General features: G+C 58.2%; 50 protein-coding genes and 1 tRNA gene. 21 read left to right on the top strand and 30 right to left on the bottom strand.

Annotated features, from left to right (window positions below):
* Positions 1-528: 528 nt before the first annotated feature.
* Entirely contained in the window at positions 529-3249 is a 2721-nt protein-coding gene (locus tag J2D73_RS17100) for a Hint domain-containing protein (protein ID WP_207883291.1), read from the bottom strand.
* A gap of 420 nt (positions 3250-3669) precedes the next feature.
* Positions 3670-4455, bottom strand: a complete 786-nt coding sequence (locus J2D73_RS17095) for an SDR family NAD(P)-dependent oxidoreductase (protein WP_207883289.1) — start codon at positions 4453-4455, stop codon at positions 3670-3672.
* A gap of 105 nt (positions 4456-4560) precedes the next feature.
* Between J2D73_RS17095 and J2D73_RS17090 the strand changes: the two genes are divergently transcribed.
* Both J2D73_RS17090 and J2D73_RS17085 read left to right on the top strand, forming a co-directional pair.
* Positions 4561-5514 carry a LysR family transcriptional regulator gene (locus tag J2D73_RS17090; RefSeq protein WP_207883287.1) on the top strand — a complete coding sequence of 318 codons (954 nt, stop codon included), beginning with the start codon at positions 4561-4563 and terminating at the stop codon, positions 5512-5514.
* Positions 5511-5837 (top strand): YnfA family protein, encoded by a 327-nt coding sequence (locus J2D73_RS17085; protein ID WP_207883285.1) that lies wholly within the window; start codon positions 5511-5513, stop codon positions 5835-5837. Before J2D73_RS17090 ends, J2D73_RS17085 begins: the two co-directional genes overlap by 4 nt.
* A gap of 29 nt (positions 5838-5866) precedes the next feature.
* Here J2D73_RS17085 and J2D73_RS17080 read toward each other — a convergent pair whose 3' ends face one another.
* Complete coding sequence (locus tag J2D73_RS17080) at positions 5867-6460, bottom strand: CatB-related O-acetyltransferase (RefSeq protein WP_207883283.1); 594 nt, start codon at positions 6458-6460, stop codon at positions 5867-5869.
* 118 nt (positions 6461-6578) lie between these two features.
* Complete coding sequence (locus J2D73_RS17075) at positions 6579-6968, bottom strand: winged helix-turn-helix transcriptional regulator (RefSeq protein WP_243430056.1); 390 nt, start codon at positions 6966-6968, stop codon at positions 6579-6581.
* Positions 6969-7051: 83 nt separating this feature from the next.
* Between J2D73_RS17075 and J2D73_RS17070 the strand changes: the two genes are divergently transcribed.
* Positions 7052-7660 (top strand): FMN-dependent NADH-azoreductase, encoded by a 609-nt coding sequence (locus tag J2D73_RS17070; RefSeq protein WP_207883281.1) that lies wholly within the window; start codon positions 7052-7054, stop codon positions 7658-7660.
* A 480-nt stretch (positions 7661-8140) separates the two neighbouring features.
* Here J2D73_RS17070 and J2D73_RS17065 read toward each other — a convergent pair.
* The 6 genes from J2D73_RS17065 to mnmE all read right to left on the bottom strand — a co-directional run bounded on the left by J2D73_RS17065 (position 8141) and on the right by mnmE (position 13891).
* A tRNA-Lys gene (locus tag J2D73_RS17065) sits at positions 8141-8216 on the bottom strand.
* A gap of 87 nt (positions 8217-8303) precedes the next feature.
* Entirely contained in the window at positions 8304-9200 is an 897-nt protein-coding gene (locus tag J2D73_RS17060; RefSeq protein WP_207883279.1) for a ParB/RepB/Spo0J family partition protein, read from the bottom strand.
* On the bottom strand, positions 9200-9991 hold the full coding sequence (locus J2D73_RS17055; RefSeq protein WP_207883300.1) for an AAA family ATPase: 792 nt from the start codon (positions 9989-9991) through the stop codon (positions 9200-9202). Before J2D73_RS17055 ends, J2D73_RS17060 begins: the two co-directional genes overlap by 1 nt.
* A 55-nt stretch (positions 9992-10046) precedes the next feature.
* On the bottom strand, positions 10047-10643 hold the full coding sequence (rsmG, locus tag J2D73_RS17050; RefSeq protein ID WP_207883277.1) for a 16S rRNA (guanine(527)-N(7))-methyltransferase RsmG: 597 nt from the start codon (positions 10641-10643) through the stop codon (positions 10047-10049).
* Positions 10643-12505, bottom strand: a complete 1863-nt coding sequence (mnmG, locus tag J2D73_RS17045; RefSeq protein ID WP_207883275.1) for a tRNA uridine-5-carboxymethylaminomethyl(34) synthesis enzyme MnmG — start codon at positions 12503-12505, stop codon at positions 10643-10645. Before mnmG ends, rsmG begins: the two co-directional genes overlap by 1 nt.
* Before the next feature lie 12 nt (positions 12506-12517).
* Complete coding sequence (mnmE, locus tag J2D73_RS17040) at positions 12518-13891, bottom strand: tRNA uridine-5-carboxymethylaminomethyl(34) synthesis GTPase MnmE (protein ID WP_207883298.1); 1374 nt, start codon at positions 13889-13891, stop codon at positions 12518-12520.
* Positions 13892-14022: 131 nt separating this feature from the next.
* On the opposite strand from mnmE, the gene J2D73_RS17035 reads away from it, so the two are divergent.
* Positions 14023-14493 (top strand): methylated-DNA--[protein]-cysteine S-methyltransferase, encoded by a 471-nt coding sequence (locus J2D73_RS17035; RefSeq protein ID WP_207883273.1) that lies wholly within the window; start codon positions 14023-14025, stop codon positions 14491-14493.
* Between the two features lie 119 nt (positions 14494-14612).
* Here the strand turns inward: J2D73_RS17035 and J2D73_RS17030 are convergent, their stop codons facing one another.
* From J2D73_RS17030 to J2D73_RS17020, 3 genes are all read right to left on the bottom strand, one after another.
* Complete coding sequence (locus J2D73_RS17030; RefSeq protein WP_207883271.1) at positions 14613-15962, bottom strand: MFS transporter; 1350 nt, start codon at positions 15960-15962, stop codon at positions 14613-14615.
* A gap of 117 nt (positions 15963-16079) precedes the next feature.
* Entirely contained in the window at positions 16080-17480 is a 1401-nt protein-coding gene (gene hglS / locus J2D73_RS17025; RefSeq protein WP_207883269.1) for a 2-oxoadipate dioxygenase/decarboxylase HglS, read from the bottom strand.
* Between the two features lie 197 nt (positions 17481-17677).
* Positions 17678-18589, bottom strand: coding sequence for a LysR family transcriptional regulator (locus tag J2D73_RS17020; RefSeq protein ID WP_207883267.1), 912 nt, complete (start codon positions 18587-18589; stop codon positions 17678-17680).
* Between the two features lie 143 nt (positions 18590-18732).
* On the opposite strand from J2D73_RS17020, the gene J2D73_RS17015 reads away from it, so the two are divergent.
* The gene (locus tag J2D73_RS17015; protein ID WP_207883265.1) at positions 18733-19506 is read left to right on the top strand and encodes an SDR family oxidoreductase; all 774 of its coding nucleotides are present in this window, start codon (positions 18733-18735) and stop codon (positions 19504-19506) included.
* Between the two features lie 179 nt (positions 19507-19685).
* Here the strand turns inward: J2D73_RS17015 and J2D73_RS17010 are convergent, their stop codons facing one another.
* The 7 genes from J2D73_RS17010 to J2D73_RS16980 form a co-directional block, all read right to left on the bottom strand.
* Positions 19686-20963, bottom strand: coding sequence for a glycosyltransferase family 32 protein (locus tag J2D73_RS17010; protein WP_243430055.1), 1278 nt, complete (start codon positions 20961-20963; stop codon positions 19686-19688).
* A gap of 158 nt (positions 20964-21121) precedes the next feature.
* The gene (locus J2D73_RS17005) at positions 21122-22564 is read right to left on the bottom strand and encodes an NAD-dependent succinate-semialdehyde dehydrogenase (protein WP_207883263.1); all 1443 of its coding nucleotides are present in this window, start codon (positions 22562-22564) and stop codon (positions 21122-21124) included.
* A gap of 8 nt (positions 22565-22572) precedes the next feature.
* The gene (locus tag J2D73_RS17000) at positions 22573-24039 is read right to left on the bottom strand and encodes an amidase family protein (RefSeq protein WP_207883261.1); all 1467 of its coding nucleotides are present in this window, start codon (positions 24037-24039) and stop codon (positions 22573-22575) included.
* Positions 24039-25406: an aspartate aminotransferase family protein gene (locus J2D73_RS16995; protein ID WP_341535121.1), complete on the bottom strand. Its 1368-nt coding sequence runs from the start codon at positions 25404-25406 to the stop codon at positions 24039-24041. The genes J2D73_RS17000 and J2D73_RS16995 overlap by 1 nt, the downstream gene beginning before the upstream one ends.
* 527 nt (positions 25407-25933) lie before the next feature.
* Positions 25934-27475 carry a carbohydrate porin gene (locus tag J2D73_RS16990; RefSeq protein WP_207883257.1) on the bottom strand — a complete coding sequence of 514 codons (1542 nt, stop codon included), beginning with the start codon at positions 27473-27475 and terminating at the stop codon, positions 25934-25936.
* A gap of 98 nt (positions 27476-27573) precedes the next feature.
* A complete protein-coding gene (locus J2D73_RS16985; protein ID WP_207883255.1) occupies positions 27574-28197 on the bottom strand; it encodes a hypothetical protein in 624 nt (207 codons plus the stop codon).
* 216 nt (positions 28198-28413) lie between these two features.
* A complete protein-coding gene (locus tag J2D73_RS16980; protein WP_207883253.1) occupies positions 28414-29319 on the bottom strand; it encodes a helix-turn-helix domain-containing protein in 906 nt (301 codons plus the stop codon).
* Positions 29320-29417: 98 nt separating this feature from the next.
* Between J2D73_RS16980 and J2D73_RS16975 the strand changes: the two genes are divergently transcribed.
* Together J2D73_RS16975 and J2D73_RS16970 are read left to right on the top strand one after the other, a co-directional pair.
* Positions 29418-30992, top strand: a complete 1575-nt coding sequence (locus J2D73_RS16975) for a 4-hydroxyphenylacetate 3-hydroxylase N-terminal domain-containing protein (protein ID WP_207883251.1) — start codon at positions 29418-29420, stop codon at positions 30990-30992.
* A complete protein-coding gene (locus J2D73_RS16970; RefSeq protein ID WP_207883249.1) occupies positions 30989-31528 on the top strand; it encodes a flavin reductase in 540 nt (179 codons plus the stop codon). Before J2D73_RS16975 ends, J2D73_RS16970 begins: the two co-directional genes overlap by 4 nt.
* A gap of 7 nt (positions 31529-31535) precedes the next feature.
* On the opposite strand, the gene hpaR is transcribed toward J2D73_RS16970, so the two are convergent.
* A complete protein-coding gene (gene hpaR, locus J2D73_RS16965) occupies positions 31536-31931 on the bottom strand; it encodes a homoprotocatechuate degradation operon regulator HpaR (protein WP_207883294.1) in 396 nt (131 codons plus the stop codon).
* Between the two features lie 241 nt (positions 31932-32172).
* Between hpaR and J2D73_RS16960 the strand changes: the two genes are divergently transcribed.
* The 7 genes from J2D73_RS16960 to hpaI all read left to right on the top strand — a co-directional run bounded on the left by J2D73_RS16960 (position 32173) and on the right by hpaI (position 39138).
* Complete coding sequence (locus tag J2D73_RS16960; RefSeq protein WP_207883247.1) at positions 32173-32553, top strand: 5-carboxymethyl-2-hydroxymuconate Delta-isomerase; 381 nt, start codon at positions 32173-32175, stop codon at positions 32551-32553.
* Between the two features lie 56 nt (positions 32554-32609).
* Entirely contained in the window at positions 32610-34124 is a 1515-nt protein-coding gene (gene hpaE, locus J2D73_RS16955; RefSeq protein ID WP_207883245.1) for a 5-carboxymethyl-2-hydroxymuconate semialdehyde dehydrogenase, read from the top strand.
* Between the two features lie 71 nt (positions 34125-34195).
* A complete protein-coding gene (hpaD, locus tag J2D73_RS16950; RefSeq protein ID WP_207883243.1) occupies positions 34196-35176 on the top strand; it encodes a 3,4-dihydroxyphenylacetate 2,3-dioxygenase in 981 nt (326 codons plus the stop codon).
* Between the two features lie 8 nt (positions 35177-35184).
* Positions 35185-36645 carry an NAD-dependent succinate-semialdehyde dehydrogenase gene (locus J2D73_RS16945; RefSeq protein ID WP_456304363.1) on the top strand — a complete coding sequence of 487 codons (1461 nt, stop codon included), beginning with the start codon at positions 35185-35187 and terminating at the stop codon, positions 36643-36645.
* Positions 36646-36662: 17 nt separating this feature from the next.
* Positions 36663-37526 (top strand): fumarylacetoacetate hydrolase family protein, encoded by an 864-nt coding sequence (locus J2D73_RS16940; protein WP_207883239.1) that lies wholly within the window; start codon positions 36663-36665, stop codon positions 37524-37526.
* A 9-nt stretch (positions 37527-37535) separates the two neighbouring features.
* Entirely contained in the window at positions 37536-38348 is an 813-nt protein-coding gene (hpaH, locus tag J2D73_RS16935; protein ID WP_207883237.1) for a 2-oxo-hept-4-ene-1,7-dioate hydratase, read from the top strand.
* A 4-nt stretch (positions 38349-38352) separates the two neighbouring features.
* On the top strand, positions 38353-39138 hold the full coding sequence (gene hpaI / locus J2D73_RS16930; protein WP_207883235.1) for a 4-hydroxy-2-oxoheptanedioate aldolase: 786 nt from the start codon (positions 38353-38355) through the stop codon (positions 39136-39138).
* Between the two features lie 199 nt (positions 39139-39337).
* Here the strand turns inward: hpaI and J2D73_RS16925 are convergent, their stop codons facing one another.
* Together J2D73_RS16925 and hemF are read right to left on the bottom strand one after the other, a co-directional pair.
* Positions 39338-40525 carry a hypothetical protein gene (locus J2D73_RS16925; RefSeq protein ID WP_207883233.1) on the bottom strand — a complete coding sequence of 396 codons (1188 nt, stop codon included), beginning with the start codon at positions 40523-40525 and terminating at the stop codon, positions 39338-39340.
* Positions 40526-40605: 80 nt separating this feature from the next.
* Positions 40606-41517 carry an oxygen-dependent coproporphyrinogen oxidase gene (gene hemF / locus J2D73_RS16920; RefSeq protein WP_207883293.1) on the bottom strand — a complete coding sequence of 304 codons (912 nt, stop codon included), beginning with the start codon at positions 41515-41517 and terminating at the stop codon, positions 40606-40608.
* Positions 41518-41714: 197 nt separating this feature from the next.
* Between hemF and J2D73_RS16915 the strand changes: the two genes are divergently transcribed.
* The 5 genes from J2D73_RS16915 to J2D73_RS16895 all read left to right on the top strand — a co-directional run bounded on the left by J2D73_RS16915 (position 41715) and on the right by J2D73_RS16895 (position 46700).
* Complete coding sequence (locus tag J2D73_RS16915; protein WP_207883231.1) at positions 41715-42938, top strand: cytochrome b; 1224 nt, start codon at positions 41715-41717, stop codon at positions 42936-42938.
* Positions 42935-43693, top strand: coding sequence for a cytochrome c1 (locus J2D73_RS16910; RefSeq protein ID WP_207883229.1), 759 nt, complete (start codon positions 42935-42937; stop codon positions 43691-43693). The genes J2D73_RS16915 and J2D73_RS16910 overlap by 4 nt, the downstream gene beginning before the upstream one ends.
* On the top strand, positions 43683-44582 hold the full coding sequence (locus J2D73_RS16905) for an S-methyl-5'-thioadenosine phosphorylase (RefSeq protein WP_207883227.1): 900 nt from the start codon (positions 43683-43685) through the stop codon (positions 44580-44582). The genes J2D73_RS16910 and J2D73_RS16905 overlap by 11 nt, the downstream gene beginning before the upstream one ends.
* A gap of 266 nt (positions 44583-44848) precedes the next feature.
* Entirely contained in the window at positions 44849-45889 is a 1041-nt protein-coding gene (locus J2D73_RS16900; RefSeq protein WP_207883225.1) for a Dyp-type peroxidase, read from the top strand.
* Between the two features lies 1 nt (position 45890).
* On the top strand, positions 45891-46700 hold the full coding sequence (locus J2D73_RS16895) for a family 1 encapsulin nanocompartment shell protein (RefSeq protein ID WP_207883223.1): 810 nt from the start codon (positions 45891-45893) through the stop codon (positions 46698-46700).
* A 53-nt stretch (positions 46701-46753) separates the two neighbouring features.
* On the opposite strand, the gene J2D73_RS16890 is transcribed toward J2D73_RS16895, so the two are convergent.
* Together J2D73_RS16890 and J2D73_RS16885 are read right to left on the bottom strand one after the other, a co-directional pair.
* A complete protein-coding gene (locus J2D73_RS16890; protein ID WP_207883221.1) occupies positions 46754-47095 on the bottom strand; it encodes a DUF6525 family protein in 342 nt (113 codons plus the stop codon).
* On the bottom strand, positions 47088-48317 hold the full coding sequence (locus J2D73_RS16885; protein ID WP_207883219.1) for a GTP-binding protein: 1230 nt from the start codon (positions 48315-48317) through the stop codon (positions 47088-47090). The genes J2D73_RS16890 and J2D73_RS16885 overlap by 8 nt, the downstream gene beginning before the upstream one ends.
* 74 nt (positions 48318-48391) lie before the next feature.
* On the opposite strand from J2D73_RS16885, the gene J2D73_RS16880 reads away from it, so the two are divergent.
* Positions 48392-49006, top strand: a complete 615-nt coding sequence (locus J2D73_RS16880) for a DUF1826 domain-containing protein (protein ID WP_207883217.1) — start codon at positions 48392-48394, stop codon at positions 49004-49006.
* Position 49007: 1 nt separating this feature from the next.
* Entirely contained in the window at positions 49008-49610 is a 603-nt protein-coding gene (locus tag J2D73_RS16875; protein WP_207883215.1) for a hypothetical protein, read from the top strand.
* A gap of 470 nt (positions 49611-50080) precedes the next feature.
* On the opposite strand, the gene spt is transcribed toward J2D73_RS16875, so the two are convergent.
* The 5 genes from spt to J2D73_RS16850 form a co-directional block, all read right to left on the bottom strand.
* The gene (spt, locus tag J2D73_RS16870) at positions 50081-51268 is read right to left on the bottom strand and encodes a serine palmitoyltransferase (protein WP_207883213.1); all 1188 of its coding nucleotides are present in this window, start codon (positions 51266-51268) and stop codon (positions 50081-50083) included.
* A 7-nt stretch (positions 51269-51275) separates the two neighbouring features.
* The gene (locus tag J2D73_RS16865; RefSeq protein WP_026398801.1) at positions 51276-51527 is read right to left on the bottom strand and encodes an acyl carrier protein; all 252 of its coding nucleotides are present in this window, start codon (positions 51525-51527) and stop codon (positions 51276-51278) included.
* Between the two features lie 166 nt (positions 51528-51693).
* Positions 51694-53484, bottom strand: a complete 1791-nt coding sequence (locus tag J2D73_RS16860; RefSeq protein ID WP_207883211.1) for a fatty acyl-AMP ligase — start codon at positions 53482-53484, stop codon at positions 51694-51696.
* Positions 53484-54614 carry a sensor domain-containing protein gene (locus J2D73_RS16855; protein WP_207883209.1) on the bottom strand — a complete coding sequence of 377 codons (1131 nt, stop codon included), beginning with the start codon at positions 54612-54614 and terminating at the stop codon, positions 53484-53486. The genes J2D73_RS16860 and J2D73_RS16855 overlap by 1 nt, the downstream gene beginning before the upstream one ends.
* A gap of 7 nt (positions 54615-54621) precedes the next feature.
* The gene (locus tag J2D73_RS16850; protein ID WP_207883207.1) at positions 54622-56067 is read right to left on the bottom strand and encodes a lipopolysaccharide biosynthesis protein; all 1446 of its coding nucleotides are present in this window, start codon (positions 56065-56067) and stop codon (positions 54622-54624) included.
* Between the last annotated feature and the right edge of the window lie 102 nt (positions 56068-56169).

The raw sequence follows: 56169 nt of genomic DNA, 5'->3' as shown, positions 1-56169 counted from the left end.
GGCGCCAATCTCATGCGCAGAAATGCTCACCCGTGATTTTCCAAACAGGCTCTAAGTGAAGTTTTACGGTCGTGTATCGTCGGATTGCAACCCGAGAGTGTCTGCTGCCTCCGAGCGAGATGTCGATATAGGGACCATCAACGCCTTACGATCAGGCTGATAGGCGCAGGCGTTCCAACCGCGCGCCTGAGCGAGTGCGCTGACGACTTTGTAAACGGCAATCCAGCGGGAGTCACTCGAAGGTGGCTTCCAGAAACGCATGACGAGCGCGCACGAAGCTACTGTGAATGATACGAACGAAACGCTCGTTGCGGCATAGCTCGGTGGTATAAAACCAAGGATCGTTGTGATAAAAAGAGACATATCCATGAGGAAGACTTTCTCCGGCAGTGAAACGGAAGGATAGACGTCTCTGCGGCTAAATTTGTGATTTTTCGCAAATCAATTTGTGACTACAGAGTCAGTTATAAGGATAGGTTTGATACTGTAAATTTCGAAATTTCTTATTGTTATACGGGAGAATTTTTCTCACAAAAAATCGACTTTTGGCCAAAGATCAGGGGACGTTTCAGCAACTACGCGGAGTGTAGGCGCCATGTTGAGAGATTCTGGATATGAATTGATATTTTTAAGAACTAGAACGTCCGCCATGACCGAGGCCGACGTTTCGTATAGATTTATTCGGCGGCCTTGCATGGCGAGATTTTCATTGTCTGTAACCGACGTCTCTTCTGCAATTTGTAAATGGGCCCTGTCCCCTGGAGAGTAATAAATTTTTGCTTTTTTTTGATAACGACGGGCAAGTGCGATATAGCTGACGGCCACGCTCGTTCGATGGAAGTAAATAAGATTGAAGCTGTCGTTTTGAAGGCGAAAGACTTCTTCCACGGATCCGAAATACGGTTTACCCCATTGGGTGATAGAGTAAATTTCAAAATCTTTCGACTCAAATGGTTCACTTTTTAACGAAGAGGCGGCTATGAAACTAACTTCGTAGCCGAGTTCTTCTAAGCGCTTCATATGCTTGAGAAGAATTTTTGAACGAGGATCGTCGCGCGGTGCATAATCGTCGATTAGCAGCGCTCGTGGACGCTTATGGACGACCTCCACTGTAAGAGAACGACCGAGACGTCGGGCCATCTCTTGTTCCAAATTACGTTCATTGATTGCCGTGGCGCTATCCGCGACGCGTTTCCGAATTTTTTGCGTCTGTTCGGAGAGAACATTTAAAAATTTCTTTTGATTATCAAGACTATCGATAGTGTCGGTAAATCGGGAGATGTATTGGACGAAACTGTCGTCAAGTTCTTTTGATACCTCTAATATGACAGGAGATCCAATCAATTCCACTCCATCGCTTTCACGTGTAACTTGTATTACATGCGATTGGTTGGGCGGCAGGCTGATGGGGAGAATCAGATCGAAACCGTGCATTCCTGTGTCATATCCTGCACTTTCTATGTCTTTTCTGTATTTGTTAGCAACGGATCGAGTAAAGAATTTGCCGTTTATCAATATCTGTATCGCAACAGGTTTTGTGTCGTTATTCCCGCTATGCGCCCAACCAGTGATACGCTGTCTTCCGGCATGATCGAGATATCCAGCGAAGGAAGTCGATTTAATAGCGGAAACAGGAATCGCTTCCGGCCGAACTGGATGAACAACATATGGTGAGCCACTGATTTCTGATCCATCGTCGATTCTAATTATGCGCACGACGTGTCGTTGGTACGGGTTTAATCCTCCGTCAACTATAAAATCGAATTCTATTATATGAATACCGTCGGATAATTTGGGCGGACCTTTGGGTGTTATTGTGCCTAATGTTATGTCGTCGACAACTATACGTAATTTTTGTAGTTTTTTCGAATTCTCCTCTATCCAGCCTGATATATTTGTTTCCGATACGGATGTTATGTATCCATTTATTTTTCCGAATATCGAATTAGATAAAGGAAAATTAAAAAGTCGATTACGAATTTCTTCGAGTTTCTCTCCGCTGTCGATTCGGGGGGCGCAATAGCTTGCGGGTTTTGTATTGCAATTTTTATATAATGAAAAATACTCGTTTATATTTTGAAATTCGCATCGGCCTCCGTCGTCTATAAATGTTTCCGTTGCGGCGCCTTCAGCGAAAATTATATCGTGATTATCCAATTCTATATGAAAATACTGTATGTCTTTTCCTGTTTTTTTTATAAAGATATTTTTTCCGTTTATTAGGCTTCTGGCCGGAATTAAATTACCTTCAATAAACATGGCGTGATTCTGCGATACGTAAAGATCGCGACGCGGCAATCCGGATCCAAGCGATCCTTTTAGAAAAACTACCGGGGTTAGATCAGGATTTTCCTTTTCTGCCGAGGCTGAATAGTTCCGTTTTCCGATCCATCGTATTGATCGAATTTTTCCCTCTACAGTTAGGACATTATCGCCGATGCGTAACGCCTCCACGGGCACTTCCCCATCTGATGTCGTTATATGGGTTCCGGCGCAAAAACACGCTATCAGCACCAGAGTCCCGCCACTGCCGTCGCTCATGACCGTGAAGTCTCTCGCGACGTGGCCGCCGGCCACGTAGATGGGTGTACTGGTATTGGCAGTGCCGTTCGACGTGAAGTCTAATTCTCCTGTACTGGAGTTATAAGAGACGCCTGCTTCATCGCTGTAACCCGAACTTACAAAATCGACATACGCGCCCGGCATCAGAGTGGCGTTACTGGTGGGAACTGTGAGCCAGGTATTGGAGTTCTTGTAAACCATCAGAACGCCGCCCGACGATACGGTGACGCCGTCTATGGTTCCGCGCCAGTTCATGACAGCGCCGCCTGATTCGACGGTTATGTTCGATGCCGAGCCGAGAATATCAACATTGAGATATCCTCCGGATTCCACAATTATGTTTGAGGCAGTTCCCCCGCTCGATATATGTAGCTGTGCGCCTGACGAGATGGTTACATCAGCGGCCGAACCGCCATTGAGCACGATTTCGGTGTTTTCTGTAAGCGCATAAGCAGGATTGCCGCTGCCGCTAATGGTGGAGTGTGACGTCGTCCCTCCGGAAGACACAGTCAGGACGCCGCCTGATTGTATGATCGTCATATCGGCTTCTCCTGAAACAATCAGGCTGCCGCCGCTTTGCACGGTGGTGTTTTCAACGACACCGCGGGAATCGACTGTGAGGACATCTCCACTGGCGACGATCAGGCCGTTCGAAGATTGCCCGGTTGAAACTGAACTGGTCGCCATGGCGAATTTCCTTTTAATAAAGGAATTTTCGTTGAATGTTGGAGAAAGAAAATTCCCTACTGAACGTGGGATGATGTCTGTAATATATTAATAAAATGAAAATTTAAGAATTTGTGAAAGGTTTGTATAAAAAGGAAATTTGTTGATATCGAAAACTTTTTTATCGGGAATTTAGAAATATTTTTTCGAAAATTCTCCAAGTTTGTTACAAAATCGTTATTTATTCTATAATAAATCTCACGCCAGTTGTTCGAATACCGAGCGCCATTTGTGATCGCTGTCCTGAGGCTCGATTATATGCTGATCAGAGGGAAATATCGCTTGCCTCCGCCAGCCAATGCGGACAAGAGAATTCCCCTCGGAAGAGGCCGGACATGCTCACGCCTCAAGAGTGAGCATGTCCGAAGTCCTCCAAATTCGTCAGGCTATTGTGGGCACGATTCCACCTTCAACACGAATGGCGGCGCCATTGGTGACCGCTCCCAAGGGACTGGCCAATAACGCGACCTGCGCCGCGACTTCGTCTGCGTCAATAAGGCGGCGAATTAGAGAAAGCGGGCGCATCTTGGCGAAAAACTCTGCCTCCCGTTCGGCTTCAGGGGCGTCTTTGTCATCGACGACGGAGCGGATGAACTCGACGATTCCCTCGGAGCGCGTCGGGCCTGGCATGACGGAGTTCACCGTAACCTTCGTGCCTCGTGTTTGCTCCGCAAGTCCTCTGGCAATCGCAAGTTGCGCTGTTTTGGTCATGCCATAGTGGATCATTTCCTGCGGGATCACCAGAGCGCTTTCACTCGCAATGAAGATAACCCGTCCCCAGTTGGCGGCCAGCATTTGCGGAAAATAATGACGGGTCAGCCGCACGCCGCTGATGACGTTGACTTCGAACAGGCGTCGCCAATCGTCGTCGGTGATCTCCGTGAACGGCTTGGCTTCGTAGATACCGAGATTGTTGATCAGAATATCGACCTGAGGCGCTGCGGCGATCAACGCTTCGGCGCCTTCGGCAGTCGCAGGATCAGCGAGAACGCCCCGGGCGACCCCCTTGGCAGCGACCAGTTTCACCGCCTCGTCCAGTTTGACCTGCGAGCGACCGCACAGGACCACATGGGCGCCTTCTTCCGCAAAGCGCTCGGCTATCGCCAGTCCGATGCCGGCTGTCGACCCAGTTACGAGCGCTGTTTTTCCTGTGAGTTGTAAATCCATGACCTGCTCCCTGATGGTTCGTCATGCAAGACACTAGTGCAATGGACTTTAGATGATTAGAATGCACGTAATCACAATAAAAGTGTATTTTAATCATGAGTGAAAATGGATAACCGACTGGGAGAAATGCTCGTTTTTCTGGAGGTTGCGCGGACTGGAGCGTTTGCCGCCGCGGCCAAATCGTTGCGCCTGACGCCGTCAGCGGTCAGCCGCGCGATGTCGCGTCTGGAAACCCGTCTTGGCGTGCAACTGGTGTCACGTACGACGCGCTCGCTGGCGCTGACCCCGGAAGGCGAATCCTACCGAGCGCGTGTTTCAGGTCTTGTTGAAGAACTGGATGATGTTGAACGCAGTTTTGGAAAAGAAGCGCAGACTGCGCGCGGCCCGTTGCGCATTAATGCGTCCGTGCCGTTCGGCGTTCATGTACTGCTACCCCTGCTGCCCCGATTCATGGAATGTCATCCGGGAATAATCCCGTACGTCGACCTTACGGATTCTGTCGTCGATTTGGTGGACCAGCGCGCAGATGTGGCGTTCAGAGTTGGGCCATTGCGTGATTCGAGTCTCTTGGCGCGCAAGATCGGGCGGAGTGGTATGGCGGTCGTGGCGAGCCCGGATTATCTCGGCCGTTATGGCTATCCATCACGGCCCGAGGATTTGGAGCGGCATTTGTGCTTGAGGTTCAGCTTTCGACGGACAGTGGACGCCTGGCCATTCCTTATCGACGGCGCTGGGGTCCAGAAGGCTGTAGAAGGCGCATTTTTCGGTAACTCGGGCGAAGTCGTTCGCCTGATGGCTATCGCTGGCGGCGGCGTGGCCAGGCTTGGGCGTTTCCATGTCGCGGATGATCTGGCGAACGGGCGGTTGGTCGAAATCCTGCAGGCGTTTAATCCGGGTGATGGAGAAGACATTCATGCGGTGTATGTCAAACACGAACGTTTAGCTTCTCGTATTCGCGCTTTTCTCGATTTTTTCTCGGAGTCATTCACGGGTGACGGCTTTGTCGGTGGCGCCCCCCGCAAATCCTCAAATGGGCACGGAGGCTTGATCCGGCGATGATGACGACCTTGATTTATATGGTTGCTGCTCTTGCCGAAATTGTCGGGTGCTATTCGTTCTGGGCGTGGCTTCGTATGGGAAAATCTGTTGTCTGGCTTGGTCCCGGCTGTCTTTCTCTGGTGGTCTTTGCGTTTCTTTTAACGCAGATCGACACCGCCGCCGCCGGTCGGGCGTATGCGGCGTATGGCGGGGTCTACATCAGTGTAGCTCTTGTGTGGTTGTGGCTTGCGGAAGGTATCCACCCGGATCGGTGGGATTTTTTTGGTGCAGGTCTGTGCCTGCTAGGCGTTTGCGTGATTCTGGTCACGCATCACCGCGCGTAGACTTTACGCATGACTTCCGGGCGAGCAATTCATTTATCTGCGCAGGATGTTTCATATTTCGTCAGAAACCCTTCGATATCGGCGTTCATCAACATTTGTAAGCGTTCACGGAGAAGCGTTTCTGGCCAATCCCACCAGGCGATTTGTAAAAGTCGTGTGATGATTGGCTCCGGGAAGCGATACCGAATGACTCTCGCCGGGTTGCCACCAACGATTGCGTAAGCGGGCACGTCTTTCGTCACAACAGCGCCGGTAGCAATGATGGCGCCGGATTCGATCGTTACGCCAGAGAGTATAGAGGCTCTCGCGCCAATCCAGACGTCGTGCCCTATGGTGACATCTCCGCGGGAGCAGTGATCGTCCACGCCGCCCGCGGCTTCGGGCCAAAAATGTGAAAGCGTCTTGAAAGGATAGGTCGTCACTGTGTCGTGCCGGTGGTTGCCCAGTATCATCAGCACCTCCGGCCCTATCGAACAGAAGCGGCCAATTTCGAGATTTGCATATTCGGCTTCGATGACCGTCGGGGAGCCATATGTATGTTCTCCGATTTTCCATCCCCATTCGGCGATCTGATAGGCAAGAGCGAAGTGCGTCAGCGACGCAAACGCGTTGTTTCCAAACATGCGAAACTCCTGTTTCAACGAGCAGAACGCAATGAACCGGGTGCGACGAATTTTTACGGGTGAGTTGACTGTGCCGGAGGCGTAAACGACGGCGGGCGCAGATCGCAGGCAGGCGGTGTCACCGAGCGTCCTGATCGAAACGGCTGCGGGCGTCGGCGATGCGTTCGCGGTTCGCAAACGCCCAACGCCCGAGCGTCTGTACCGGCTCGCGCAATGAGTGACCAAGGTCGGTCAGCGCGTAATCGACCCGCGGCGGTATGCTGGGCGTGACTGTCCGGGTGACAAGGCCATCGCGCTCCAATCCACGTAGCGTAAGGGTCAGCATGCGTTGTGAGATGCTGCCGATTGAGCGGCGCAGATCGCTGAAACGACGCGACCCGTTGCTCAACTGCATGACCACCAGAACGGACCATTTGTCGCCGATGCGTGACAGGACGTCGCTGACCGCACGGCACTGACCGGGGTCATGAACCTCAGTGGCAGGAACAGGACTGTTCTCAGGTGACAATAATGTGCCTCCTTGTGCGTTCTGGGCGATTACATAATGTGAGTCGGTATTCAATAGTTACCACAAAACTAAGGAGGACTTCCATGAAGCTTCTGCACATCGATTCTTCCATTCTCGCCGATCATAGTGTCAGTCGGGGGTTGTCGCGCGCGATCACGGCGAAGTTTGTCGCTGAAATACCGGGGCTTGAGGTCAGCTATCGGGATCTGGCGGCCGACCCGATCCAGCATCTCTCGGGCGGGGTTCTTGCCGCGCAGGGTTCAGAGGGCGAGCCTGATCAGGCGCTGAAAGACGACGTGACGGCAGGCGGGGTCGCGCTGCAGCAGTTTCTTGAAGCGGATATCGTCGTCATTGGCGTCGGTTTTTATAACCTGAGCGTCTCGAGCCAGCTCAAGGCGTGGATCGACAGGGTGGTCGTCGCAGGAAGGACATTTCACTACACCGAGGCTGGCCCTGAGGGCCTTGCTGGAGGGAAGCGCGTTATTCTGGCCATCTCGCGCGGGGGTTTTTATGGGGAAGGCAGCCCGAATGCGGTCTTTGAGCACGGGGAAAGTTATCTCCGCGCGGTTTTTGGCCTGCTCGGCGTGACGCAGCTTGAAGTGGTCGCGGCAGATGGCGTTGCAAGGGGCCCGGAACAACGCGCCGCAGCGACGAAGGCCGCTCAGGAGCGCATCGCGGTTCTAGCTGCCTGAAGAACGTTGAGAACAGATTGCGCACGATGAGGCAAAGCGCTGCGCAATTGCATTCAATAAACACAAGGTTGGCGCTCTACGGCGTCAGCCTTGCGTGGAAGTGACGTTGAGTAGGCATCTACTCCCTGTTTCTGACATACCCTTTGGCGGTTTCTTTAGTTTTCTCAATATAGATTCAGCATGCAAGCTGACGCGCCAAGGTTTGGTTGTCGCGAAATTGTTCGCATGATTTTCAAGAGCAGCAAATCGTGCAGGAAACACTTTTCGCTGATTCTTTGATTGAGAAATGGCGTGAATGGCGAACGATAGCCCGCCCCGCGTAGAATGAGCTGCGGCTGTATGGGTGTTTTCAGTTTTCGGAAAATTATTCGCTTCTTGGGCGCTTCACGTGGGACGCGCGGCCCGTGCGTTTTCTGAGTGCGCCAAGCACTGCCGACCAAGGCTAAGCATTTGCAATTTTTAGGGGAATAGTAAAAATCCTGGTGGGCGCACAAGGACTCGAACCTTGGACCCGCTGATTAAGAGTCAGCTGCTCTACCAACTGAGCTATGCGCCCAGGATTTATCTCCACCGGGTGTCCCCGGCGAACAGGCGGGGTTCTATCAGGCGTGAAACAGAAGTGCAAGCGTCTCTTGCGGTTAAATTAGCGATTCAGCAATTCCAGCAGACGATCGAGTTGATCGAGCGTCCGGTAGGCGAAGCGGATTGAGCCGCCTTTGCCGTCGAATTGAACCTGCACTTTCAGACCCAGCTTGGCGCTGAGGTCTCTCTCCAGCATGGCGATTTCCGGATCGCCGCGTTCCGCTCGAATCTTCACAGCTTCAGTGGGCGGGATCTTGCGGTGAGATTGGGCTTTTTGCACCAAAGCCTCCGTCTGGCGCACGGAAAGATCGCGCGAGATGACGTCCCGGGCTGCGGCAAGTGGGTCGGGGTGTCCGAGCAATGCACGGGCGTGCCCAGCCGACAGGGCGCCCCGCGTTACGTCCTGTCGCAGCGAGGGCGGAAGACGCAGCAGGCGCAGCGTATTGGCGACGTGCGGGCGCGATTTGCCAATGGCGCGCGCGAGCTCGTCCTGAGTCAGCTGATATTCTTCTATGAGCCTGTTGAAGCCTTCCGCCTCTTCCATGGGGTTAAGATCGCTGCGTTGCAGGTTTTCAACCAGGGCGGCGGCCATGGCGTCTGTGTCGTCCAGATTACGGACCAGCACCGGGATTTCATGCAGGCCAGCTTTCTGAGAGGCCCGCCACCGACGTTCGCCGCCGATGATCTGGTAAACACCTGCGCGTTCGGGGTGAGGGCGAGCCAGAATGGGTTGCAGGACGCCGCGAGCGCGGATGGACTCGGTCAGTTCGTCAAGGGCTTCGGGCTCCATGACCTGTCTGGGCTGAAATGGACCGGGCTCGAGGCTTTCGATGGGAAGAGCGGCTACCGCGCCTTTGGGGCCGCCGCCCTGCGGCGCTGCTGTGGGAGCCTGTTCGCCGAGAAGGGCAGCTAATCCTCGCCCAAGACGGGGTCTGGCCGCTTGCTTCGGTGGGCTCATCAGCTTTTCCCCTTCTGTCTGACGTCGAATCTGGCGAGCAATTCGGTCGCCAAAGCGGTGTAGGACTGTGCGCCGCTTGAACGCGGATCGTAAATCATCACCGGCGCGCCATGGCTTTGCGCCTCGGAAATGCGAATATTGCGCGGGATCACGGTTTCCAGAACGGCCTCGCCGAAGAAGCTGCGGGCGTCGGCTGCGACCAATTCAGACAGATTGTTGCGCTTGTCATACATCGTCAGCACTATACCTGCGAGATGCAGCGCCGGATTGAACTGGCTGCGCACGCGTTCCACAGTCTTGGTCAGGTGACTTATGCCCTCCAGCGCGAAGAATTCGCACTGGAGGGGGGCAATGACGCCATCAGCCGCGACAAGCGCGTTCAGGGTAAGAAGCCCGAGACTCGGCGGGCAATCTATCAGGATATAGTCAAATCTTTTTCCAATATCCTGCAGCGACGCCTTTAAGCGGCGTTCGCGATCGTCCATCCCGATAAGCTCGATCTCTGCGCCCACAAGGTCTGTGTCGGCCGAGATGACCGACAGGTTTGCGACGTCGCTGGGTCTGGCGAGAGACGCTGGGTCCTTTTCTCCCATGAGGAGGGCGTAAGAGCCTTGCTTGCGGGCGTTGAAGTCTACGCCAAGGCCGGTCGAGGCGTTTCCCTGCGGGTCCATGTCTATCAGGAGGACACGTCCGGCTTCCTGCGCAAGGGCCGCGGCGAGGTTGATCGCCGTCGTGGTTTTGCCCACGCCGCCTTTCTGGTTCGCGATTGCAAGGATTACAGGAGTATCGATGGAGTTCGCCGGGCCATTCGGACTGGAGCCACGCTTTTTACGCGGAGATGTAGAATCAGACACGTCTGAGATCGCTTATCTTGAGGATGAGGCCGCCGGGCGTGCGGCTTGTAATCTGGTCCACCGACATGTGCCAGCCGGGCGTCGCGTCGGTCAACTCGTCAGGCGCCTGTTTCCCTTTAAGAAACAGGGCATAGCCATCCGGCGCGAGCAGTGGGTACGTCCAGTCGAGCAGGCGCGGCAGAGGCGCCAGCGCGCGCGCCGTGACGATAGGCGCGGGGTCCAACAGGACGTTTTCTATGCGATCGACAATGACCCGGGAACGGCAGCCGGTGGCTCGGCCAGCTTCCCGAAGGAACGCCGCTTTCCTGTGGTCGGATTCGACCATCGTGACGTCAGCGTCCGCCGCTATGGCCAATATCAGCCCCGGAAATCCACCGCCGGAACCCAGATCAGTGATGCGCGCGCCACGTTCGACATAGGGAACCAGTTGCAGGCAGTCTTCGATATGGCGCGGCCAGAGATGCGGGACGTCGCGGGGTGATATCAGATTGATGCGCGCGGTCCATCGTAGAAGCAGGTCGGCGAAACAGTTCAGGCGTTCACGGGTTTCACGTGAAACGTCCAGCGGGGCTGCGATTGATGCTGTCATCACGCGGCCTGTCGCAGGTGCGCCAGAAGCGCCATAAGCGCGGACGGCGTCATGCCGGGGATGCGTTGCGCCGCACTGAAATTCGCCGGACGCGCGCGCTCCAGCCGTTCGCGCATTTCGGAGCTGAGGCCGCCCACGCTTGCGAAGTCGAAATCGGGCGGCACGGTGACGGACGTCTCCGCGTTCAATTGTTTGATTTCACGCTCCTGCCGGGCGAGATAGCCGCTGTAACGGGCCTCGGTTTCCGTATGTTTTCGGACGCGTTCAGGCAGGTCAGCGAACCACGGAGCCAGTCGATTGGCTATGGATGCGTCGGGGGTGGACGCGAGAACGTCGAACAGGGAGCGTCGCCGCCCGTCCTGTGACACGGTTGCGCCCGCAGCGGCGACCGCAGCGGGTGGCCAGGTTTCGTCGTGCGCGCGCTCCATCGCGTTCGTCAGCGCAGTTTGCGTTTCGTCGTGCAGCTTTGCGCGAAGCGCGCCGACGCAGCCCCAATCGACGCCAATGGGGGTAAGACGCAGATCGGCGTTGTCTGCGCGCAGGGTCAGTCGGTATTCGGCGCGCGACGTGAACATACGGTAGGGCTCGGACACGCCCTGCGTCACCAGATCGTCGATCATCACGCCGATATAGGCCTGTCCGCGATCGAGGGTGACCGGGGATGCATCGCCCGCCTTGCGTGCGGCGTTGACCCCGGCGAGCAGGCCCTGCGCTCCGGCCTCTTCATATCCTGTCGTGCCGTTGATCTGTCCGGCGAGAAACAGGCCGGGCAGGGCGCGCAGTTCGAGTGTCGGCGCAAGAGCGCGGGGGTCTACGTAATCGTATTCTACAGCGTAACCCGGACGAACGATTTTGGCGTTCTCCAGGCCAGGAATGGTGTGAATCATTGCCTCCTGCACCGATGCGGGAAGGCTGGTCGATATCCCGTTGGGATAGACGAGATCGCCGCCGGGATTGCCGGGCAGCGCCTCCGGCTCAAGAAATATCTGGTGTGCGCTGCGTTCCGCAAAGCGAACGACCTTGTCTTCGATCGAGGGGCAGTAACGCGGACCGCGACCGGCGATAGCGCCGCCATAGACGGCCGAGAGATTGATGTTCTCGCGGATAATGGCGTGCGTGCGTTCAGTGGTGGCAGTGATGCGGCATGATATCTGCGGATTGGGAAGGGTGGTTGTCAGGCGGCTGAACGCCTCCGGTTCGGCGTCTCCGCGATCCTCGGCCAGATCGTCCCATGCGATGCTGTTGCGGTCCAACCGTGCGGGCGTGCCGGTCTTTAGCCGTCCCATAGGAAGCCCCAGCGCCTCAAGGCGTTGACCGAGCGCGTTCGCCGGTCGATCCCCAACCCGTCCCGATGGCTCGCTGTCATGGCCTATGTAGATGACGCCGCGCAGGAAAGTGCCGGTCGCGAGTACAACGGCTCCAGCCCGCCAGACGCGCCCGTCTTCACTGATTACACCCGCGACCGCGCCGTCGCCGTCGAGCATCAGATCGCCTGCCGCGCCGTCTTCGATCGTGAGGTTGGCCGTGTCCTCCAGAAGATTCATGATCGCGCGACGGTAGAGGCCGCGATCGGCTTGCGCTCGTGGTCCATGCACGGCAGGGCCTTTGGAGCGGTTGAGCAGCTTGAAGTGGATGCCTGCCTGATCGGCGGCGCGGGCCATCAGGCCGTCGAGCGCGTCGATTTCGCGTACCAGATGGCCTTTACCGATGCCCCCGATGGCCGGATTGCAGGACATAACGCCTACCGTCTCCCGGCTGTGAGTGAGCAGGAGCGTGGATGCGCCGCAACGCGCTGCCGCTGCCGCTGCCTCGCATCCAGCGTGTCCTCCACCGACGACTATGACGTCGAACCGCTTGTCCACTACGTAGTTCCCTTACTTGCCAATGCAGAACTGACCAAAAACGGTATCCAGAATATCCTCGACGCCGACTTCCCCGGTCAGGCGCCCCAAAGCGCGCATGGCCAGTCTTAACTCCTCGCCGCGCATCTCCGCCCACGGTTGCGCGAGGGCGGCGCTTAGGGCTGCATAAACCTCATCAGCCGCAGCCCGATGTCTGGCCCGGGTAAGAGGCGGCGCTCCACTGCCCGAAGTCAACGCAAGCGCCTTTAGCTCAAGCGTCTCGCGCAGATCGTCGAGGCCCTGTCCCGTGCGGACGCTGACGCCGGAAACGGATATTTCTCCGAAACGTGCGGGCGCGGGCGCCAGGTCGATCTTGTTGCATACGACAATCGCGTCCGGAAGCGGAGTCGTTTCCGTGTCGGGAGGCGCGTCGGACGCAAAAATCTGCACGACGCAGTCCGAGTGTTCCACGTGAAACATCGCGCGACGAACGCCTTCGGCCTCGATAGGGTCGCTCGTCTCTCTGATCCCGGCCGTATCGACGAGCGTCACTTTCACGCCCGCGAGCACGACGGCGACCTCGATCGCATCGCGCGTCGTGCCTGCGATCGGAGACACAATCGCGGCGTCTCGTTCTGCCAGCCAGTTGAGCAGGCTGGACTTTCCGGCGTTTGGCGGGCCGACGATCGAAAACGAAAGTCCTCGGCGAATACGCTCGCCACGGGCGCCGTCGGCCAGATGTTCGGCAATCTCCTCTCGCAAGGTCGTGATGTCGGAGATCAGCGCGTCCTCTACCTCCGGTGGCAAATCTTCATCGGGGAAATCGATTAACGCTTCCTGACGCGCCAGCACGCTACGCAACCTGTCGGCCCACTCGTGGTAGAGAGCGCTCAGTCGACCATCGGTCTGCGCCAAAGCCTGTCGCCTTTGTGCTTCGGTCTCCGCTTCTATCAGATCGGCGACGCCTTCCGCTTCGACCAGATCGACCCGCCCGTTCAGAAACGCGCGCCGGGTGAACTCGCCTGGTTCAGCCGGGCGCGCTCCCTCCGCCACCAGCGCATCGGCGACGGCGGAGATGATCGCGGGGCCTGCGTGCAGATGAAGTTCGAAGCTGTCCTCTCCGGTGTAACTCGAAGGTCCCGGAAACCACAGCACCAGAGCGTCGTCCAGGTGATCATTCTGCGTCGCTGCATCGCGCCACAATTTTCGCAGGACGGCGCGACGTGGCGTGGGCGGCCCTCCGAGCATCCGCGTCAGGATGGCTCCGCACCCGTCGCCGCTTACGCGCATCACGGCTATAGCGGCGCGTCCGGCTCCGGTCGCAAGCGCGAAAATCGTAGGCGCTCTGCGGCCTCGTGCTTCGTTATCTCGCGTTTCGCGGCTTCCGGCTGGCGTGGCTTCGATCATGCGTGCGTCGTCCAGATAGAGGTGGCGGGCAAAACGCGCTCTCCTTCCGAAGACGACGCTTTCGCTCTCGTGGCGCAAAGAGATACCATGCGGCGACGCCATAGCGGGCGCCGCGCACAAAGGCCATCATCATGCCCCAACTCTCTCTGCACTCACCGCTTGGACCGCTTACCTTGTCGGAGGAAGACGGCGCTATCGTTGCTTTGGATTGGGGCTGGGGACGCGACCAGACTGAAACCGACGTGCTGGTGGCCGCGCGGGAATGGCTGGACAAGTGGTTCGACGCGCCGTCCGACCATATCCCCTTCAGGTTGGCCCCGTTCGGGACGCCCTACCAGAAGAGGGTATGGGACGAGCTTCTGAAGATACCGGCGGGCGAGGTGAGGACTTACGCTCAGGTTGCCGCGGCAGCGGGGGGATCGTCGCGATCCGTGGGGCAGGCGGTGGGGCGTAATCCGATCCCGATCCTTATCCCCTGCCATCGCGTGGTGGCGGCACAAGGGATAGGTGGATACTCCGGGGACGGCGGTACGGACGACAAGGTCTGGCTGCTCGAACTGGAGGGCGCGCCGATTACTGGGATCCTCCGCGATCAGTCCTGACCGGTGGCAGAGTTTCGGCGCGTTCCGAGCGCTTCTAGAATCCACTTGTTGGGCCGGTTTTGACTCGCGCGTTTTTATCAGGCTTCGCGTAGGAGGGTCCCAGAATGTTCAAGGCTGCGCTACGCCTCCGTTGAGAGGCGTCTGTCGTGTGTTGCCGCTTTCTGACCCGGCCACTGCGCGAAACGGAAAGCCACGATCAATCCGCCCAAAAACGCAAGCAGGGCTGCGAACGCGACGCCGTAGTCGAGGCTGCCGGTGGCGCTCTTGATGACGCCCAGCACAGACGGCGTGACGAAACCGCCCAGCCCACCGATCATGGTCACCATCGCAAGTCCGGCAGGCGCGTCGTCAGGCTCCAGGAATTCTCCCGGGATCGTAAAAAATACAGCGTAACCACCGTATATCCCGAAAGCGATCATCGACAGAAACAGGATGGACAGCGCGGCGGAGAGATGAACGAACGCCAGAAGAAAAGCGCCGGTCGAGATGAGACCCGCGCAAACGACATAATGCCATGCGCGCTCGCGACGAAAGTCGGATGACGCGCCGGTGAGATACATCCCGACACCGCCGACAAGATACTGGATGATCGAGACGAATCCGACCGTGCCTGCGTTCTGGACGCCAAGCGAGCGGATGATCGATGGTCCCCAGAGAGATAGAACTGAAACGGAGGACATCAGGGTGAAGTAGGCGAGCGCCGCCATGTATACGCGGGGATCGGTCCACACGGACTTGTGGGGGGCGGCGCGCACGCTGTTTGTGGCGGAGGCCCGGGAGCGTGAGACCTCATGGATAATGTAGTCGCGTTCCTCCGCCTTAAGCCAGGAAGCGGTTCTCGGGGAGTCCGCCAGACTGAAGAAGGCGACGACGCCCGCGATCACCGCCATGGCCCCGCCGACGATGAACAGGATTTGCCACCCACGCAGGCCGAGCATTTCGGCGTGGGACATGAACCCTCCGGCCAGTAGCCCCCCGACGATGCCTGAGGCTGGATTGGCGAGCATGCAGAGGGCGTAAGCTTTGGCCTTGCGATCTCCTGGGAACCAGTAGGTGAGATAGAGCAGGAGTCCGGGGAAAAAGCCGCCCTCCGCGGCGCCCAGCAGAAAACGCGCCACATAGAACTGCAGCGGCGTCTTCACCAGCGCTGTCGCCATGGTCACGACGCCCCAGAACGTCATAATGCGCAGGAGCGTTCGCCTAACCCCCGTGCGGTGAAGCCAGATGTTGCTGGGCACCTCGAACAGGATGTAGCCCACAAAGAAAACGCCCGCGCCAAAACCATAGGCGGCTTCGCTAAAGCCCAGATCGGATAGAAGTTGCAGTTTGGCGTAACCGACATTGGCGCGATCGATCATGGCGATCAGATAGCAGATAGCGAGAATCGGGATGATGCGAAAAGCGACGCGACGGTAGAGTGCGCCTCTTTGAAGTGCGTCGTCGTTCGTTAAGGCGGTCGTTATTGTCATTATTGTTCGCCTGTTATGAAAGCCGCAGTTACGCGGATGAGAGTGTGCGGGACTGCGGTCCGGAGCGGGAACAAGGGAGAAGCCGCGAAGGATGGCGCAGTCCCTTGATGAGCATGCTCAAAAAGACTTGGCGACGGTGCTCGAACGCTCGTTCAGGCTGGCTTTCGTCGCCTCAATGGAGCGGGCCTGCGCGGCGTCATACAGATCAAACTCGTCGATAAGGTCCGCGCCCAGAGCATTCGCGAACATTTCCCTGTTGGCGTTGGCGGCGTAGCTGCGGCGCTCTTGCCCTCCGAGATTGGACTGGAAAATTCCTGCAGCGCTGACAGGGAGAAAATCCTCGTAGATGATGGGCGTGGCGATCGCGTAACCGCGTTCCACCAGCGCTTCCGGGGGCATGGTGGTGAAGTCCTCGGTGATGGTTACGTCCGTCGGGGTGTAACGGAAGTAGCCTAGGCCCTGCTGCCGGATGTCGTCGTAGTCGTCCGGGAAGTCGCGAAAAACCTCAGCCAGACGTGTCGGGTAATCGCTTGCGGTAGAGCCGGAGCCGCCCTTTTCCCGGACATCCGCCAGAAGGCGGTCATACAGCGCCCGTCCCTTGCGGGTCAGCGCGACGCCGCGTTGCTCTATTTCTCCGAACCGCGCGGTATGGACGCCTTTTTCCAAAGTTCCGTCTGTGGCCGGAAAGGAGATCGGTTCGTCGAGCGCCTTGAAACTCGTCTGGCGAAGAAGGATCGGACAGGCGCGGGGCGGAGGGCCCTCGATAACGTCCTTCGGCGTGACGCCGCGTGCAGGCATCTCTTTTTGAACCGTATCGATGTCCAGAGTGCGCGGCGTTAGGTGATTGATGTGCGGCCCGCGAAACGAGACGATGTCAGCGATCAGCCGATGCGTCGCGGAGAGACGCTCGTAGGTTTCAGCGTTGACTGACGCCTGCCCATGCCAGCGAAAGGTCTCGAGCGCCTCGCTCACAAAGAGATCGGCTTCTCCGGGTGTAAGGCCGCCTTCCTGCTCGGCCCGTTCGATCAGACGAAGTGCGCCTGGGGTGAAAATGTTGCGGCGAGACAGAATTGCGGCGACTTCCGAGCGCAAGGCCTCGTCCGTGATCAGATCGACGCGTAGCAGCGACGTGAAGACGCGAAACGGATTATGCGTCAGGCTGGCGTCGGTGATCGGACGAAACGCCGTGGAGTGGACCGGCATTCCTGCGACCGAAAGATCGTAGTAGCCGACGGGAGCCATGCCCATGATAGCGAATAGACGCCGCAGTGTGTGCAGTTCCTCCGGCGAGCCGACGCGAATGGCTCCGTGGCGCTCCAGACTGATACGGGAAAGTTCGCCGGTGCGTTCGAAGTCTGCCTGAAGGTCCGGGCGTCTGCGTAATGTGGCTTCGTTTACGTCAGCGACCAGATCCAGAAGGACGCCGTAAAGTGGCACCTCCTTTTTGTACATTACAGACATCGCAGCCGAAAATTGCGACCGGATGTCGTCCGGGTGCATATGTGCAGAGTGAGTCATGACATGCCGTCCTGCAAACAGGTGAGGTTTCGGAGCAAAAAAGCTTTCTGCGCGAAATGCTTGCGCGTGAGCGGCGCCGGATAGAATTCACGTTCATGTCAGCAGCACGCTGAACACGGCTCGCCGCGACCGGAATGATGCGCCGTGTGAGTGTTTCCAGCGGGGAATCACCGTGTCTTCATGAATGGCACCGTTGTTTACGTAGTGTTGCAGCCGAGATGCGGGCGGAGAAGCGCATCCAGCCAGTCCGCAAAGACGTGAAGGCGACCGGAGAGATGTCTGCGGTGCGGATAGAGCAGCGTCATGGGCATCGCTTCGGCTGGGTAATCCGACAAAATCTCGATCAGTTCGCCTCGATCAATATGACTGCGCACGTCATAGAGGGGCGCTTGCGCCACACCGAGACCGGCAATGCAGCACGCGATCATGGCTTCGGCGCTATTGACTGTCACGCGACCAGACAACGCTATGGAGTGAAGCCTCCCGTTTTCCTTCCACTCCCAAGTCTCAACCCGTCCATTTGATGGCGACGCATAGCGCACGGCGTCGTGTCCGATGAGTTCGTGCGGTGTCCTAGGCTGCCCCTTGCGGGCGAGATACGCGGGACTGGCGACGTTCGCCATCCGCAGCATTCCCATTTTCCGCGCGACCAGAGCGGAGTCCTGCAACGCTCCGACGCGCAGGACGCAGTCGGCACCGTCTTCGACAAGATTGACGACCCGGTCTGTGACGTCGAGGTCAATATCGACGTCCGAATACCGTTCGAGAAAATCAGGCAGCGCAGGCGCTACGATAAGCCGTCCGATACGTCCGGGAAGACTGACGCGCAGCACGCCTCGGACGCGGTTGCGCTCTTTTAAAAACAGGGCTTCGGCTTCCTCCATGTCGGCGATCAGCCGCTGGCAGTGTTCGTAGAACAGACGTCCGTCGGGTGTGATGGACACTGATCGAGTGGTGCGCGACAGGAGACGTACGCCAAGTCGCGCCTCCAGTTCCATGACTGCAGCGGAGACCGAAGAGCGCGGCATGTTCAGGGCGTCCGCCGCTCGGGAGAAGCTGGCGGTATCCGCTACACGCACGAAGATGCGAAAGAGGTCTATTCGATCCAAGAGCGCCCTCGGCGTTATTGTTCGTAATATCTGAACAGAGTTGTCAGAATGAGCGTATTTATACGCAGATTCTGGACGATATGCTCGTGGCCGCAGCGCCGTTTGCCGACATACCGGCGCTTTCGAAACAGGGAGAGGCTGGCATGGTCGACCATTCTATCGCAGGCAAAACGGCTTTCATCGCCGGTGGCGGCAAAAACCTTGGGGCGCTGATCGCCCGGGATCTGGCTGCGCATGGGGCGAAAGCGATCGCCATTCATTATAACAGCGAGAGCAGCCGGCTGCAGACGGAGCAAACGCTGAGCGAACTGAAGGCCGCGGGCGTCGAGGCTGTGGCATTTCAGGCTGACCTGACGGCCTCAGGCGCCACCGAGAAATTCTTCGCAGACGCCATCGCTGCTATCGGCCAGCCTGACATAGCGATCAATACGGTGGGCAAGGTGCTTAAGAAGCCGATAGTCGAGACCAGCGAGGAAGAATTTGATTCGATGTTCGCGATCAACGCGAAAGTCGCTTATTTTTTCATCAAGGAGGCGGGCATACACCTGAACGATCACGGAAAGCTGGTTACAGTGGTGACGTCGCTGCTGGGCGCTTACACGCCGTTCTATTCGACCTATGCGGGTTCCAAGGCTCCTGTTGAGCATTTCACACGCGCGGCGTCCAAAGAGTTTGGCGTGCGCGGGGTCTCCGTGAATGCGGTCGGCCCTGGCCCGATGGACACACCATTCTTCTATGGGCAGGAAGGAGCAGACGCCGTCGCTTATCACAAATCCGCCGCTGCGCTGTCGGCGTTCAGCAAGACCGGCCTGACAGATATCGAGGATATTGCGCCTCTGATCCGCTTCCTCGTTTCCGACGGATGGTGGATCACGGGACAGACCATTTTGGCGAATGGCGGCTACACGACGAAATAGCGTCTGCTGTGCGCCTGCGACGAGAATGATGCAGGCGCGGCAATCAGATTATGCGAAGTTGTCTGCTCAGGTAGCGCAGTAAGCAAACGGCGGTCGCGCCCACGCGTTTTGCGGCCGTTGCTCAGCAGCAGTCCCGGACGACCACATTGGGAGTCCGGTGACGCATGACCAGCTTTAAGTCAGGCGGTATGCCATGACGGCAGGCGCTGCTTGTAAGGGGTCGCGAACTGGTGGATGACCCGATCAAACATGATGTGGTCGTAAATTTTTATAGTTTGGTTGGGTCTCTCGCCAATCAGCGAGTGATGCGCGATCCGTGAAAGCGCGCGATTGAATATGCCAGGGCCGGTCTTGTAGGCGATGAACAGACCGTGGTGGAGATAGCAGTTCCGGTACAGAGACAGCAGGCAATCCTGACCGATGATACTGTTGCGCACACTGCCGTAGAAATCGTTATGAATAACGCCATTGTCAGTCAGCAACAGAACGTTCTGTGCTGTTTGTTCGCGCAGGAAGTTGACGCTTTCTTCATCTCGCAGCCGGATGTCGGCGTCGAGCCACCAGCCGCCGTAAAGCTGCATGATGTGCACGCGGAGAAAATCGGCGGCCTCAGCGGGATGTCGGGCGCCGAGGAACAGGCCCCGCGCTTCGACCCCATAGTTTTGGTAGAGCCATTCGGTTGCGTGATCCTTGTTGAAAACCTGATAATCCAACCCCTGAATCTGACGGTGATAATCAAAATTTTCCTGAATTTCGGGCGGTGGATTCTGATCCCAATACATGTAGACGCGGAACGGAATGCGTGACGAATCCAAGGCTGTTCCGTCCAGCAATCCCGGCATGTACTGGCGGACGAGGCCGAGATACAGGCTGTCGATTTCTTCGCCGGTATGGAACTCTTCAAAGGCGTTGCCGATGGCCCGAAGCGCCCTTTCGCCGTCTTTGTCACGCCAGGCTGCTTCTATGCCCTGGATGTAGTTGGCGAAGGGAAGGTTCAGGCGCTGCAGGACTTCAATTTCGTCCTGCGGGACCCGGCGCCCTCCTTTCAGAAGGCACAAGAGGCGCGCCTGCAGCAGCGACTGCGCCAGAGGGTAAACGCCCGGGTCGCGTGGGTGCATGCGAAAGGCGAGGCCATAGATTGCTGCGGCGCCGTTGAAGTTCCGATTGGTATGCAGAATGTTGGCGACGGAGAACGCGTCGTGCAGGTTCGGCAGTCCGTGGGACTCGAAATAGGCCTTGGCCTGCGGATCGGTGCCTATCTGGGCAAGATCGTAAGCCGTAGGCTCTGCGGACGAGAAAATAGAAGATTCCATCGCTGCTTCTTCTGTAGGCGCCAAAATATTGTTCATGTTGCTCTCGAAGCTCCGCGAATAGTCGTCAGCCGGCAGGTTGCCGGTTATGGGCCACGTCATGCTGCCGGATGCGCGCCCGTGCTCGGAAGCAATGCTGGGGGGCATAAAATATCGTTCCTGAATTGGAATGTATGTGCTGGCCGATCTTACTTGCCGCCGCCTTTGTCGTCTATTGCTGACACCTTATGGCGGGGCCAAAATCGAATGAAATTCCGTGGAGGGAACAAAGCGTGAAGCGTCGGACATTGCCGACGCTACGTGGCTCAGAGGACTGTCTTGTGGGTTACGAACCGGGTCTCCAGGTAAGGTTCGATCGCCTCCGCGCCTCCTTCCGACCCGTAGCCGGAATCGCCGATGCCGCCGAAAGGCGTTTCCGGCAGGGCGAGCCCCAGATGATTGATTGTCAGCATTCCTGACCGGACCTCGTCACGCAGACGGGCGGCCGTCGCGCCGGAGCGGGTGAAAGCATAGGCCGCAAGCCCGTAATCCAGCCGATTGGCTTCCTTCAAGGCCGCGTCGACGTCTTCAACCGGCGTAATCAGCGCGACCGGGCCGAACGGCTCCTCGTTCATGATCTGCATGTCCGGCGTCAGGCCCGTGACGACAGTCGGCTGGAAAAAATACCCGGCGTTCCCCATACGACCGCCACCTGTCTCGACGCGTGCGCCCAGCGAGGTTGCATTGTCGATCAGGGCTTCGATGGCGTTGACGCGCCGCTCATGCGCGAGAGGTCCCATGGTCGTCGTCGCGTCGAGCCCGTCACCGGGCTTTACGGCCGATACATGCGACAGAAAACGATCGAGGAAACTGTCATAAGCCGGGCGCTCGACAAGGAACCGCGTCGGAGAGACGCAGACCTGCCCGGCGTTACGGAACTTGGACGCCGCCAGCAACGCTGCAGCCTGATCCAGATCAGCGTCAGCGGCGACGATCACCGGCGCGTGGCCGCCCAGTTCCATCGTGCTCCGCTTCATGTGGCGACCAGCCATTGCGGCCAACTCGCGTCCGACGGCGGTAGACCCCGTGAAGCTGATTTTGCGGATCGCAGGGTCAGGAATGAGACGGGACGATATCTCCGCAGGAACGCCATAAAGCAGAGAGAGCACGTCTCCTGGCAATCCGGCGTCGATAAAGGCCTGCACGAGAGCCGCCGGGGACGCCGGTGTTTCCTCCGGCGCCTTGAGAATGATGGAGCACCCGGTCGCAAGAGCCGCTCCAAGCTTGCGGGCCGCCTGACTGATCGGGAAGTTCCAAGGGGAAAAACCGGCGACCGGCCCGATCGGCGTACGCAGCACCATTTGCGTTACGTCCGGAGATCTCGGCGGCACAAGGCGGCCGTAAGCGCGTCGCCCTTCCTCCGCAAGCCAGTCGAGAATGTCGGCCGACCCAAGAATTTCCGTGCGAGCCTCCATTAAAGGCTTGCCCTGCTCGATGGTCATCAGACGGGCGATCGTATCAACCCGTTCGCGCAGCAAAGATGCAGCTCGTCGGATTACGTTGTAGCGTTCGAACGCCCCGACGCGGCTCCACGTGGCGAAGCCTTTGCGCGCGGCGATGACGGCTCGCGCAATATCGGCTTCGTCTGCGCGTGCGACCTGCCCGATCGCAAGGCCCGTAGCAGGATTGACGACAGGAATGGTCTGGCCGTCATCGGCAGGCCGCCATGCGCCGTCAATGAACAGGCGTGTGTCTGGATATGCGCTCATGGTTCGCTTCAGCTCGGTTTCGTCGCAGCGAATTTCGCCGCAATGTGTGAAGGCGCATAGGCGCCTTCGGTGATCAGGCCCTGCAGGGTCTCGCAAATTCGCAGAACTGTCACGTCGTCCTGCGAACGTCCGCCGATTTGCATTCCAATGGGAAGCCCCGTGGATGAAAAACCGATCGGCAGCGACGCGGCAGGCTGCCCCGTGAGGTTATTCAGAAAAGCGAAGCCACCCCATTCCAGCCAGTCCGGCCAGGATGAATCAGGCACAGTCTTTCCGGCTTCGAATGGCAGGATCGAGACTGAGGGGGACAGAACAACGTCGAAGTCTTCGAACATTTGCCCGGCCTGCTGCCGATATCCGATGCGACGGAGGTGAGCGTCGGCTACCTCGTCAGCGCTCAGAAGACGCCCCTTTTCGGCCTCGCGCCAGAACTCCGGATCGACCATGGCGGCCTGTTCCGGAGGCAGATTCTTCAGGGCCTGCCATCCTCGCGAACGCCATAGGGCGCGATAGGTCGGGCGCCAGTCCTCGAATGCCGGGACATCCCGGATCGTGGCCCCGGCTTGCACCACGATGGCGACGGCTTCACGGAAGACGCTGCGGATCTCCGGATCGACCGGTAGAAATCCGAAATCTTCGGTCACGCCTATCCGAAGGCCAGCCAGCGGCAAGGGGCCAGCAAGGAACGCGCCAGGCTCGGCGGGGGCGAAGCTGTAGGGATCGCGTGGGTCATAGCCTTCCAGCACCGAGAGCATGAGCGCGGCGTCGGCGACGGAACGGGTCAACGGTCCGTAATGGGAAAAATCTGAATAATGCACGCCCATCGGCCACTGAGGCACCCGGCCAAAGGTCGCCTTCATGCCGAATACGCCGCTGAAACTCGCTGGTACGCGGATCGAGCCGCCGCCGTCGCTGCCGAGTGCGAGGGGACCGCAACCAGAGGCGATGGCGGCTCCTGCGCCGCCGCTGCTTCCGCCTGGAGTGACGTGCGGATTGTGCGCGTTGCGGGTCACTCCCGTCAGAGGCGAGTCCGTGACGGCCTTCCAGCCGCCTTCACAGGTTGTGGTGGAGGCGAAGATGACTGCGCCAGCGGCACGGATGCGACGGGCCGAGGGAGAATCCTCGGCAGCGGGCGGCTGTCCGATGGACAGCCGCGATCCCCTGCCCAGAACCCACCCCTTCACCAGAGCGGTGTCCTTGATCGATGTCGGCACGCCTTCGAGCGGCCGCGTCGGCAACCCTGCGCTCCACGCCCGTTCCGACACCCGCGCCGAGGCGAGGGCGTCGTCGTCGTCGATATGCACGAACGGGTTCAGTGCGCTCTGCATGGCGTGGGCGCGCGCCAGCACCGCCTTGGTGACGTCAACTGGAGAAAATCTCTTCGCCGCATAACCGGATAGTAGAGCGTGCGCATCCAGATCGCAGAGATCACGAAGTGGCGCGGCTGAACTGCCTGACGAAGAGACGAACGGCATTACAGCATTTCCTTCGCAGTTTCATCGAGAGCGCTGCGGAGGGCGGACAGAATCGCGTCGATCTGATCCTTCTCGATGATCATCGGCGGACAGAATGCAAGCGTGTCGCCGGCGGCGCGCGATATGACGCCCTTGTTCTGAAGAATGGCGGCGGCGCGTTTGCCGAGCGCGCCCGCTGGGTGGCGCGATGACTTGGCGCTTTTGTCCGTGAGCAGCTCGACGGCTGCAATCAGGCCAAGACCACGCACTTCTCCGACCAGAGGGTGATCCGAGAGCGCGCGAAGGCCATCCTGCAAAGCGGGGGAAATATCGCGGACGTGACCAACGATATTGCGCTCTTCGAGGATGTTTAGATTTTCGAGTGCGACAGCTGCGGCGACCGGGTGCCCGCCTCCGGTGAAGCCATGGCCGAACGTTCCGATCGTATGCGTCTCATCAGCGATCGGCTCGAACACGCGTTCATTGAGCAGGATCGCCGAGATCGGTTGATAGGAAGACGACAGCTGTTTGGACAGCACCATGATGTCCGGCTTGATGCCGAACGTCTCACATCCGAACATGTTGCCGGTTCGTCCGAAACCGCAGATTACTTCGTCAGCGATGAGCAGAATGCCGTATTTCGACAGGATGGCCTGAATTTTCTCCCAGTATGTTGCTGGTGGCGCGATTACGCCGCCTGCGCCCATGACAGGTTCGCCGATGAATGCGGCGATGGTCTCCGGTCCTTCCTTGAGAATCAGGTCTTCAAGTTCAGTGGCGAGGCGCGTCGCGAACGCTTCCTCGTTCTCGTTCGGCTGCGCCTCGCGCCAATGATGTGGCGTGGAGACATGGAGGAACCCCGGCAGAGGCAGATCGAAGGAGCGGTGGTTTACTGGCAGGCCCGTCAGGCTTCCCGACGCGACCGTGATGCCGTGATAGCCTTTTTTCCGTCCGATGAATTTCTTGCGTCGCGTCTCGCCGAGCGCGTTCGAGCGGTACCAAAGCATTTTCACGACCGTGTCGTTGGCTTCCGACCCGGAGTTGGTGAAGAAAACCTTGCTCATGGGGACCGGGGCCATGCCGATCAGTTTCTCCGCCAGATCGACCATCGGGTTGTGACCCTTCTGGCTGAAAGCGTGGTAATAAGGCAGCCGATTCAACTGCCTGACCGCGGCATCAACCAGGCGTTGCTCTGAAAAGCCCAGGCCGACCGACCAGAGACCAGCCATGGCTTCTATGTAACGATTGCCTGCGTTATCGAACACATAGACGCCTTCACCACGCTCCATGAGCAGCGAGCCGCTTTGCAGGTTGGCGCGGGCATCCGTCAGGGGATGCATCACATACCGCGCGTCGCGCTGCTCTGCGGACAACAGATCGTCGCTCAATTTCTGCTCCATTCGTTACCAAAGTGTCATAATGCGCGCCGGAGATGGCATCTGGTCGGCGTAGTCCCGGTGTCAATGTTCTGACGGAAGACCAGGCGCGGCCCGCGCAGGCGGCGGCTGGCCTGCCGCGCGGGATAGTAGAGATCGTTGCTAAAGTTTATCAAGTCTCGACGTCGCGAAGAGCGGCCGCGATACCCTGACGCATATCCCGAACTCGCCAATCCCTAGCCGCCGCATCGTCAGGGGAGCGTCGTGCAAGAGCAGGGTCTGCGAGCAGAGGATGCGGATGAATCCGGAGGCGTCTCCAGCTCATCGCCATGAACACGATCTAGTCCGTAAATGAACAAGAACCGGATGTGGTGGCCCTCGATCCGCGGCCGGATGGGCTGCAATGTTCCCTTCCGCGCGCTTCCTTGTGTGGGTCGTTGTGATCGGGAGCATTGAGATCGCATATCTGTTTGATGTGGTCGGATGAAGAAACAGGAAGATTCGACCTGGCCTTGTCAACTTCAGGAGCGACGATTTGGTCAGTGAGCGGAGAGTCCAGACAGAAAGCCCATATCGATCATTAACTGCCCGGCAAGAACGACACCATTAGAACTGATCCTTTTCGCTGAGGGATTATAGTAATTGTCCGGATTGAATATGTACTGAATGCTGGGTTCGAACGCCACTCCGGGATAAATCGAGATGTGGCCGCTCGCTTCCAGACGCATGATGTCCTGCGAACCCATTCGTGGGTCTCCGCCTGCTGCTACACGGAGGTTTCGCTGATAAAGCATTTGATGTTTGGACGCCCTGACGTAGCTGAACTTGATCTGCTCTCTATCCAGAAGGCGTCCGAAAAGGCCATGGTAGCTGAATCCGCCTTCGGCGAGCGCCTTGAATGGGGCCGAGGGGTCGGCCGCGAAACCGAGAGTTCCAAAGGCGTTAAGCCCTTCCGGGATAGGCGAAAGAACCGGATGGTTGTGATCCCGACGCCAGATGAGTTGTTGGCCACGAAATTCGGCGCCGGCGCGGCCGTAATGCGTCGTTTTGGTATAAGGGTCGGTATATTGAGAACTGTTATAGAACCCGGACAATTGATAACGGCCGCCGTAGAGATGAGTCACCTGCAATCGTCTGTAATTGAAACCGCCCAATAAAAGATAACCAGAGGCCGTTCGGGTGTCCCAGCGCCACCCGTTTCCGTGTTGAAAATATTGGTTCAGATTGGCCTCAAAGGCGCCGGCTTCGAAGCTGACGTCGTTAAACATGCGCGCGGTGACATATCCGCCCCATGTAGCATATGGAGGTGGAAGTATACCGGCGGAAGCCTGCATGATCGGATCCGTGCAATTCAGGACGTTGTCGCAGTTATTGAAGAAGAAATAACGTCTTGGATGAGTTCTGCCGACGGAAAAATTAACGCGGTTATGAAAGAGTTTTTGTTGATACGTAAGAAGGGCAAGCCACCCTCCCGCGATATCGTTATGCTGGTCTATGCCCGCGAAATAGCTGCCGACCGCGCCTGCCCATGCAGGACCAGCCGGGTAACCGCCATTCGCGGTCGGGCGAAAGAGAATCTCCTCGAAATGAATCTCGCCGCCCTTTACGCCAATAATTTTCTGAAGATTGGCGTCCAGGCCTAAAGCGATTCCGGTTCCGAGAGAAAATCGACCGGGCCGAGGGCCGGTATCAGGATTGGTCATGTAGAGTTGGTTGAAAATCGCGTGCGGGGTTAATCCAATGCGGCGAAGAAAGCGCCCCAAAAACGTAAGAGGGCCTTTTGGTGGCCGAGACTCAGGCAACGTTAGAAGTGGAGCGCCGGCCAGAACCTGAGGCGGAAGCTCAGAGGGGACCAGCGTAATCGGTCCCTGAACATTTTCGTAACGAATTTGCAAATCTTTTGCGACGCTGTTTGAGTCCCAAAAATGACTGCCGGAGGATGCCTGGGGGGACTGGGTCGCGTCTTGCGCAAGGGCGGCGCCTGACGTGGCTGGCGCCAGGAGCGCGAGGCTGAGCAACCCGATTCGTAACCGTGTTGCCTGGTCGGACGAAAGCATTCGCCCCGAATGGACGAAGTTCATGAAACACTCCTCCCTGACTGAATTTTTTTATTATTCAGACAGAAGCGTATGGGGGATGGGGTAGACGGAACCTCCCGCGCTATTGCCGGTCGGTCGTGTCAGGCGGCGCGGGGCACCCGGGCGCCTGGGTCGGACGCGAAAGAAAGAATCGCTCCTAACGCAATTCCCAGATAAGCCGCAAAAACGACGCGCCACATATTCGGCAGCAGGAATGTAATCGTGTGAGCTGGTGTCCAGAAAAAAATCAGGCATAGAAAAACAATTTTTGCCCATCTCGCGAAGCCCTGAGAGCGCATGTATTCGACCGGATTTTTTACGCCTTCCTCGATCATTCGATCGGTAATAAAATGTGTCAGCATCATGAAGAAGCCGTATCCTGAAAAAACATTCATCCAGGCGCTGATTGCGAATGCAGTAACCGTGCCGGAGGGAGAAGTCGTGCCGACAAGCCAGCGGACGCCTGAATCAAGGATCATGAACGACGTCGCAATCCACACGCCGAAGCAACCCCAGATAAGAGCACGTAGGATCAGGTGATCAGGTACCCATACGCCTTGTGTTATTCGCTTTTTAAGACATTCGCCAAATGTAGCGAGAAGGAAAAATTTTACATAAGCGAGAATAAACGGGTGATCGTGTACGTTTTGGACGAGATAGATCACCAGCCATGTAACCAACGCCAGATACAAAACGGCAAGCAGGTCATGCGCCTGCAATCCCATGCCTCGTCGCGGCGCAAGAGTATGCTGTAGATTTTCAGACATTGAAGGCCGCCTTTTTCTTTTTATTCAGCGTGACTTCGCCCGTGTTCAGGCAGAAAAACTTATGCGAGTCTCCTGACAGATGTTAGGGCGTGGAGTCGCCGCCCTATCGTCTCGTCCCGGAGTTTAGGATAATTTGATTATCATGTTAACTAAAAAAATGAACGTTAAGCAACCTCACGTAAGCGTGTTCTCTGAGGCGGCCGCCAGTGGCCCGCTTTTGGCGTTCTCCGCCCATCGCCGCCTCCACTCTCGTGGAGAAAAACCGCACGACGTATGAAAGAAGCGGGAAAAATAAGCGGCGTCCGGAATTCCGATTTCCGCTGCTATCGCTTCTATGGGGCGAATCGTAAACGCAAGAAGCCTCTTGCTCTCAAGCAGTCTGCGATCAATAATCAACCGTTTGAGACTTTGACCAAACGCGATCTGCGCCGCATTGTTGATCTGATAAGGCGTGAGAGCGAGCTCGTTTGCATAGTCGTTGACCGTCCAGGGCTCACGAAACCGCTCTTCGATTAAATATCTGATTCTGGCGGCGGCGCTGCTCCCATCGTGGCCCCCCGTCGCGTTGGTTAACGAAACGGCTTCGCCAAAAACGGCGATCGCAATACCACGAATTACACTTTGAGAGGTTTGCGGAGCGCTCTTGTAACGCTCGTAACCGACCTGCATTAGCGAGGCCATGAGCGGCGTTGGTGGAGCGCCTTCAGGGACGCCCAAAACCAACGGTAGTCTGGCTGCGGCGCTCTTAAATAGAGGATCAGAATCAGTGTAACTGTTGGCGAGAGAAAATACGATCGCGTCGGATACTGACGATACATCGAAACCGTGAACGACCCGTGCGGGAATAAAAAGAAACATGGGCGCTTGAAATTCGATAAGACGATCTTCAACGGCGTAAACGCCTGAACCAGAGGTCCATAGGCATAATTGGAAGATCTGCTCGTGTCTGTGCGCCGGCACATGACCGTTATGGATCAATTTGCGATCCATAACCTTTTCGACGTGCACAAAACCTATGTCGTCAGTTTTCTGGTCGACGCCGTATGTCAGGAAATTTGGAATGTCGGGTTTGCGGGGCATTTCGGAAAAGTCCAAGTTTTTCTTTTTTTTCTGCATTCTCGAACGGTAACAGAGGACATACCATAAAAAGCAATAATAATGACAAGGGATGTTCGAAAATGAGCGATGCAGCCGGGGTGAGCCTCTTGAAAGGCAGTAAACCGAGTCAGGCGAAACGACCTTTTACCGGTGCAGAATATCTCGAGTCGTTACGCGATGGCCGCAATGTCTATATCGACGGAAAGCGTATAGATGATGTCACTACGCATCCGGCGATGCGCAACTCAGCACGCTCGATAGCGCGCTTGTACGACGCGCTGCATGATGAGCAGCAAAGTAAAATTCTGACCACTTCCACCGATACGGGCAATGGAGGGGTCACGCATAGAAGCTTTGTGTCCCCTAAATCGGTCGATGATCTTGTCGGTCAGCAGCAGGCGATCGCCGGTTGGGCCAGGATGACCTACGGATGGATGGGGCGGACGGCGGATTACAAGGCTGCTTTGACCAATACTCTGGGGGTCAACGCGGAATGGTATGGTCCCTTCGCCGACAACGCTCGCTCATGGTATGCAAAAACGCAGGAGCAAGTTCTTTTCCTTAATCACGCGATTGTAAATCCGCCCATCGACAGGCACAAGCCCGCTGAGGAGGTTAAGGATGTCTTCGTTCATATAACGAAGGAGACAGATGCAGGCATCTATGTCTCCGGAGCGAAGGTCGTCGCGACGTCGTCGGCTTTGACTCACTATAATCTGCTCGCCCAGAGTTCAGCGACAGTCACGGAGGATCCTTCAATGTCGGTCACGTTCATCGCTCCGATGAACGCGCCGGGCATAAAGATGATCTGTCGCACTTCTTATGAAGAAACGGCCAACAGGGTTTCATCGCCATTCGATTATCCGCTGTCGTCACGTTTTGACGAAAATGACGCTATTCTCGTGCTCGATAACGTGTTCGTGCCATGGGAGGATGTCCTGATCCTCCGGGATGCGAAGAAAATCCTGTCTTTCCCGATAGGCTCCGGCTTCATGCAGGGGTATTGCTTTCAGGGGTGCACGCGGTTCGCGGTCAAGCTGGACTTTCTTGCGGGCGTGCTTGCGAAGGCGCTTCGCTGCACCGGGGGCGACGCCTTCCGTGGCAATCAGGCGGCTTTGGGGGAGGTCATCGGGCTACGTCACCTGTTCTGGTCGCTCTCCAACGCCATGGCGCGAGCGCCCCAGCAGTGGCACAACGGAGCAGTGCTTCCCAACCTTGAAGCCGCGCTGACCTACCGGGCTTTCATGTCGGACGCATACCCGCGAGTTATCGATCTGGTGCGTCGTTGTGTGGCGTCCGGGCTTATCTATCTTCCGTCTTCCGTGAAAGATTTCGCCAACCCGGAAATCGACGGATACCTTGCCCAGTATGTGCGCGGCTCAAACGGCATCAGCCATAAGGAGCGTATCAAGGTCATGAAGCTCCTGTGGGATGCGACTGGCACGGAATTTGGCGGTCGTCACGCCCTCTACGAGCTGAACTACGCGGGGAGTCCCGAAGATGTCCGTTTGCAAATACTCAAAGGAGCCGAGCGCGGATCGGTATTGCGTCAAATGGAGGAACTCGTCGACACCTGCATGAGTGATTACGACGAACACGGCTGGACTGGTGAAACGTGGCTACAGCCGGTAGGGGCTGGGGGAGGCGCGCAATGAACACCGCGCATGAACAGCAACGCAGAACGTCCGGCGTGAAGTCCGCCCAGCTCGAGTTTCGCGCGGCGATGGCGAGAGTTGGCGCGTCGGTGAATGTCATTACATCTGCCGGCAGCGCAGGGCGTGGCGGCTTCACTGCGACGGCCATGTGTTCCGTGAGCGACGATCCGCCGACGCTGCTTGTTTGCATGAACAGGCGATCCGCGCAGTGCGATCTGTTTCTCCAGAATAAAGTATTCTGTGTGAATGTGCTCGGCCACGAACACGTCGATCTTGCCGGGTATTTCGCAGGCAAGGTGGCGGATATGGAAGAGCGTTATGCGTCAGGCATGTGGGAGAAACTGCCCTCTGGCAACCTTGCTCTGACGGGGGCGATCGCGTCCTTTGACTGTAAAATCGCGGCGCATCACGTCGTTGGCACGCACTACGTGATATTCGGCGAGGTTCAGGACATTCGTTGTTCGGCGGTAGGTCATCCGCTTCTTTATCTGGATCGAGCTTTCGTCGGCGCGACGGTGGGCGTCGCGCCGAACTGACCATACCTCAGAACTGAGCCAGTTCGTCGAGAAGGCCCAGGAGAAGGTTGATTTTCTCCTTGCCAAAATACGCTTCTATTTCTTTGTAAACCTTTATTCTGTCTGGAGAAATTTTGCGAAACGCCTCCTCGCCGGGCGCCGTCAGCCTGAAGAGATAGCGCCGACGGTCTGATGAAGACTGCACGCGCGTCACTAAATCGCGGGTTTCCAAATTAGCAAGGATGCGCGTCAGGCTGGGGGGGAGGATGAATGCTTTCTCCGCGAGCTGGGCGGCGTCAAGCGTCGAATGCTCGTTCAGAAGCCGGATAACGCGCCATTGTTGGGACGTGAAATCGTGCTCAGCCAGCATGGGCCGAAAGCGGGACATAAGAGCCTCTCGGGCTCTGAGGAGCGCGATCGGCATGGCCTTGGTCGCTTCGTGAGGTAGCTCGGAGGCTGGGTTGGATGCGGGGGACCTTGTGTCGCGCTGGGCCGACGGGCGCTTCAGGAGGGGCATGCTTAGCCTCGGCAGGGAACGTTCTGAAAAGAGTATCATGAACTGTAAAATGAGGAAGCGTAACGTAAATGTGAGGACACGAATAGACCGGTTGATTGTTATACTGTTAACACGTTAATTAAATTGTCTCGGAAACAGGAGACTCTCCGTGCCGCACCTCTCTATCGAGTATTCTGCGAACTTGCGGGAAAGCGTGGACCTGACGACTCTGTGCGCCGGATTGCGAGATGCGATCCTGGAAACGGGTTTGTTTGAAGTAGGCGCGGTTCGTGTTCGAGCGTTCGAGGCGTCGGCTTGGGCGGTGGCGGATATGCTTCCAGAAAACGCGTTCATCGATATGTCTTTTCGAATCGGAGAAGGAAGAACGCTCGATGAAAAGAAGCGCGCGGGTGAAGCAATTTTTTCCACCGCCGCCATGGTGACCGGACACCTCCTAGAAAAATCTAACTTTGCTCTTTCTCTGGAGATTCGAGAAATAGATTCTCGATTAAGTTGGAAAAAAAATTCAATGCACGGCCGCCTTCGTTAAGAAGATAGTTTGGCAATAAACAAAAGAACGAAAATAAGTAAAGCAGGAGATCTGGTATGGCGACGTTGCAGGAAAACATAAACAAAGCGGAGCGATATATCGCCGATATTCGGGAAACGGGCGTTCTCAACCATATAGATGGGAAGGAGCGCCCTGCCGTTGGCGGCGAGTTTTTTGAAACCATCTCTCCAATCGATCTCAAGCCGCTTGCTTCCGTTGCAAGGGGCGATGAACGAGATATCGATCTGGCGGCAAAGGCTGCAAAAGCCGCGCAGCCCGCGTGGACCGCCTTAAGCGGGCCGAAGCGTCGGGAAATCCTGCACTCTATAGCTAATGCTATTGAAGCGCGCGCGGAAGAAATCGCTTTTCTGGAGTGCCTGGATACCGGCCAGTCTCTACGGTTTATGTCGAAGGCGGCTTTGCGCGGCGCCGAAAATTTCCGGTATTTCGCGGACAAGGCGCCCGCCGCCCGAAACGGACTGTCACTGCCCACCTCGGGACAGGCGAATGTGACGACGCGGACTCCGGTCGGACCGGTGGGTGTCATCACGCCATGGAATACTCCCTTTATGCTTTCGACATGGAAGATCGCGCCTGCGTTGGCTGCCGGGTGCACCGTCGTCCACAAGCCAGCCGAGTTTTCACCTATTACTGCATCACTTTTGCTTCGAATCGCTGAAGACGCCGGGTTGCCCCCGGGGGTGTGGAATCTTGTAAACGGCTTTGGTGAAGATGCTGGAGCTGAACTGACGCGTCATCCGGATATCAAGGCGATAGCTTTTGTGGGAGAAAGCGGCACCGGGTCGCTGATCATGAAGCAGGCGGCAGATACTCTGAAGCGTTTTCACTTTGAACTGGGAGGAAAGAATCCGATCGTAGTCTTCGCAGACGCGGATCTTGAAAGAGCGGCAGACGCAGCGTTGTTCATGATTTACTCTCTCAATGGGGAAAGGTGCACGTCGTCATCGCGCCTCCTTGTGGAAGCGAGCATTTATGACAGGTTCACGGCCACTCTGGCTGAGCGTGCGAAGAATATAAAAGTAGGGCACCCGCTCGATCCGACGACTGTTGTAGGACCTCTTATTCATCCTGTTCACGAGAAAAAAGTTCTTGAATATATAGAAATCGGAAAAACGGAAGGCGCGACCGTCGCCGCAGGGGGCGAAAAATTCTCCGGTCCTGGAGGCGGATGTTACGTCGCGCCTACGCTTTTCACAAATGCGACAAACAACATGCGCATTGCGCAAGAAGAGATATTTGGCCCTGTGCTGACTGCGATTCCCTTCGCGTCGGAGGATGAGGCAGTTCGCCTGGCGAATGACACCCAGTACGGCCTGGCCGCTTACCTTTGGACTTCGGATGTCACAAGATCGTTTCGCGTGTCAGACAAATTGGATGCTGGCATGATCTGGGTGAACTCTGAAAATGTGAGGCATCTCGATACTCCATTTGGTGGCGTCAAAGCATCCGGTATCGGTCGTGACGGTGGAGACTGGTCGTTCGATTTCTATATGGAAACCAAAAACGTCTCCTTCGCTACAACGGAACATGTCATTCCACGCCTCGGATAACGTTTCCTTCGAGGTAAGTAAGAAAAACAACATGTCGGCGGCCGAGAGCCGACTTATCAGGAAGCAGGACCATGTCTCTAGAACCGTTCAATTTATATCCTGATTTTAATATCGTTCGTCTTAGTCATGTCAATTTTTCAGTGACCGATCTCGCTCGCAGTCGGGCGTTCTACTCGGACACTCTGGGGTTGCAGATCACGGACGAAGACAGCGAACATATCTACTTCCGGGCGATGGAGGAACGGGGACACCATTGTATGGTGCTGACAAAAAGCGACGTCGCCGAAGTTAGGTCCCTGTCGTTCAAAGTTTTTTCTGAAGTGGATCTGGATAAGGCGGCTGAATATTTTCGCGCGCTGGAGCACTCGGTGGAGTGGGTTGACAGGCCTTATCAAGGTCGCACGTTCCGTACGCATGACAACGCCGGAATTCCGCTTGAGTTCTATTTCAAGATGGATCGATTGGCGTCTATCCATCAAAAATACGCCCTCTATCACGGCGTGAAGCCGCTGCGCATAGATCATTTCAATTGCTTCTCGAGCGACGTCGACAAATCCGTTTCATTTTACAACAAAATGGGCTTCAGAACCACGGAATACACGGAAGACGAAGAGTCTGGTCGGTTGTGGGCGGCATGGATGCACCGGAAAGGCGGCGTTCACGACATGGCCTTTACCTGTGGCAGGGGGCCGCGACTGCATCATACGGCATTCTGGGTTCCAACTCCGCTCAATATCATTGATCTGCTTGATCTTATGGCTACGACTGGTTATGTCGCGAATATCGAACGTGGCCCTGGCCGGCACGGCATATCTAACGCCTTCTTTCTATATGTTCTTGATCCAGACGGTCACCGAATTGAAATTTACTGTTCAGACTATCAGACGGTGGATCCGGATAACGAACCAATTCGCTGGAATCTGAAAGACCCTCAGCGGCAGACGCTTTGGGGAGCTCCGGCCCCCCGGTCGTGGTTCGAGCACGGTAGCTTGTTTTCAGGCGTTAGCGTCGAAGAGCCGGTTGTGACGGCGAGCCCGATTATCGCCCCATAATTAGGACAATGGTTATGGAATTGCGGGATCCTTCTCTGCTGCGTGAAGCGGCCTTGGTTGCCGGACATTGGATTGAATCGCGGCCGAAATCTGGCCGCACAATTTTCAATCCCGCTACCGGGGATGCGGTAGGGCGGGTTCCTGAGATCAGTGACATTCAGGTAAACGAAGCGATAGATGCTGCGACGGTCGCCCAACGGGCATGGGCCCGCGTCACGGCGGGTCGGCGGGCCGAGATATTGCGGCGTTGGTATCAACTGATCCTTGAAAACAAAGACGACCTTGCACTGATTATGACTCTGGAGCAGGGAAAGCCTTTAGCTGAAGCTGCCGGAGAGATTCAATATGGCGCCAGCTATGTTCTTTGGTTCGCAGAAGAAGCCCGCAGACTTTATGGGGAAATAATCCCTGGTCATCAGGAGGACAAACGTCTTCTGGTCATCAGGCAGCCTGTCGGTGTTGTGGCTGCTATTACGCCATGGAATTTTCCCTGTGCGATGATCACGCGTAAAGTAGCGCCTGCTCTGGCGGCGGGGTGCGCTGTCGTGCTGAAGCCTGCGGAGCAGACACCGTTTTCAGCGATCGCGCTTGCCGTTCTTGCGGAGCGCGCTGGACTCCCGGCTGCGCTGTTCAGTGTCGTCACAGGCAATGCGGTCGAAATTGGCGGGGTTATGACGTCCAGCCAGAAAATTCGAAAACTGACCTTTACGGGCTCTACTGCGATCGGTGCTCTTCTTTATGGACAATGCGCGCCGACAATAAAAAAGCTGAGTCTGGAGCTTGGGGGAAACGCTCCCTTTATTGTTTTTGACGACGCAGACCTGAATGTAGCGGTTGAGGCAGCCATATTGGCAAAATTTCGTAATAATGGACAAACATGTGTTTGTGCTAATAGAATATACGTTCAAAAAAATATCTATGATAAATTTTCCGAAACTTTCAGTGAAAGAGTTCGAGAGCTTTCCGTCGGAAGTGGTCTGGATGCGAATGTGTCGCTTGGGCCGCTTATAGACAAACGGGCCTTGTTGAAAGTGGAGGGGCACATCGCTGACGCTTGTAACAACGGAGCCGAAATTCTTGTTGGTGGGAAGAGGCACCAAAAAGGCGGGCTGTTTTTTGAACCGACGGTTCTTAAAGGCGTCACGGCCCGGATGCGTATCACGCATGAGGAGACTTTTGGTCCAGTCGCGCCGATCATCCGGTTCGATACAGAGGACGAGGCGATTTCGGCCGCCAACGATACGGAGTTTGGTCTGGCGGCGTATTTCTGCACCAACGATGCGTCTCGTGTTTTTCGCGTAAGCGAAGCGCTTGAGTGTGGAATCGTTGGCGTAAATACGGGCGCCTTGTCTACGGCAGAAGCTCCTTTTGGCGGTCGTGGAATGTCCGGCATCGGACGTGAAGGTTCGCGTCATGGAATCGAAGATTATACAGAATTGAAATATATTTGCGTTGGGTCTGTCGCTTAAGGAAGAGGGGGCGCGAAGTGACTGCTAGATTGATAACATTCTCGGCCGGTGGTGAAACTCGATACGGGCTGTGGCGTCCCGAGGGAATCACGGATCTCTCCGCTGTGTTCGGCGAGCGTTGGTCGGACCTCAGGGAAGTGATAGAAGCAGGAGCACTGACGGAGGTCGTCGAAACTGCTCCAGATCGAATTGATTTTCAGGAGTCGGAAATTACATTTTTGATTCCTGTAACAAAACCGGAAAAAATCATTTGTGTAGGAGTGAATTTTCCTGATCGTAACGAAGAATACAAGGACGGACAGACTGCCCCAACAAACCCGTCCTTGTTTATTAGATTCCCGCGGAGCTTTGTTGGTCACAAACAGGCTCTGCGACGCCCACCCGAATCGCCTCAGCTTGATTACGAGGGTGAGATTGTCGTGATCATCGGCAAGGCTGGGCGTCGAATCCCGGAGGATAAGGCGCTTGGGCATATTGCCGCGTTGAGCCTTTGCAACGAAGGCACTATTCGCGACTGGGTAAGGCACGCCAAGTTCAACGTCACGCAAGGAAAGAACTTTGACGGCACGGGCTCTATTGGGCCGTGGCTCGTTCCCTTCGTTTCTGAAGAGCAGATTCGCGATGCGGAACTGATAACGCGCGTGAATGGGGAAATCCGACAGCATGACAGAACAGGTCGGATGATTTTTTCATTCCGTAAGATAATTTCCTATATTTCTACGTTTACGACACTTGTTCCTGGAGACGTTATCGTCACCGGGACGCCGACAGGCGCTGGCGCGCGTCTGGAACCGCCTGTGTGGTTGAAACCCGGAGATGTTGTGGAAGTTGAGGCTACCGGACTCGGTCGTCTGGAAAACTCCATTGCCGATGAGGAATAGGGAGGCGACATGCTGACATCGGAGCAGATATTGTCGGCCGCTGAGTCTCTGGATGAAGCGGAACGTACCAGAAAGCAGATCGGGTTGCTTTCCCTTAAATATCCGGACGCTGCTCTGGAGGATGCGTATGCGATTCAGGATGCATGGATAAGAAAAAAAATTCTGTCAGGCCGAAGAGTCATTGGCTGGAAGATTGGCCTTACCTCTCGGGCGATGCAGTACGCTCTTGGAATTGATACCCCGGACTCGGGCGTACTTTTTGACGATATGCTGTTTGAAGATGGCGCGAGTATCGCCGCAACGCGCTTCATCCAGCCGCGGATTGAAGCGGAGCTTGCCTTCGTCTTCAAGCGGGATCTGACGGGTGACGCGATCTCTTCTTTCGACGTGCTCGCTGCGACGGACTATGTGGTCCCCGCGCTGGAGATTCTGGATACACGGATATTGCGCGTTGATCCCGCCACAAAGACTCCGCGCTCCATCATAGACACTGTGTCAGATAACGCGGCGAACGCGGGCATTGTGCTTGGCGGGAACAGGCGTCACGTCGATGATGTCGATATACGATGGGTAGGAGCTATAGTTTCTCGTAACGCAGTGGTAGAGGAAACCGGGCTTGGCGCCGGTGTTCTCAACCACCCGGCGCGTGGCATTGCGTGGCTTGCGGCGCGCCTGAAACAGTATGGCGGCAAGATCGAGGCGGGGCAGGTCGTGCTTTCCGGTTCCTTCATACGGCCGGTCGAAGCCAGGCCAGGCGACACCATAGTCGCTGATTACGGGAAGATTGGAACCATAAGCTGCTTTTTTGAAAGGAACGCGTAAAGCCATGCCTGCTCCCTCAAACGCCTTCAAGGCGTCTCTAGGGGGGGATAAGCCCCTCATCGGACTCTGGCTTGCGTTGGCGGACGCCTACACGGCGGAAATCTGTGCTGGAGCTGGTTATGACTGGCTTCTTGTGGACGGCGAACACGCTCCTAACGATATTCGCAGCATCATGCGGCAACTGCAGGCCATTGCGGCGGGGCGTGGACAGGCGGTGGTGCGCCCTGTGGCGCCCGAAACATGGATGATAAAGCAGATACTCGATGCGGGCGCGCAGACGATCCTCGTGCCTATGATTGAATCGGCCGAGCAGGCGGCGGAGATGGTGCGCGCCGTGCGATATGCTCCTGCAGGGAAACGCGGTGTAGGCGCCGCGTTGGCCAGAGCATCGTCGTTCAATCGGATTCCGGATTATCTGCAAACGGCTGACGAAGAAATTTGTCTGCTATTGCAGGTGGAAAGCCGCGCGGGCCTTGCCGCGCTTGACGATATACTCAAAGTCGATGGGGTTGATGGGGTCTTTATCGGCCCGGCAGATTTGGCGGCCGACCTTGGGCGTCGCGGAAATCCGGGGCATGTCGATGTTCAGCGCCATGTTGAGGCTGCGCTCCATACCATTATGGACGCAGGGAAACCGGCCGGAATCCTGTCAAGCAATCTGTCTCTGTCGCAGCGCTATGTCGAAATGGGCGCGCGGTTCGTAGCGATCGGAAGTGATGTGGGAATACTCGCGGGCGGCACGCAAAGACTATGCGAGGATTTTCGTAAAAGCATCCTGAACGCGCCCTGATTCCTGCTCTTTGTCAGGGAGACGGTCCGGCGTCGCGATGGGACGAGGTCTGCGTGATGTGATGTGCATGTCCAGACGTTAAGATCGGCGCCTGGCGGATACAGCGGCCCGCGCTGCGGCTGACTGTGGTTTGGCGACATTGCGCTCGATGAAACTGTCACCTCAGTCGCGGGCTGCCCGCCAGCCAGATTCTACCAGATCAGCCTACTCGCCAAGACGGTCCGTGCTCTGCGAGCCACCGCCGCAGAGCGAGTATGGCCGAGAGGTCTGGCGCCAACGCGGCGTAGACGGAAGCGTCGTCTGCGCCCGCTATCAAGCGACCGCCATCATTTTTCGCCATTGCGGTGGCTTCGGGCTGGGCGGCCGCCAGTGTTGCGGCGTGCCGCCAACGCGCGGCCTGTGCGGGCGGCGTGAGCATGGGCAATACGAGCGCCATGTCGACGCACGCGGCCGCAGCTGTGGCTTTGAATGCGGGGTAAAGGGGGTGCGCGGGAGCGTGACCTCGCAACGCCTCGTAGCGGGTGGTGAAATCCTGGGCGATGGAGACGCTCGGATCGGCAGTCGGCGTGATGGCGAACAGTGGTTCGAAACCGTCTGCGGCCAAACCCTGCAACAAGTCAGGGTGGGCAGAGTCAGCGGGGAGCTGTACGACGTCGACCTCGCCGCGGCGCAGAGCCCCTATGGCCGCCTCTGCTCCACCGAAGCCGCTGATTGGAATCACGCGCATCGACAGGATCGTCAGCGCAAGCATTGTCGGCAACTCAAGTCCGTTCGGCGCGGAAACCGCGACGCGAACGGGACGGTCCTTCAGCATGGTGCGTAAGCTGCGCCGGAAGTCCACGCGACCGACGGCGATAGGGGCGCTGACGCTGAGCAGCACGGGCAGCCAGCGTTGATAGTCGAAATGCACGCGCGGATCGCCGGCCTGGGCGGCGAGAATGGCCGCGCCCGGCGCCAGCAGCGCGCTGCCGCTCTCGTCTGCGGAAGCGAGTGAGTCAAACAGGTTCGCGCCTGTCACGCCGTCCTGGCCGCCGGTCTTTCGCAGGACGATCGGGGAGTCGGTGGAGAGCGTTTCTGAAAAACTCGAGGCGATGAGCGGCGCCCAACGTGCAGGGGCTGCGTTTCCAGCCACAATCAAGGTCGGGGTGCCGATCGCGGTGGCCGCGGTGACCTGCGCGACCGTCTCGATGTCGGGGCGAGCGTGTTGCGCACGTAGAGGAGGCGCGGCGTGCAGAAGACCGCAGCGGGCGGCGGTCAACGTCCCGACGACGGCGCCGACAGTTTTCAGGACCTCGCGGCGGCCCGAGACGTTCAACGGCGGCTTTCGCTCGCGACGTCGTGGGGCTTTGCTCCCGTCTTCAGTTACGTCGTGATCGGCCTCAGGCACGTGACTCCAGACTCCCTTCATCGCTTTATCAGTTCAAACGATCGACCTTACAACCAGGTTAAAGCGTGTCTGCGGCAAAATCAGGGCCATTTCACCTCCGGCGGCAGGCTCATCAGGATGGCTTCTGTGTTGCCGTTGGTCCGAAGCCCGAACAGCGTGCCCCGGTCGTGCAGCAGGTTGAACTCGACATAACGCCCGCGTCGGATCAACTGTGCTTCGCGCTGTTCGGGAGTCCAGGGTTCCAACATGCGGGCGCGGACAATCTCGGGATAGGTCTCCAGAAAGGCAAGCCCGACGTCGCGCGTAAAGGCGAAGTCGCGTCTTGCGTCGCCGCTGCGCAGGTGGTCGTAGAAAATTCCGCCCAGCCCGCGCGGCTCCGTGCGATGCGGCAGATAGAAATACTTGTCACACCACGCCTTGAAGTGCGGATAGTACTCCGGGTCGTGGCGGTCGCACGCGGTTTCGAACCCTTTGTGAAAGCGCGCGGCGTCGTCCTGCGCCTCGGCGCTTTCGGGAAACATGGGGGTGATGTCGCCGCCGCCGCCGAACCAGCCTTCGGTCGTGACGATCATGCGCGTGTTGAAATGCGCGGCGGGAACGAGCGGACTGCTCATATGCGCCACAAGGCTGATTCCCGTGGCGAAAAAGCGCGGATCTTCGGCCGCTCCGGGAATGGTCTTGCGAAACTCGGGGCTGAATTCGCCCTGCACGGTCGAGACATTGACACCGACCTTCTCGAACACCCGCCCTCGCATAAGGCTCATAACGCCGCCGCCGCCATGGCCGCCGCTTTCGTCCTCGCGCGACCAGCTTTTGCGCTCGAAGCGCCCGGCGGCCTCCCGGCCCGGCAGGGTCTGCGTCCCGCACTCCACCGCGTCCTGCTCGATCGCTTCGAACGCGTCGCAGATCCGGTCGCGCAGCGTTTCGAACCAGCTCCGGGCCTCGGCCCTCATAGCCTCATGCGTTGCGCCGACGTTCTCGGACTGTTCCATATCGGGGCCTCCGCCTGTTTGCTCGTCCGGCCGCACGCGCTGCGTTCGCGCGGCGTCGCCAGTCACGCAAGACGGGTGCGCCATCCAGCCAATCATTGCAAGGTCGGCCTCATTGCAAGAGTGGCGGCTCGGCCGTTAAACAGTCGCGCGGGCTCTGGTCGCGCAACCGATTTCCGGTTTTTCGACTTCGAGAGGGAATGCGCATGGCGACGGCGCCTTCAGACCACGACACCGACTGCTCCGAAGGCCGTCCGGCAGGCGCGCTTGGCTGGATCGGCGCCCGACTCCCGGTGGTCGGCGCCTTTACGCGCGAATACGTGCGCTTCCCGATGCCGCGCTCCCTCAATGTGTTGTGGACGGTCGGCGCGATGCTGACGGTGGCGCTGGCGTTGATGCTGTTGTCCGGTCTGGCGCTGGCCCTTCACTACACGCCCAGCGCCGCAGGCGCTTTCGCCTCAATCGAGGAGATCGAGCGGCGCGTCCCCGGCGGCTGGCTTTTGCGCTCGATGCATATGACCGGCGCCAGCCTGTTCGTCGGCGCGTTGTATCTGCACCTGTTCAGGGGGCTTTATTACGGCTCCTACAAGGCGCCGCGCGAATTGCTCTGGCTGGTCGGCATGACGCTGTTCGCCATGGTGCTTGCCACCGCTTTCGCTGGTTACGTGCTGCCGTGGGGGCAGATGTCTTACTGGGGCGCGGATGTCGCCGGGAAGGCGATCGCCGCAGTCCCGGGCGTGGGGCCTGTCTTGGAGCGCATGTTCCTTGGCGGCGATCATCCGGGCGACGGGACTCTGCATCGTCTGTTCGTTCTGCATTTCACGCTCGCGTTCGCGGTGTTGGGCGTCGTCGGGATGCATATCGCGGCGCTGCATGTGTCCGGGCCGGGGACGCCAAGCGGCCGCCCTCCAGCAGGGCCGAGCGAGACCCTTCCGTTCCACCCGTATTTCACCGCCAAGGACGGGCTTGCGCTGGTCGTCTTCGCTCTGGCGTTCGCGGCGGTGATGTTCTTTTTGCCGAGCCTGATCGTCGAACCGGCGAATTATCGTCCCGCCAACCCGATGCGCACGCCGCCCAACATAGAGCCCGAATGGTACCTGCTGCCGTTCTATGGCGTCCTGCAGTCGGTGCCGTCCAAACTGGGCGGGCTGCTGGCGTCGGTCGGCTCCATTCTCGTGCTCTTCGCAGCGCCATGGCTTGATGTGTCGCCGCTCCGCTCCGCCCGCGAGCGTCCGGTCTACCGGGCCGGGATGGCTGCGCTGGTCGTGGCTTTCATTCTGTTGGGCATGGCTGGCGCACGGCATGTTCAGGGTGTGTGGCTATATGTCGGGCAGGCGGCCACGCTCTATTACTTCGTGCATTTTCTTGTTCTCATGCCGTTGATCTCGCGCCGCGAGATCGCGGCGGCGAAGCGCGCGCCATGAACCGACCGTCCTTTCTGCGGGGTGTGGCGAGCGCCGCGATTGTCGCAGCGCTCCTGTCTCCGACGTCGTCTCTCGCAGCAAAGGGCGAGCATGACCCTTCGCCGAAACGGGCGTGGAGCTTCGACGGACCGCTCGGCCATTTCGACCTCGCCAGCGTTCAGCGCGGCTACGCTGTCTACGCACAGGTCTGTTCCAACTGCCACGGGATGGAGCATGTCCATTTCGGCGATCTTCGCGGGATGGGCCTGAACGACCATCAGGCTGAGGCCGTCGCGGAGAGCCATACGGTTCCAGACGGCGCGGAAGGAAAGACGCGTCCTGCGACGCTGGATGACGCTTTCCCGACGCCGCCTGTGGCGCAGGGCCTGACGCCGGGCGCGGTCATCCCGCCCGATCAATCGCGGCTGGCGGTCGTCTATCCCGGCGGCCCTGATCGTATCTACGCCCTGTTGACCGGCTATGGGCCGCCGCCTGCGGGCGTGACGGAGGCAAAGGATACGTTCTACAACCGCTTCGCTCTGGGGCGGACCATCGCCATGCCGCCGCCGCTGCATGACGGCTCGGTGGTCTATGCCGACGGCACGCAGGCGACGCTCGATCAGGAAGCGCAGGACGTCACGACCTTTCTGGCGTGGGTCGCCCAGCCCCATCTCGATGAGAGGCGCCGCGTCGGAGTGCGCGTAACGCTTTATCTGCTGTTCCTCGGTTGCCTTCTTTTCATTCTCAAACGGAGAGTCTGGTCCAATGTCCACTAACGCTACGCAGAGCGTGAGCCCAGTCATCGGCGTCATAGGAGGGTCCGGCCTCTATGACATCGCCGGGCTCGAGAACAAGGAGTGGCGCAAGGTCGAGACGCCCTGGGGCGCACCGTCTGACGAACTGCTGTTCGGCACGCTGGATGGCGTGCGTTGCGTGTTTTTGCCCCGGCACGGTCGGGGCCATCCGCTGCCCCCTTCGCGCCTGAACTACCGCGCCAATGTCGCAGCGATGAAGATCGCCGGCGTCACCGACATTATCTCGCTCTCCGCCGTCGGGTCGCTGCGTGAAGATCTGCCGCCTGGGCATTTCGTCATCGTCGATCAGTTCATCGACCGCAGCTTCGCGCGCGAGAAAAGCTTCTTCGACACGGGATGCGTCGCGCATGTGTCTGTGGCGGATCCGGTCTGCCCGCGCATAGGCGACGTGGCGCAGGCGAAACTGGCTGAACTGGGCGTTCCGCATACGCGCGGCGGCACATATCTGGTGATGGAAGGACCGCAGTTCTCCACCCGCGCCGAGAGTGAACTGTATCGGAGCTGGGGTTGCGCCGTGATCGGCATGACCAACATGCCGGAGGCCAAGCTCGCCCGAGAGGCTGAGATTTGCTACGCGACGGTCGCCATGGTGACGGATTACGACTGCTGGCACGACGGGCACGACAGCGTGACGGTCGACGCCGTGGTCAAGGTCATGCACGACAACGCCGATCACGCGCGTTCTCTGGTGAAGGCGATGATCCCGGAGCTTGGCAAGGCGCGCGGCCTGTGTCCGGCTGGCTGCGACCGGGCGCTGGAGCATGCTCTGATCACGGCCCCGTCGCACCGCGACCCGGCCTTGCTGAGCAAGCTGGAGGTCGTCGCCGGGCGAGTGCTCCGGAAGCATTGATCTAACGGGCCTGCGTAGCCCGCAAGCGCGCCCGGGCACGAGCTTGCGGAGCAGTCAGATGGTTGAGCCCGGCAGGAGACGCTTAATGACAAGGGCGCTTTCGGCGGTCTTGGGGCATTCGGCAATGTCCCGGGGGCAAGTGCGAACCTATCGCCGGGGCTTTTCGATCGGGCGCCGAGGTGTCTAAAATCGTGAGTGACGATCGTTGAAGCCCGCAGCAAAGCCGTGGCGCTGATTTCACGACGTCTGAATTGGGAGAGCAGGGTTTGTCTTCAGCCACGCCGCAGGCCGTCGGGGAGAAACTGACGAGCGCCGCGATTTTCCTGACCCTTACGTTGCATCGCGGGCCCGAGCACGGCTCGATCCTGCGCGATCTTTGCGCCGATCTCTCGTCGCTCGTGCGTGGCGTAGGATTCCGCGCGCCGGACGGTCGTCTGTCCTGCGTGATGGGCGTGGGGTCGGAGGCGTGGGATCAGACTTTCGGCGCGCCTCGTCCAAAGGAACTGCACCCGTTCCGTGAAATCAACGGCGTTCACCATGCGCCGTCGACGCCAGGTGATCTGCTGTTTCATATCCGTGCCGCACGGATGGATCTCTGCTTCGAACTCGCGGCCAACATCGTCTCGCGCCTTGAGGGCTCGGCGGTCGTGGTCGACGAGGTTCATGGGTTCAAGTATTTCGACGAGCGCGATCTTCTGGGGTTCGTAGACGGGACGGAAAACCCGGTGAAGCAGGACGCCGTCGCCGCCACCATAATCGGCGACGAAGATTCGGATTTCGCTGGCGGGAGCTATGTGATCATCCAGAAATACCTGCATGATCTCAAAAAATGGGATGCGATTCCCGTTGAGCAGCAGGAAAGAATTGTCGGACGCAAAAAGCTCTCGGATATCGAGCTTTCGGAGGCCGCCAAACCCAGCTACGCGCACAACGTTTTGACGAATATCGAAGAGAACGGCGAGCAGTTGCAGATTCTCCGCGACAACATGCCGTTTGGCGACGTCGGCAAGGGGGAGTTCGGCACCTACTTTATAGGCTATGCGAAATCGCCTGCGCGCATCGAGCGGATGCTGGACAACATGTTTATCGGCCTGCCGCCCGGCAATTACGACCGTCTCCTCGATGTCAGCCGCGCTGTGACAGGATCGTTGTTCTTTATCCCGACAGCGGATTTTCTGGACGCCACGTCTGCAGACGCAGAGCCCATCTCGGCCGAGGACGTTCAGGACGCGGGCAAGGCTCCCCCCGTTGCACAGGGCGCGCCCAGGGGGTCTCTCGGTATCGGTTCATTGAAGGAAGAAATCTGACATGAATAATCTGCACAGGGATCTCGCTCCCATATCGGACGCCGCCTGGGCGGAAATCGAGGACGAGGCCTCACGCACGCTCAAACGCTATCTTGGCGCGCGCCGTGTCGTGGATGCGCCAGAGCCCAAGGGCGTCGGCTTCGCCGCAGTGACGACGGGTCACACGACGAAAATAGACGGTCCTGCGGAGGGAATCCGTGCGCTACGTCGCGAGGTTTTGCCTCTGGTGGAGCTTCGTATTCCGTTCTCCCTGAGTCGGGAGGCGATCGACGATGTCGAGCGCGGGTCACTGGACTCCGACTGGCAGCCGCTGAAGGATGCGGCGAAGAAGATCGCTTTTGCAGAAGATCGCGCTGTGTTCGACGGTTACGCCGCCGCAGGGATTCAGGGCGTCCGTGAGGGAACGTCGAACCGCAAGCTCACCCTGCCGACATCCGTCATGGACTATCCGCGGGTTATCGCTGATGCGCTGAACGAATTGCGCCTCGCGGGCGTCAACGGGCCCTACGCCGTCGTTCTTGGCGAAGCCGCCTCCGCCGCCGTCAGCGGAGGGAACGAGGAGGGGTATCCCGTTCTTCGCCACATCGAGCGCCTCGTTGAGAACAAGATCGTTTTCGCTCCTGCGATCGAAGGGGTCTATGTTCTTTCAATTCGCGGCGGCGACTTCGAACTGAATATCGGGCAGGATCTGTCCATTGGCTACAGCAGTCATTCGGCGGAATCCGTCGAGCTGTATCTGCAGGAGAGCTTTACATTCCGTGTTCTGACCAGTGAAGCGTCCGTCGCGATTCTGTCGGCGACGGGCGAGTAGCATCGCGAAATGGCTTCCACTCTCTCCGCTCTCGGCGGAGGGAGCATGGACAGTCAGGAAGACAGACGCAGGACGCTCGCCCGGGCGGCGTCGTGGGCGAGCGGATATCCGAACCGCTCCGCATGACGCTCGGCGAACGCCTGCCGCTCCAGTCGTTCGCAATAATCGAGATAACGGATCAGAGCCCGCTCCGCACGAGGCGTTCGTCCATATTGTCGCTTGTAATGACGCCACAGCATCAGGACATTGACCGCCCACGCGTCATAGCTGTGCTCGTTCAGCCTTCTGCGGACGGTGCAGGGCAGTGCGTCGAAAGCGTCCCAGTCGTCGCCTTCATATCGCCGCCACATCTCGCCTCGTAGCGTGCGTTCATTTGAGCGTCCAGGATCAGGCATCCTCGAAGGCCTCCTCCTGCTCGCGACACCAGATCGGGAATGGGTCGGGCAAATGCGCGTAAAGCAGCGGGTCGAAGCGCCCGGCGTCCAGCTCCGGGATCAAGGCCGCGTCGAGCGCCTTGCGGATTGCTACCTCGTCCATGGCGGACGTGCCGATGAATACGATCTCCTGCCTGCGGTCCGCGTATAGCGGGTCCCATTTGGAGAGGATCATGTCTTCCCACTCAGAGCTTTCGGGCCATTGGCTTTTCGGGATCGCTCCCCACCAGAAGCCCAGAGCCTGGGTGCGGACCATTGGGCCCGCCTGGCCGAGTTCGCCAACCCATTCCGGGCGGGTGACCAGCCAGAAGTGCCCCTTGGCGCGAATGACGCCGGGCCATGAAGCGTCGATGAACGCCTTGAAGCTCTCCGGGACAAACGGTCGGCGGGCGCGGTAGACGAAGCTGCGGACGCCGTATTGCTCGGTTTCTGGAACATGATCCTGAAATTCGAACAACTCCTTGTACCACAGAGGATGTTTTTGCGCCATTTCGTAATCGAAGCGTCCGGTGTTCAGGACGCGGTCCGGCGCCACGACGCCCATGTCCGTCTCGATGACATCAGCGTCCGGGTTCAGGCTGCGAATAATCTGTCTCGCCGCATCCTGCTGCTCAACTGTTGCGGCCGATATCTTGTTCAGAATAACGATGTCCGCGAACTCGATCTGCTCCACAAGAAGATCGACAAGTGTACGGTCGTCTTCCTCTCCGGCGCTCTCGCCTCTCTCACGCAGGAAGTCGGACGAACTGTAGTCGTTCAGCAGGTTCGCGGCGTCAACGACCGTCACCATGGCGTCGAGGCGGGCAATGTCGGACAGGCTGTACCCGGCTTCGTCTCGGAATTCGAATGTCGCGGCGACGGGGAGAGGCTCCGAGACTCCAGTTGATTCTATCAGGAGATAGTCGAATCTCTTCTCTTCGACGAGTCTTCGCGTCTCCTGCAGGAGATCGTCGCGCAGGGTGCAGCAGATGCAGCCGTTGCTCAGTTCGACGAGTTTTTCGTCCGTGCGGGACAGCGCGCCGTTTTCTCGCACCAGATCGGCGTCGATATTCACGTCGCTCATGTCGTTGACGATGACGGCGACTTTCAGCCCCTGCCTGTTGTTCAGGATATGGTTGAGCAGCGTGGTTTTTCCGGCGCCGAGAAAGCCGGACAGAACTGTGACGGGAAGGCGGGACGTCATGGGGTCTGATCCTACTGTTGCGCCGAAGGTGAGCGTCATGTTATGTTATAACATAACAAATGCGGGAAACTCAAATGCGCTCCGGATGCACGACACAGCGACGGTTGCTGGTTCCTTCGTCGTTGCGCGAGATAGAGCGCCCGGCTTGTCATCTGGCCCACTTACCGCGCGTTCTGGATCAAAATCTTGCTAGGGCTGTATTCGCCTATCTTGAGACTGGTCCGGAATTTTTCCTCGACATGGGTAGACCGGAAATTCTGGAGACCCGGCTGAGGAGCGTTGCCGGGAATGCCGCAGCATGTCTCGTCGCCGACGTTCTGGCGTTAGTGCATCACTACAGACATTTGACCGGAGAAGACGATGTGCGTCTTCGACTTGAGTGTATTGACCACGACAGTTGCCGCCGTTTTCACGTCGACAATGTTGGGTTGCGGTTGCTCTGCACCTATATCGGCCCCGGCGTGCAGTGGAAACGCGCCGATGATGACGATATTCACGAAACGCTTGCCGGAGATATAGTTATTCTTAAAGGCTTGCTCTATCCGGGGCGGGTGGCCACAGGAGCCGTGCTTCACCGGTCGCCGCCGCTTTCCGAGCTTTCCATCCCGACGCGGCGTTTGCTGCTGACCGTCGATCACGTGGGGGCATGCGGAATGGACGTTCGACAATCCGTTGCAGCGCGCACCTAAAATGTTCGTAGTCGATAGCTGGCCGGCCAGCCGGGACGATGCTGGCGCAAGGGTCACGGCGTCGTCAGATCCCGCCATCGTTGCTGACGTTTTAGGGGCATCTTCCGACATCGTGGTCTGGGGGCGTCGGGTTCCTCGAGACTGGACGGAGCATATCGTCAATGATGCGCCCGTAGACGACGGTGTGGCGTTTTCCGGCACTGTTGATCAGGCCATCTTGTTTCTTCGAGACAAGGCAAAGATTTCGAAAAATTGTCGTTTTCTGAGAGAGGATGTCGAACAGACCGTATCTCTCGTCGCCGCGTTGGCGGTCGTCAGAAAGGTACGCATAACCCTGAGGCCGTTCAGGAAAAGCTTCTCCATTCCGCTTTCTTCCGCGGCGACGTTGTCGGTGTTTTGCCTGTATGGAGACGGCGATTTTCGTCTTGCCGATCATGCGGACGCCTCTCCTTCGGATATGGTTGCGTTGGATGCATACGCGTTGGCGTTCTGCTGGCGCGCCACGCAAAAATTCGCTTCGGCGACGTTTTCGTGCATGTCGAGCGTATGTTTCGGCCTCTGTGTGGAGGCGTTGCCGGACGCTCCGGCGCTTTTCGGGGCGTGACTTGCGTCGTTCGGTATGCGGCGGCGGTGTTGCGATAGGGCTGTTTTGGAATCGTAACCGTCGACATCAGTTCTGGATTCGATCCTGGGGCGTCATCCGGTCAGACGGAATCGGCTGGTCGGATGATGCGCGCCAAAACAATGAACCGGAACCTTATTCGTGAACCCGTGTGAACAGATAAGGTGCTTGATTCTTATTTTTTCGAGGGTTTTTCCGATCCTGCGCAATCATCGGATAGCCTCACGCTCGAGTGACGCCTGCCGAGTGGCGGAGGCGTAGGATGAGCTGGAATGATGCGAATTGGGTGGGGGTACCAAAAAATGGCGGCTGGACAGCGCTTTGGTAAAGCAGACGCCCGCCAACGGGCGCCTGATTGGACCTCGATTTGCTGAGGCGCCGTAAGAGCGGCGGAAAATCCGGCGGGGTCCGTCTACTTGCCGATAAGGGCTGACACGGATCCTGCCTTTACGTTAACCGAGACTTGCGCCAGCTTCGGCGAAGATTTCGACAGCGCGCGCAATCTGCGCGCTCGTATGGCTGGCCATCACCGAGCACCGCAAAAGCGGGCGATGGTCAGGCGTCGCGGGCGGCAGGCTCAGATTGACGTAAAGCCCGAGGTCCAGAAGCCTGTTCCACAAAGCAATCGCTTCTTCGACAGTTTCCAGAGTCACCGCCACGACCGGGCTGACCTGCTGGCTGACGTTCAACCCCAGCCCCTTCAGACCCGCGTGAAACTGCGCAGCGTTTTGGGATAACTGCGTCCGCAGTTCCGGCTGGGCGACCATGTCGTCAAGCGCGGCCATCGTTGCGGCGATCACTTCCGGCGGCAGGGAGGCCGTGAACATATAGGGGCGGCACTGCAGCCGGACGAGATCGATCTCGTCGTGATTGGAGACGCAGTAACCGCCAACGGTTCCCAGACTCTTCGAGAACGTGCCGACGATAAAGTCGACATCCGCCTCGACGCCTTCAGCCTCGGCGACGCCGCGACCGGTTGGACCGAGAACACCGAACGAGTGGGCTTCGTCGACGAGGAGCGTCGCTCCGGTTTCGCGCTTGATCGCCGCCATTTCCTTGAGGGGGGCGACGTTGCCGGTCATCGAATAGATGCCCTCCACGACAACGAGCTTGGCGCCGGGCGTTCCTTCGAGGCGCCGCAGGCGTTTGTGCAAGTCGTCGGGATCGTTGTGCTTGAAGCGTATAACCTGAGCGTGCCCAAGACGGCTGGCGTCGTAGATGCTCGCATGGCTGTCGGCGTCGAGGATCAGGTAATCGTCCTTGCCGGCGAGGGTCGAGATCATCCCGAGATTGGCTTGATATCCGGTGGAGAACACCATGCAATGCTTCTGCCCGAAGAATGAGGCAATGCGTTGCTCAAGCTCCCGGTGCACGCTCTGCGTGCCGTTGGCGATACGCGATCCGGTGGTGCCAACGCCTCGCGCGCGAACGGCGTCGATCGCGGCGTCGATCGCACGCTGGGACTGGCTGAGTCCAAGATAGTTGTTCGTGCCGAACAGCAGCGTCTCGCGGCCTTCGATGATTCCGACTGTCGAGGACACGGGCCGTTCGATCATCACGTCGAACGGGTTACGGCCGCCGCCAGCGGTCAGCAGGGCGAGCCTTTGCTCGACGGTGCGGAATTTGTCGAAGATGCTCATTCAGACCTCAACCGCCGTTTTTGAGGGAGACGATACAGGTCGCAAGGTCGTCCACCGTACGGATGTCGGCAAGACGGTCGAGCGGCACGGAAACATCCATTTCGTCCTCGATCTCCATGACGAAATTCATCACAGCGAGTGAGTCGAACGCCAGATCCTCCACAATCTTGCTGGACCCGTTTATGTCGCGGGGCACCTTGGGATTGGCCAGCAGCTTGTTGACGATCAGCGCCGATACATCCTCAATTGTTTCGCTCATCGGATCACCTTTCATCATTGCTGTCCGCCGCTGCGCGTCGGCGTCTCATTTGTCGTGGACGGCCGCCGCGTCTCGCCGTGCGAGCCGAGGGCGGTCGTTATGGCTTAAAAGCTGATGGCTGGCCAGAAGTGGTCCGGCACTGCGCGCGCGTCATGCGCGCGGCGCATCACGCGGCGTTGGCTGTTTCGTCGCGGGGATCGAAAGCGCCCGATAGCAGCATGGTTTTCGCCTTTGCCCGGGTCAGCTTGCCGGAGGATGTCTGCGGCAGGGAGTGTGGGGGCACCAGCACGACATTGACGTCGACGCCGTGCAAACGGCGAAACAGGCTTGCGACGCGGTCGCGCAGTTCTTCCCGCGCGTCATCGGTGGTCGCGCGGCATTGCACGAGCGCCACCACTTTTTCTCTGTCGTCTTCCTCTATCGAGAATACGGCGACGTCGCGGCTGCGAAGCGTCTCGATCTCGGTTTCGGCGCACCATTCCAGATCCTGCGGCCAAATGTTGCGGCCGTTGATGATGATCAGGTCTTTGGCGCGGCCGGTGACGACGATTTGCCCGTCTTTCATGTAGCCAAGGTCGCCGGTGTTCAGCCAACCGTCGGCGCTTAACGCCTCGGCGGTTTCCACGGGCAGGCGGAAATATCCGCTCATCAGGCTCGGCCCGCGCACGTAGATCGCGCCGACTGTCCGTTCGGGCAGAGCCGAGCCGTCCGGGCCGCGAACTTCCATCTCGTGCCCAGGCAGGACGCGGCCGCATAGCATGAACGTACGCAGGGAAAGGGAAGGATCGTTCGCGGAAATCGCCACGCCATCGGACTCCAAACGGCGCAGATCGACCGTGTCGGTCTGGATGCCGTTCCCCAGTGGAGCGAAGCTGATGGCCAGGGTGGCTTCGGCCATGCCGTAACTGGCGACGAAGGCCCGCTGATCGAAGCCGACGGAGGCGAAGCGTTCCCCGAAATCTTCGAGGATGTGCGGTCGGATCATGTCTCCGCCGATGCCAGCGATCCGCCAGCACGACAGGTCGATGTCGCCCGAACCGGATCGACGGGCGCAAAGTTCGTAACCGAAGGACGGGCTATAGGAGATGGTGCCGCGATTGCGCGAGATCAGTTCCAGCCACACGTGAGGGCGGCGGGCGAATTCGCGGGTCGGCAGCAGATCGACGGTCAGCTGGCAGGTCATGGGCGTCAGGAAAAACCCGACGAGACCCATGTCGTGGTACAGCGGCAGCCAGGATACGCAACGATCCCCGTCTTCCCGGACCTGCAGGCCGTCGAGAGCGATGGAGCGCGCGTTAGCCATGCCCGATTTTTGGGTGACGCAAACGCCTTTGGGGAAGCGTGTGCTGCCTGATGAAAACTGAAGATAGGACAGCGCTTCCGGTTTGATTGCAGGAAGCGGGCGCATTGGCGCGGGCAGGGTGGCCAGTTGGGCCGGGTTTCCCCCGAATTTCAAATCAAAGCCGGCGACAATCTCGTCGGTCCATCCGCCAATGACGTCCGGGACCACGAGAGCGGATGCGTCGGAGCTTTCGATCATGCCGCGTATGGTCGCGACATAGGCCTCGCGTCCGCCGAAGGCGACGGGCAGCGGCATGGGGGTCGCGACCAGTCCGGCGTATTGGCAGCCAAAGAAGATACGCGCGAAATCGCCGTCGCTCTCGGCGATCAGGCCGACGCGGTCGCCGGGCTTCAGGCCGAGCGCCAGCAGGCGAAGAGCCATCTCTCGCGCCTGTTCTCTGAGAGTGGCGTAGGGCAGCGCTTCAAGCAGCACGCCGCGCCCGGAATATATGTTGAAGCCGGCCGAACCTTGCGCAGCGTAGTCCAGTGCTGCGGTGAAGGTGTCGAAATCCCCGTGGCGACGCTTTTGCCCCGAGGCGCTCGGAACTGGAGCTGGCGTTGTGTTCTGGAACGCAAGATTCAAAGAAGCGTTATCCACACGAGATATGACGGTCATCAGCTGGCCATTCTTAGGTAATCGACAATTGCGTCCGCCCCGACTGGCGCTGTAGGGGCGTCGCCGCTCAGGTCGAAAGTGTCGCCTATATAGTCTTTTTGGCTGGCGATGAAATCTTCATGCGTGAAAAACGCCCGATCAATCGCCCCACCAATGTCGTCGGTGCTGTCCCTGACGTCGCCCAGCGACCAGAAACGGTAGTTCGGATCGTCCTGCCAGGCGACGTCGTGGGCGTTCAGAAACAGGCACGGGCGGGGCCGGATCAGAAACTCCGCCACCTGAGAGCTGACGTCGCCAAGATAGAGATCGGAGCCCATGGTGTAGGTCATGTCGAGGCTGCGCGGGCTGCCTGTATCAATCAGCATGTGCTCGTAATGGCCATAGGCGCGCTTTAACTGCGCAATCTCGGCGCGACGCGTGTCGAACAGACGATAATGCGGCGCGAAAACGAGGTTGTAGCGGTCCTGTCGGGCGAAATGATCAAGGATATTAAGCCCGAAGCGCGGCCACGAAGACAGTCCACGGCTGAAGTGTGGATTGTACATGACTGTTGGACGATCATTCGGGAACAGGCGGGGCCGTCCCGTCTGCATACGCTGGACCATGTCGAATTTCGCGTAGACGCCGGTCTTATAGCGGCCTGGTCGTATGGACCCGTCGGCGAGCAGGCGCTGCTCGAGCTTGCGGCCCGCCATGAGAACATAATCGAACAATCTTACGTCACGAGCGAACCCGATGGCGCGGTCGCCGGCGCCGTGGCGAGTCCAGATCATCCGCGGGGTTTGGACACCGAGCTTGCGGAGATAGAGCGAAGTTCTCTCTGGAACCACTATACCCTGAAATGTAGAGAAATAATTCTTGTTATAAAACAGGCTCGCAAACTTCGAAATAACGGAGTGTCCGTGCTTCTCAACCTGCCTGCGGATCAAGTTTGGCAAGTGTAGAAGCTCGAATCGTACCTGTGCCTCCGGGTAAAACGAGGCAAGGAACTTCGCGTAGTCCAGGTGCTTTTCAGTCGCGCAGGCGACATGGACCTCCACGCCGGGGTGGCGGCTGGCGGTCTCCATGGCGATCGGGAGGGAATGAAGCGTCTGGTGAGGTTGCGCTATATAGGGAAAAAGTAAACGCATCAGTAGGTTACGCACTATCCTTTGGGGGCGCGTCTACGCTCGTCGGCTTTGAGCCGCTCAGTCGCCAGACAAATCCCAGTTGCATAAGGACAAGAAATACGGTGGCTCCAAGTATCGCCGGGCCCGCTCCATCAAGACCGTACCACTCGGTCGTCAGCACGAGAAGTGGCAGATAAAGCATGGCGTCCAAGCCCCGGGCGATGATCACGGCGCCAATCCGGCGCATCGTGAACAACAGAGGCTCAAGCGGCAATCCCCATATGGCTACGACCTCGGCTCCAAGCAACCACATCGTGAGGGGTAGGGCGTCTGCTCCATTCGGTCCGATTACGATCTGCAGGATCGGTCCTCCGAGAAACCATGCGAAGCACAGCAGCGCGCTTCCCAAGGCTCCGGCGGCAAGGGCGGCGCGCACAGCCAATACATACAGATGCAATGTATCCCGTTTATTCCAGAGTCGGGTCATCTCCGGGTACAGCGTCGACTGCACGAGGGTCGCGGGCTTCGCGATGCCCGCGGCGATCTGGCTTCCGACACGATAGTAGCTGGCGCTCACCGGCCCCAGCATCCCGCCGATCACCAGAGTGCCGATATGTCCAAAGGCGAGGGTCAGCGTCGAGTTCAGGTTGGTTGTCAGTGCAAAGCGCCAGACCCCGGGAAATGCACGACTGATCTCACCGCGAAACAGGTCTTCAAAAATTTGCCCCGGGCGCTCCAGAAGGCCCCTCAGTAGATCTCTTTTCGCCAATTCCAGCGTAGCGAACCCGAACAACGTCACGCAGGATGCCACTTCCGCCAGCATCCAGACTGCAGCCATTGCGGTCACGCTGCCGCCCCCCGCCCATAATATGAGTGTCCCAACCAGCCGTACCACGGTGGCCACGACGCTTTGCGCCGAAATCAGGCTGTATTTGTTCAGAAGCCTGAGTACGCCGACTGGAGTGGCCGAGGCCATGAAGAATATGCTCGTGGCGTATAACGGCCCCAGAAGGGAGAGCGAGTTCGGCCAGCCGAGCCACTCGCGTCCCAGCCACGCGAAGGCCGCGCCGATCAGAGCGCCGAAGAATCCACCGGCAATATCGAGCGTCAGGCCGAAGCGCAGAATCCGATGGAACGCGTTGATGTCGCGCCTGCCCAGAGACTCACTGCCGAAATTGAGGACCGTCTGCCACGACTGAAAGTCGGCGATGTCTCCAACCGTGCGCGCGAACGCATAAAGAAGGACGATCAGGCCGAAATCGTGGGCACCCAGTAACCGTATGGCAAGAGACGTGTGCAGCAGGGCCAGTGGTGCGTTAAGTGCGCGCCCGGCCATAAGGATGCTGACATTGCGAACGATACGCCTCTGGGGAGAGGCGTTGTCTTGTTCGGTATGGGCGTCCTCAGGGGCGTTGGCGTCGGAATGCGGTGGTTGACCGCGAGAGTTCCGGGCGTTCTGGCTGCTTTCGGTCATAATCGCCGTATCGGCCATTCGGCAGAAACGGGCAATGTTGGCCGTCCTTCCCGAGCGTTGGGGTGGCTACGACTGGCTTGAAATCGCGGTTGGCTGCTGGTT

It is taken from the genome of Acetobacter sacchari, from assembly GCF_017377715.1.
Lineage (GTDB): Bacteria > Pseudomonadota > Alphaproteobacteria > Acetobacterales > Acetobacteraceae > Acetobacter > Acetobacter sacchari.
The sequence above is the reverse complement of the archived record's forward strand: the minus strand, read 5'-3'. Positions and strand labels throughout refer to the sequence as shown.

Bases quoted from the DNA above. Each gene is read 5' to 3' on its own strand.
- hpaD (WP_207883243.1), top strand. From the start codon at position 34,196: ATGTCTCTAGAACCGTTCAATTTATATCCTGATTTTAATATCGTTCGT.
- J2D73_RS17005 (WP_207883263.1), bottom strand. From the start codon at position 22,564: ATGAGCGCATATCCAGACACACGCCTGTTCATTGACGGCGCATGGCGG.
- J2D73_RS17000 (WP_207883261.1), bottom strand. From the start codon at position 24,039: ATGCCGTTCGTCTCTTCGTCAGGCAGTTCAGCCGCGCCACTTCGTGAT.
- J2D73_RS16895 (WP_207883223.1), top strand. From the start codon at position 45,891: ATGAATAATCTGCACAGGGATCTCGCTCCCATATCGGACGCCGCCTGG.
- hpaR (WP_207883294.1), bottom strand. From the start codon at position 31,931: ATGCCGATCGCGCTCCTCAGAGCCCGAGAGGCTCTTATGTCCCGCTTT.
- hglS (WP_207883269.1), bottom strand. From the start codon at position 17,480: ATGACTCACTCTGCACATATGCACCCGGACGACATCCGGTCGCAATTT.
- J2D73_RS16915 (WP_207883231.1), top strand. From the start codon at position 41,715: ATGCGCATGGCGACGGCGCCTTCAGACCACGACACCGACTGCTCCGAA.
- hpaI (WP_207883235.1), top strand. From the start codon at position 38,353: ATGCCTGCTCCCTCAAACGCCTTCAAGGCGTCTCTAGGGGGGGATAAG.
- J2D73_RS17010 (WP_243430055.1), bottom strand. From the start codon at position 20,963: ATGCCCCCCAGCATTGCTTCCGAGCACGGGCGCGCATCCGGCAGCATG.
- mnmE (WP_207883298.1), bottom strand. From the start codon at position 13,891: ATGATCGAAGCCACGCCAGCCGGAAGCCGCGAAACGCGAGATAACGAA.
- J2D73_RS16880 (WP_207883217.1), top strand. From the start codon at position 48,392: ATGCGCTCCGGATGCACGACACAGCGACGGTTGCTGGTTCCTTCGTCG.
- J2D73_RS16890 (WP_207883221.1), bottom strand. From the start codon at position 47,095: ATGCCTGATCCTGGACGCTCAAATGAACGCACGCTACGAGGCGAGATG.
- J2D73_RS16865 (WP_026398801.1), bottom strand. From the start codon at position 51,527: ATGAGCGAAACAATTGAGGATGTATCGGCGCTGATCGTCAACAAGCTG.
- J2D73_RS17095 (WP_207883289.1), bottom strand. From the start codon at position 4,455: ATGGATTTACAACTCACAGGAAAAACAGCGCTCGTAACTGGGTCGACA.
- hpaE (WP_207883245.1), top strand. From the start codon at position 32,610: ATGGCGACGTTGCAGGAAAACATAAACAAAGCGGAGCGATATATCGCC.
- J2D73_RS17060 (WP_207883279.1), bottom strand. From the start codon at position 9,200: ATGAGCCCACCGAAGCAAGCGGCCAGACCCCGTCTTGGGCGAGGATTA.
- J2D73_RS17100 (WP_207883291.1), bottom strand. From the start codon at position 3,249: ATGGCGACCAGTTCAGTTTCAACCGGGCAATCTTCGAACGGCCTGATC.
- hemF (WP_207883293.1), bottom strand. From the start codon at position 41,517: ATGGAACAGTCCGAGAACGTCGGCGCAACGCATGAGGCTATGAGGGCC.
- J2D73_RS16855 (WP_207883209.1), bottom strand. From the start codon at position 54,614: ATGCGTTTACTTTTTCCCTATATAGCGCAACCTCACCAGACGCTTCAT.
- J2D73_RS16980 (WP_207883253.1), bottom strand. From the start codon at position 29,319: ATGCCCCGCAAACCCGACATTCCAAATTTCCTGACATACGGCGTCGAC.
- J2D73_RS17080 (WP_207883283.1), bottom strand. From the start codon at position 6,460: ATGTTTGGAAACAACGCGTTTGCGTCGCTGACGCACTTCGCTCTTGCC.
- J2D73_RS16875 (WP_207883215.1), top strand. From the start codon at position 49,008: ATGTTCGTAGTCGATAGCTGGCCGGCCAGCCGGGACGATGCTGGCGCA.
- J2D73_RS17070 (WP_207883281.1), top strand. From the start codon at position 7,052: ATGAAGCTTCTGCACATCGATTCTTCCATTCTCGCCGATCATAGTGTC.
- J2D73_RS16945 (WP_456304363.1), top strand. From the start codon at position 35,185: ATGGTTATGGAATTGCGGGATCCTTCTCTGCTGCGTGAAGCGGCCTTG.
- J2D73_RS17090 (WP_207883287.1), top strand. From the start codon at position 4,561: ATGGATAACCGACTGGGAGAAATGCTCGTTTTTCTGGAGGTTGCGCGG.
- J2D73_RS16985 (WP_207883255.1), bottom strand. From the start codon at position 28,197: ATGGGATTGCAGGCGCATGACCTGCTTGCCGTTTTGTATCTGGCGTTG.
- hpaH (WP_207883237.1), top strand. From the start codon at position 37,536: ATGCTGACATCGGAGCAGATATTGTCGGCCGCTGAGTCTCTGGATGAA.
- J2D73_RS16990 (WP_207883257.1), bottom strand. From the start codon at position 27,475: ATGAACTTCGTCCATTCGGGGCGAATGCTTTCGTCCGACCAGGCAACA.
- J2D73_RS16905 (WP_207883227.1), top strand. From the start codon at position 43,683: ATGTCCACTAACGCTACGCAGAGCGTGAGCCCAGTCATCGGCGTCATA.
- J2D73_RS16975 (WP_207883251.1), top strand. From the start codon at position 29,418: ATGAGCGATGCAGCCGGGGTGAGCCTCTTGAAAGGCAGTAAACCGAGT.
- J2D73_RS17085 (WP_207883285.1), top strand. From the start codon at position 5,511: ATGATGACGACCTTGATTTATATGGTTGCTGCTCTTGCCGAAATTGTC.
- J2D73_RS17015 (WP_207883265.1), top strand. From the start codon at position 18,733: ATGGTCGACCATTCTATCGCAGGCAAAACGGCTTTCATCGCCGGTGGC.
- J2D73_RS16850 (WP_207883207.1), bottom strand. From the start codon at position 56,067: ATGACCGAAAGCAGCCAGAACGCCCGGAACTCTCGCGGTCAACCACCG.
- J2D73_RS16885 (WP_207883219.1), bottom strand. From the start codon at position 48,317: ATGACGTCCCGCCTTCCCGTCACAGTTCTGTCCGGCTTTCTCGGCGCC.
- spt (WP_207883213.1), bottom strand. From the start codon at position 51,268: ATGAGCATCTTCGACAAATTCCGCACCGTCGAGCAAAGGCTCGCCCTG.
- J2D73_RS17035 (WP_207883273.1), top strand. From the start codon at position 14,023: ATGCCCCAACTCTCTCTGCACTCACCGCTTGGACCGCTTACCTTGTCG.
- J2D73_RS16860 (WP_207883211.1), bottom strand. From the start codon at position 53,484: ATGACCGTCATATCTCGTGTGGATAACGCTTCTTTGAATCTTGCGTTC.
- J2D73_RS16970 (WP_207883249.1), top strand. From the start codon at position 30,989: ATGAACACCGCGCATGAACAGCAACGCAGAACGTCCGGCGTGAAGTCC.
- rsmG (WP_207883277.1), bottom strand. From the start codon at position 10,643: ATGACAGCATCAATCGCAGCCCCGCTGGACGTTTCACGTGAAACCCGT.
- J2D73_RS17030 (WP_207883271.1), bottom strand. From the start codon at position 15,962: ATGACAATAACGACCGCCTTAACGAACGACGACGCACTTCAAAGAGGC.
- J2D73_RS16910 (WP_207883229.1), top strand. From the start codon at position 42,935: ATGAACCGACCGTCCTTTCTGCGGGGTGTGGCGAGCGCCGCGATTGTC.